Here is a 57,671-nt window from a genome sequence, read left to right as displayed (position 1 = left end):
AGCCAAGTCGAAAAAAGGTGATTCTTCAACAGACATTTCACCACTTTGTCATGGCGGTTTCACAGGTTCAATCTCAGAACTGGCAAACGACTGGCATTGGCACCGCGCCACAGTTCGCTCATTCCTTGATGGACTGGAAAACCTTGGTGTCATCAAACGAGAACTTCAAGGGCGCGACTATCATTTCACATTGCGAACACACGCCAGTCTTTCTGTTCCAATCATCAATTACGATACAGTGCTTGAAGTCGCATACCTTCTTCTTCAGCACTGGGATGAGTACAATTTATCTCCAGAGTTCCTGGCCGCTTACTTTGAAGCATACGACGGAACAATCACGGAAAAATGTATGTGCGATGACCCCGATTGGGACAAAGCACAGGATAATGCAGAAACCGTCTTGGAGGCTTTCTCTCATCTGGAATTTTCGACCGTCTATAACTGTCAAGATAGTGATTCTCTTGTCCAGATTGTTGCATCCACTTTCAAAGGTGCAGGTCAATGGTCATGGACAAAATGGATGCAAGCCTTGATGTATATGGACTTTGTGCTGATGGGAGATGATTTCCCAGATATTGATAAGTCTGATGAAGACTCTTACAAGCACAATGCTTTTGTCTGTGACTTCTCAAAGCAGGATATGCGTCTGCTACGTGAGCTGTTCTACAAGTTGAAGAAGATGGAGAAAGATGATTCCGAACAAACGGACTCAAACCACACTTCTTCTTCCCTTACTTCTCAGGATAACGAATGATGCTTTTAATCTGTAAACAGTCTTTTGCTTTTTTCATGTAGTCCGGGAGCAAGCCCGGAGGCTGACCGAAACGTTAGCGCGAAGGGCTTGCCCTTATCGGGGCATCAGGCTTGCCTGCTGTCCACTCAACGAAAGGGAGGGGTAGCCTAATACCCCTCGACCTAAAAGGACGAGGGAGAAGTGTCCAGATGAATTAGCAAGCTAAGGACACAGATAATAATAAAGATAACCATACGAAGCGTATGAATGGAGCTAAACAGGTAATTGATTTCCGTGCCTCTAAAGGCTTTACGGTATCGCAGAGCAACGAGCATCTACGTGTCTATTCTGACAAGACATTGAAACATGCTCTTTCCATAGGCAACTATGATTTGACTCGTGAGCATCTGAATTTCGAGATAACCAAAGGAGGCAAAATACAGCCAGTCGATAAGACCAGGAGCATCCCAGAGCGAATCGCAGCAAATCTTGCAGCTCGTGGTATCAAGGATCCGAATGAAGGGCTTGAAGAACCTCGGTTCCGAACAGTGTTGAATTTCATCCTTGGAGGAAGCCGTGAGCGAATGCTTGAAATAGCTTTCGGTGACCAGAAAGTGAACCTGGCAAAAGGTGCTGATAATTCACACCTGAAACGTAGCAAGGATATAGAACAATGGGCGAAGGATATGTACTACTTTGTCAGTGACAGATGGGGTGAAGAAAACATTGCAGCTTTCGTCGTTCACTTGGACGAAATGAATCCTCATGTGCATCTTACTCTTCTGCCTATTGATGAGAATGGTCGCTTTGCCTACAAGAAGATTTTTGCAGGAAAAGACAAGTTTGAGTTCAAGGCAAGAACACTGGCCATGCATGATGCTTTTGCCAAGGTGAACGAGAAATGGGGTCTCTATCGTGGCACAAGTATCACCGAAACTGGAGCCAGACACCGCTCAACGGAAGAGTACCGCCGTTTGCTCGATGAGGAGTGTGTCACACTGGAAGATAAGATAGAGAACCATCGTAAGGTGCTGTCAGGTCTTCAGCAGGACATTTCACTGGCAGAACGTCGTGTGAAGGGGCTAACATCTATGGTGCTCAATCTTGAAAAGGACAAGGAATCAGTTGAGAGAGAACTGGATAGTCTGGCATCTGCTGTTTTGGATAATGCTGATGGCAAGCTTTCCAATGAAGACAAGATAGCAGCTCTTCACAGACAACTCGCAGACATCAATGCAAAACTGGCAGATAAGAAACAGAAGCTGTCCGATGCAGAGGATAAACTTGACAAGCTGAAGAAAGAGGCTGAGAGCATCAAGGAACGCACAGAAGAACTACGAGGTGAAGCTACACAAGTGGCTACTTCGGTGCAGCAAAAGGTACGTGATGAAGTGACCAAGGCACTCTATGAGAATGTGGTCAGTGATTTCAGATTGAGACTCCCACAGATGCCTGATGACGTTCAGCTTCATCTGGACGAGTCAGTACTGATGGACGTTGCTGAACACGGGAACCAGATTGTAGCTTGCGCCATGCTTCTATTTGCCGGATATGTCGAACAGGCGACAGAGTTTGCCAAGGGTCACGGTGGAGGAGGAGGTGGCCCATCTTCAGGATGGGGACGAGACCCTAAGGATGATGATCGTGAGTGGGCGCGTCGATGTGCGATGATGGCTACCAAGATGATGCGCTCTGGTTCTGGGCGTAAACTGAAGCGATAATCCTTTGCTGAAGTTGCCACTTGAAAATTCGATTATAGTCAATACATTGCTCAAAGTAAGTAATCTTAAAAAGTAAAACAAGAATGAAAAAAAAGATTGTAATCATGTCCATGTTATGCCTGGCACTAACTGCTTCGGCATCTGGACAATCAAATGAAGTTGACTCTTCCTACATGGAGCCAGTCATCACGTCGGATGTCATGCTGCAATCCCTGCAGCCCACCTATCTCAGAAACGTCAGCGAAGGCTCAGGATGGGACAGAAACTGGTTCCTGGAGGTCAAGGGTGGAACATCTGCTTTCCTTGGTTCGCCAGTGGGTTGTGGTGACTTGTTCGATCGTCTCACTCCAGCTGTGCAGGTTGGTATCGGAAAATGGTTCACTCCAGCCGTCGGTGGTCGAATTGAGTTTCAGGGTTGCCAGTTCAAGAACGCAGAGTTTGCCACTATGAAGTACCAGTTTATACATGCTGACTTCATGTATAACCTGACCGCTTTCATTAGCCAGAATGAACTTGGACTATCTCGATGGGATGTTATTCCATTTCTGGGCGTAGGCATGGTTCATAACTCAGATTGGTCAAGTGGAAACGGAAGTGGCACTAACCATCCCTTTGCCTTTGCCTACGGTCTTGAAGCAAGATACCGAATCACTAACCGTCTGCATCTGCTTGCAGAGCTGAGTGGTATGACTACCATGAAGAACTTTGATGCCATAGGTTCTTCCAGTCGGTTCGGTGACAATATGTTTACACTGTCAGCAGGATTGTCTGTGACCATAGGTAAGGTTGGCCATAAAAGAATCATCGATGCAAAGCCCTACATGAGCCAGAACGAATGGCTGCTGGACTATGCAAATGGCCTGTCATCCCGAAACAGATACTTGACGAAACGTGTCCATGAGGATGAGCAGTGTATGGCAGAGTATCGTAAGATTCTGGAGATAGAAGGTCTGCTTGACCTCTACAAGGACAGGCTGACAGACAAGGGACATACGAAAATCAAGTCACTATATCCTAAGAATGATTATTCTGGCTTGAACAGTCTTCGCGCACGTCTGGCTAACCGAGGATGGGACGGTAATCCTAATACGATGCCAAGAGCTATGCAGAAACGTAATGGCGTGGAAGATACTGAGGATATCTATTCACTCGATAGCCTTTTCAACAACTCAGGCGTTACTGACAATGCTTATCTGAGTGCTATGCTCAACGGGCAGGAATACATTGGTGCTCCCATCTACTTCTTTTTCCACTTGGGTACGGATGTCCTAACCGAAAAGAACCAGGTGATGAACCTCGACGAGATAGCCAGAGTAGCCAACAAACATGGTCTTCAGGTAAAGGTCATTGGAGCTGCTGACAGTGCTACAGGTACGGAGTCCATCAACGATAATCTGAGCCGTCAGCGAGCGGAATATATACGTCGCTTGCTGCTTGACCGAGGCGTTGATGACAGTCGGGTATATACCATCTATGCAGGTGGCATAGACAAGTATTCTCCTGCTGAAGCGAACAGAAACACCTGTGTAGTGCTGTCTTTCTAAAGAATCTTTATAACAACCAATTTACAAACAATTATGATTGATATAGAAACTATTACCCCCCAGCAACTGTTGCTGATGCCCGTCGATGAGTATCTTCGTACCTTTGGCAACAAGAAAGCGTCTAAACGCGCTCTTGCCATCCTGTGTACCAAGTTACTCAAAAATGCAGACCGTCTGCGTAAGAATCTTATTGGTGGCCGTCCACTGTCAAAAGACGGAGAACCTCTTTGTGTCGGTGACCTCATTCGTGTTCCACATCCATACCTCTACAAAGCGAGGATTGGACAGGACAGCCTTCACTTTATCTGTGAGGCTCTGGAGAGAAATGAGCTAAGACTGAACATGAACGACAAGACCATCGAACAGTATATTGAGACTTTCGATATAAACATTACCAAGCTCCGCATGGTGCTTGAACTCCTTTGCCGTCAGTGCCTCAGAGAGAAGAAACGTGATTTCTCACGCATCTTCGACCGTAAGAAGGAAATCATGCCTGGCTTTGACTGCTATGTGCTTGTAACCAGAATTTAGGCGTTATTGATGTTTAGTACTACATTTCCATTTTGAATGAAGTTATGTTGAACGAAGAAGGGCACCGCTCGTGATGAGTAGTGCCCTTCAACTTTGTTATAGAGGATGTTCAGCGATGAAACCGATAGCCGGTGTTCTCTTCCTGTTTTGGAAGTGCTTTTGCTGCCAAAGACTCAGACTGCTTTGCCTCAGTCTTGTCTTCCTCCTGTTCAGTCTTCTCAGGAGTCTTCACACCGTTGCTTTCATCTTTTGTTTCCTGAACACCTTTGTCCAGCTGAAGCTGAATGGCATCGACCTTTTGAGTAATCATCTGTGATGCTTTCTTCACATCTGTCAGAATGGTCTTGATGAAGGTAGGTTCCTCCTTCAGACTCTCCAGCCAGCCTTTGAGGTAGGCAGCTGAATCTTCCTTCAGATGCTTGGTCATGCCATAACGCTGAGATACAAGCGCAGCCGTCATTTCTGCCTTCAGCTCCTCGGTACTGTATTCCTTACTGCCGAAAGAGGTTGGTTTGAGCCTGTCCAACTGGTCTTCAGCACCTGTTGAATGAGCCATCTCGTGGAAAAGGTTACTATAGAAGGACTCACCATCCTTGAACTGTGATTTCTCTGGTATGACGATTTCCTTCTTTGAAATGCTGTAGTAAGCATTGTCACCAAGAATAGGCTTGATGGGACAAATCCACTCGTTATGCTCAATCATGTGGTCAACTGGCTTGAAAGAGAACTCTTCGCCCTCTGCCACTTGTGGACGCACCTGCTGATTCTGTTCTTCCAGCTTGTGATACAGTTCCGGGCGAGCTTCCTTCAGGTTCGTCTGGTCAACATTGAAGACGTTATAGACAGACAGTTTCGGATAGACATTGAATTTTGCCTTTTCCTCTTCTGAAAGTCGCTTGTAGTCATCATACTTAATCTTCTCCTTCGTTTCCTTGTCAACACAGGTGAAGGTAGTGATGAATACAGGGATGGACTTGCTTCCTTTGTTGATTGACACCTTGGGTAGTTCATTGCCCTCTGCATCGGTAAGCTGCACCTTACCACCTTCCTTGTCCTTGCCGTAGTTGAGACCAACCACACGGTCGAAGGTACAGAAGACGGGCAACTTGAAGCCTTCTTTCTCGCAGTGCATCATGAGCATCATGGCATTCATGCCATTGTACTCCCTGCCTGAGAGGTTCTTTGGCCATGTGAGAGCACCCTCCGTAAACCAAGGCTTCTTCCAGTCGCTCTGAAGAGTTGAGATTTTCTCAATCATCATTTCGGCGAACTTTTCCAAAGCTCTGTCTTCGGCTGATGGCCCTGCATGGTTATATTTATTATCCTTACGCATAGGCTTTAGGTGTTAGGATTGTTAGCTGTCTTGTCCCACTTAGACACCTCACTGACACGGCAAGCAATGTCAAGACGGTCGTTATAGGCAGACATCTGGAGTTCACCCTTGGCATTGATGCCAGCCTTGGGCTGCATCCAGTCCTTACGGCTCTCGCCAAACTGGAGGAAACGGATCCAGGTGTAATCGTAGTTCTCGCCGTTCGTCTCGCTGCTGAAGGCTGAGAATACACAGAAGGGATTGCCCTTCTTGTCCTTCTTCTCCTCAATCTTATTGCCGAGCGTGCCGCGAAACTCGATATCACCCTTGATGCTGTCTTCAGAACCTGCGCTGAAGGTGTTGATGCCTGTGGCAGAGAGATTCAGATAGAAAGCTTCTCCTTTCTTGTGGAAAGTGAGAGTGCCAACCACCTCGACACGATTGCCTACAGGATAGTTCGCAAGCTCCTCCTGAGAGCCACCATCCTTGGCCACGCTGATTTCTACGGTCTTGTTGATGCCAGACTTGGCAGGGATGACCACGTTAATACCTAATGACATGAAGGGCTTACCCTCCTTACCTGTACGCATCTGCGCTGTGCGTGAGATGGTACCACAAACTGTTACATTACATTTAATCATAAAAGCTGAAAATTAGAAGTTAATATTAAGAGAAAAGTTATAGTTGCTGATCTTCTGTTGCTGCATGTCTGATGTCTTCCGCTATCCAGCACAGTAAGGCAACCATGACAGAACAATAGATAATGCATCCGATCAGACCTAACAGGCAATAAAGTCCATAGATGATGCTGATGATGATAGCTCCGGCTATCAGCAAGGTCAATACCTTATTGAAGATTCTTTCATTCATGTTACTTCCTTTGAATGGATTGTTCCTGGTTCTGTTGTGCATCCACGCCTTGCTGATAGTTTTGGGACATCTGCTGTGAAACAACAATGCCGTTCACCACACTGGCTACCGCACGACGTTTGTCATCCTCTGAGAGGCTGCTGTTTCCCAAGGCTTGCTGGAGTCTTATCATTTCAGCATTGGTGATTTCATGGGTGAAGTTCACCGTGCCGTTATCCACCTGAAGAAGTGGCCTGTTATCAGAAATGATAAGATTGCACACTTTCATGTGGGGGAGGAGAGAAGTCAGGTCTATCTGTCTGTTGGCTGCTGCATCAGTGACAGCTTGCATCTTTTCCTCCTCGCTCTTGTTGTCAATCTGGATTGCCAATGCCATCAGTGAGGTGAAAAGAGTCATGGCCATCTCTATCACTGGGTCACCATTCGGGTTCATGCTCATACCGCTGTCCTCTGAAGACAAGATTTTCTTCATCCATTCGTCAGGTGACATATTCGTGTCAATCTGCTGCTGTGCTGTGACAGTTTCCTGAGCTACAGGATTTGCAGCTTTATAGCTGGCCAATAAGTCCTTTCCGTTATGAAGCAACTGTTGAGACAGTCCACCTTTCTGGCTTATCTCTGCGATATATGCAGCTGGGTCAATATTGCGTTTCGTGCCGTCACTGGCAATGGTCTTGACCTCAAAATGCAAATGTGGCCCTGTTGTCCTGGTTCCTGTATTTCCTGATACGCCAATCTTCTGACCGGCATTGACATTATCACCAACCTTCACGTCGATGCTCGACATGTGCATGTAGGTCGTCTGATACTTGCTGCCATCCTCACGGTTATACTCAATCGTAACCGACTTGCCGCCGCCAGTGTTGGCATTGTGGTTCACACCAACCACCTTGCCGTTGTTCTCTGTGGCAAGTAGTGCTTCGTTTTTGCAGCTTACGTCAATTCCTTTATGGAACTGCGTCTTGCTGTGATCCATTGGGTCACGACGATTGCCGAAAGGTGAAGTCACAAGCATGAACTCCTCTCGTTTCAAAGGAAGGGAATAAAGACCATTGAGAGTGGGCTTTGCAGTAACGCTGTTGGCAGGAGTGGCAGACACATCCCCCTTGCGGTAGTCTGTGGTGCCAATCTTCTTGCCCTCTCTCTTAGCCTGTTCAATCACCATCTGGTCATATTTCTGCAGGTTTGCCCCTTCAATGACTCCAACGATGGTGCTGACATAGTTCTTGGCGGTAGCATAACCACCAGCCTTGATGCCAGCAGCCCATCCTTTGTAGTCATCGGCAGAGAGGTTCCTGGTGTATTTCTGATAGCGGTCTGCCATGAGGACTTTACTGTGGTCTTCATAGCTCTGCCCAACGTTATCATACTTCTTGAACTGCTCATTAGGCTTGTCATCGTCGGCACGGACAAACTGGCCGTTGAACTCACCCTTTACACCGAAATGGTTATTGGCAGTTCTGGAAAGCATACTCTTTCCTTCTGCTGACTCAATGATGCCTTGGGCAAGAGTGATGGATGCAGGGATGCCATATCTGCGCATCTGCTCCATAGCTTCCGCTGCATGTTCCTCAATATATTTTTGTCTTGATGCTGTCACGTTTTTACTCTTTTAGGTTATCGATGAAAGGCTTGATGCTTCTCTGGTTCAGCCTTAGCTTCCTTTTCTGAGGCAACACCAGGTGACACCAATTCTGAGATACCGCGCTTTGCCGTCTGCTTTGGAGCTTCCAACTGGTCACAGATGGCTACACGCTCTCCGGCACGGATAAGCTTTGGCAGATAAGTGTCAAGGGCATGGTAAGGGAAACCTGCCATTTTTACAGCATTGCCATCAGGCCCTTTCTGCTTGGTGCTCTTAGTGAGAGTGATGCCGAGTATCTTAGAGGCTTTCTCAGCGTCCTGCTGATAAGTCTCATAGAAATCGCCTGTGCGGAACAGAAGAAGTGCGTCTGGATGCTTGCTTTTCAAGTCCAGGAACTGCTTCATAATCGGAGAGAGAACGACGGCAGCTACAGCCTTGGTCTCTGCTTTGGTGGCTTCTTCCTTGGCTTTTTCCTCCTTACGCTCTTTCTCCTTTTGTTCAGGAGAGTTACGACGCTTCTCTTCCTCTTGCTTTTTCTCAGATTGCGTCTGCTCTTCCTTCTGCTCCTCCTTCTTGTCTTCCTCTTCATGGACTTCGACATTCTTGGTCTGCTCCTTGGTCTCAGCCTGTGCTTCCTGCTCAGTCTTGTCTGTACCGACAGCTATGGCATCGGTACGATCCTTACGGAGCACATCGGCAAAAAGAGATGCTGCAAGGTGGGTCTTATAGTCCTGTTTGTCATCTGCCAGCCACATTCGTTGCCACTGCTGTTGATTGACCTCACGGGCTTGAAGCCTGTTGCCGTCGATGGTAGGTACGCACAGAATGACACTCGGCTTGTTGTCTGTGGCTTTGGTCTTGAAGATGTTCACACGCTCGATACGTGCCAACTCCTCGGCAGTAGCCTGACTCTTGAAAAGGTCTGTCTTCAGTTCTGGCTTCTCCATAGCCATAGCATAGTATCTGGAAGCCATCTCCAGACGCATGTGGTCACTGGCTTCTTCATTGCCTTGCTTCATGGTCACGAAAAAGCGGTTGACATCTGCCTTGTCAGCATAAACGGCAAAGGATGGCTCATTCTCTGGCTTCAGGAACATTGCCCACTTGCCAGCGTCATCCCTCAACATAAGCACTTTGTCGAAAGCAACAGAGTTGGAACGGCTAACTGCCTCTGCAACATCGAGCTTGGCAAGGTATCTCAGTTCCCAGTTGTTGAGCTTGGAAGCGGAAACTTCCTTGCCAGCGAAGAAACTGTCATCAGGACGATAGCCCAATGAGCCATCCATGTTAAAGAAGGAAATGGTCTCAAAGCCTTCTTTACGCAAGGCTTTCTCGATACGTCCTTTGTTCATGCCTGGTATCTCGTTATCCACTTCCAAGGATGCACCTGCAGGGAGTACAACATCTGCTTTCTTTGCCTCAGAGTCACGGACTACGACAAATTCCTTGGTGTCCTTGTTGGGCAGGTTCTTCAGCTCATCAGCTACATAGTAGTGCTTGGGCTGTTCTGCCTGTGTTTCCTCATTCTGCTGTGGGGATGACAGTTCAACCTTCTCACCACGCTCTGCCTTGTGAAGCATATCCAAAGCATTGTTGACATCCATCTCCACGACATCAATGAGACAGGGATTCTCTTTGAGTTCACGCTGCCAGTAATCGACCATCTTCATGCTTTCGGCAGAGAGCTTGGCAGGAAGTCCCAATTCAAGCATCTTACTGCCAGCGGCCAACTCGACAATAAGGCGTTCCTGCTTTGCTGCATCTTCAGGAGAGGTGTTTCCGTTGTTCATGCCGTTGCGTCCAAGACGCTGTGCATTGCCTGTGGCACAAACCACCTGACGCATGAGTTCGTTGGTAAAGTCCTTGTAAGACTCGAAATCCTTCTCACTTGGCATATACACCGTGTCTTTCTTGGCATCGTAGTGGGCAACACCGCTGCCATCGAGACGGATGGGCACAAGGTTGTCGCGTGTCTTCAGGATGAAGTCATTGACTGAAAGACGGAGGTGGTCACTCTCAGATTTGGAGTGCTCACGATCCTCAGAGGTTCCATGTGCCTTGACTTCCTGCTCATAGCGTTCCTTGTCAACGAAAGGAAGTGTTGTCTGGTCGATATTGAACAGAGCACGGACTTCACGGGTTCTGACTCCCTTGTATTCTGCCTGTTGCTTTTCGTCCAAAGCCTTGTAGTCTTCACGGCTGATGACATCTTCAGGATTATGCCTGTTGACATATTCCTTCCAGTTGTACCAGTTGAAGGGAACACCCTTTTCCTTGGACTGTACAGACTCACCTCGTTTCTTGGCTTCGCTGAAGAGTGTGTACTCGTTGGTCTTGTAGTTGTTCTGGTCACTGTGAAGTGCCATTGTCATGGCATTGAAGGCTGAGACATTGACACCTCGTGGATAGAAACGTGGTGCCGTCTTCTCTGATGGGTTCAACCATACACCGCCATTCTCCTTGGCTCTTTCCATTGCATTGATGAGAAGTTCAGCCTGTTTTTCGGCTGCTGCTTTCTCCTGTGGGTTCTTTTCCTGCATATCTCTATTGTTTTAATGGGTTTATTATCGTTGTGCAAGTGTCCTGGTCTGAGCCTGTTGTTCACTGGCTGCATAGTTCTCAGCTGCTATCTGTCGCATCTGGTCGTTCTTGGCAAGTACGGCATTGGCAAGGGTGTTAAGAGGCAGTGCGCCCTGATTGTATGCGTCCACCACTCTGTCCGGCAATGCGATGGTACATGGAACCTTGTCGATGGTTGCAATCAGACAGTTACCCTTAATCTGCGGTTGGGAGATTCGGGCATTGAGGGCTTCATCCTCATAGACCTTGTAGTTGCCACGGACATTGGTGTTTCCACCTTGTCCGTAGCTGACTCCATTGTGGTTGTCCAAGGCTTCGTGACCTGCCTTGTTCAAAAGGTTGAGTCCTCCCATACCGATAAGAACCATCTTCAGAATGGGATTTCTGACGAACATACCTGCTACTATACTGGCTAAAGGCAACATGTTATCTTTCAGACCAAGGGATTTGGTCTTACCTGTGAAGATGCCAACAAGCATGTCTGGAAGCATGGCCAGTACATAGCCGAGATTGTGACCTATGTCGGAAATGCCATTCAGACCAACAGAACTGAGCAATCCGCTCCAGCCATTCTGATTGGTCTGTTGTGGTTGCTCCTGCTGAGTTTCTGGTTGAGTCTGGGCGACTTCTTTTTGCTCTTTTACAGGCTGCTGCACCTGTGTTTCCGTTATCCGTTCCACTGTTGGGGTATTTTCTTTTGGTTTAGGCTTGGGTTGTTCCTGATTCCTTTTTGCCTGAGTAGCCTTGTATTCGGCTCTATGTTCGGGCGCAATAATCAAGGGAACATCATCGGTTTCTTTTGCTCCCACCTTGTCGATGGCGGCATTCAAGGCAAGGTCAACACCAACGAACTTGGCTGCTCCAGACCAACTGCCACCGATACCGCCCATCGTCATATAGTCTGCGGCTGCTCCCAAGACATAACCTGTTCCTTTTTCCAAAGTGGATGGATTATACCTCTTCTCAGCCTGTGCCGTGATATGGTTCTCCAGTGGCGATTTGTTAAGTGCCTGGGGAAGATAGAAGATGGTGTTGGTTGCTGCCTTGCGCATGATATAGTCAATGGATGACTTCGGAATCTCATCCTTGATCATCTTTTCAATCATCATCTTCTCTATCTCTGGAGTGACGGTAATGTGCTGCTTTTTCAGCTCATCCTTCACCATCTGAATGTAGTCTTCAGTATGCTTGGAGTTCCATTTCCCCGTGTATCTGAGAGAGGAAAGACTGGCTGCTTGTGCCGACATTCCACCATCAGGTCCAGCTGCTCCAGCCATGATATATGGTAAGCTGCTGGTATGGATGGCCATCTCTTCAGACTGCTTTAGCCGAAGGTCTCGCATTACTTTGTCCATTATTGGCAAGACTTCCGTTTTGAATAACTTATCGTTGCTCGTTTCTGCCATTACTTGAAGTGATGTTACAGGTTAGTTATGAGGTAGATTCCCGCTTAGACTCATCAAGGAATTGTATGTGCCATAGTTGATTTCTCCATTTCGGTAAAGACTATTGATGTAGTTAAGCGTTTTTCCATAGGAACCAGCAGCTCCAGCACCATTCTTGTCATATATATCAAGAAGATAGTTGGCGGTTTCCATCTTGGTTCCGCTTGGAAAGTGAACCCAACGTTCATCGGCAAAAGACGGTATTTCTGTGATAATGCCACTACGGGAGATTCCTCCTTGGTCAGAGGCAAGGAATCCGTCAGAAGTTCCGCTATTGGTTGTAGAAGAGCTGCTGCTTCCTCCTGTGGAAGAACCACTGCCATCAACTCCGAAGAACTGAGGTAAGGCGGTAGCCATCAATACGAAGCACATACAGCTGCCTACAGTCATCATCATCCTCTTTCTGATTTGGTTAGGATTGGTCTGCATACTCAGATAGATGCTCATGGCACCTGCAACGGCTATCACGGCAGCTATCACATAACACACTCCCTGAACATAAGGAAGGTAAGAACCTACGCCGTCAGCAGCATCGCTCAAACCAGACAAGCCACTGTCTGCGAATGAGGACACTGCCATTGGCATAGCGAAAATTATGGAAAACAATCTTTTTGTTATCATAAGTTCAATTGGTTTAATATCTGTTCTTTTGTCTGTTCGATGGCGTGATGATAGACTTCCATCTGTTTTGGAAAGTATTCCTCTAACCATTCGTCCTTATCTACATTGTCATTGATGAACTTGATTGCCAGCATACGGTCAATCTCTATGGCAGCTTCACCTGCCTCGCTGTTGTTGAACCATGCCTTTGTCCACCATCGGATTCCGCTTTTGTCTGGATAGACACTCACAAGTCTTGGTATATCGAAGCTCTGCACGTCAATCTCCAGCTCTGCCAGCGGATCGATGAGTCCGCTACTGGCTACGGCTCTGTCTTCAGCTTTTTTTTTTCGAGTGCGGACATCGTACTGAGGAAGACATGATGCCTCAGTGCCAGATAGTTGAGGAAATCGGCAATCAGCAGGTTCTGCACCTTCTCAGCCAATGGTATGCTTCTGGCACCCATACCCAAAGGATTAGCCATGCTGGGCACAGTCTCATAGAAGTAGTTCTTCATCGCTGACATCGTAAAGATGTTGCGAAGCGCAAGTTCCGTATGCTCAGGAATGGAGTACAGGCCATTGCTCATGTCACTCATGTAGTCCGGGAAGAAGCGCATCATCAGCTCTTCAATCTCCTTCTGGTCTTTGTCGTACATGGTATGCACGTCCATGTCGATGGTGACGAACTGAGGCACGGCACCTACCTGACCTTGCTGCTCCATCGTTTTGAGGTTGCCGTAAATCATGGTGAGAAATTCCAAAGGGTTCATTTCCTCGCCATTGTACTTGACTTCCATGTGGAGCATGTCGGCACTTACAGCAACAACCTGACCTGCCTTTACCACCTGTCCGTAGTTGGCAAAGACATTGCTCAGATGGGAATAGGTCACTTCATAGTTGCCGTAGCGGATAACCTGATAGATACCATGAATGGCATCATTCCCCAAACCTGATACCTTACCTGTTGCAACGGCTGAAAGGAGGTAGTGCTTGACATCGAAGTCAATCCCGTGATGGAAGAATTTTTCTCCTGTCTTAGGATGCTTCTGCTTGCCGTAACCGAGCGACATCTCTACATCTTTGTTCTTCTCCTCAAACGGCATACAGTAGCCGCTGTCTGACTGGAGTATCATTTCATGTGTAAACTGCATATTATTATCCTTGAAAGTTATTCTTTGATTATCTGCCTCTGTGAATCTGTTCCCTTGGCGTTTCTTCCACCTGAACGACCTGTGCCTGTGGCTTCGGCAGCTCCCTCTGTGGCGTGTCTTGTGCTAAAGGCTTCTGCTGTCCACCTCCCAGCACCTGACTCATATTGGCATTGTTGCCAATCATCATCATGCCAAGGACTGCTCCGGCTATCTTTCCGAGCCACCCGAAACGTCCGAAGACAAGCAGGGCTGAAAGTACCAGTCCTGCAAGGCTGAGACCTGACACGTTGCCTTTGCCGAGGTTACTGAAGAAGTTACTGAACATATCGCCTCCGTTGCCAGAGAACACACCACGAAGGAAGTTTGACATGCCGCTCCACTTGCTATCCACACTGGTCATGGCATTGTTCATGGTATCGACAGCACCGCCTACGGAATCCTTCAGTTCAGTTACGGTATTGGCCACGCCATCAACCTTGTCGCTGACCGTATCAATGGTATCTGAGCCAACGACAGCATCGCCAACAATACGGGCGACACTCTTGTCTGTTGTCAGCTTTTCCCAGCCGACGTATGCGGCAGCACCGCCGACAGCAGCGGTCTTGGTGGCTGTGCCGAGTCCCTTGATGGTTCTCTGAGGATGGATGACAGCACTGCCAACGGATGAAGCCGTTGCCTTGGCTGCACGGCCACCGTACTTAAATGTTGCTTTGAGTAATGAACTCCAACTCATATTCTATGCTCTTTAAGTTCAACAATCGATTATCTTCTGCCATTTCGCCTCCAGCGTTCCATACATTGCCTTGTGATACTGGCTTTGTCCGCTTCGCTTCTGGCACTATAGTCTATCTCAGCCCACACGTCAGCAAGTGACGTGTATTTCACCGCCTTGATGAGACGCTGGAGTTTCTTGTTCATGAGTTTGAGTTTGGGACGGATGCCAAAGATAATCTCCAGACGTTCCTTCTCCGTCATCTTGGTATTGGCGAGACAGACCTGACGGATGTCATTGACAATATCCACGCTTCCCATGATAATCTCCCGATAGATTTTGTTACGATTAGCGGAAAGTGCCACTGCAAGGGCATTTGTGGGATGAGCACTTAACTGATGGCTGAAACTTCCAAGGTTGTCAACCATCCTGTCAATCTCATGGTAGAAGCCGTATATCTGTGCTGCATAGGCTATGATGCTGTGAAAGTCATCAAGGTATTTGTTGAACTCCTTCTGAAGGTCTGTGGTAGCATTTACCTCCTCGGTAATCCAGATATGGCCTGTTGCCTCCAGCAGCATCATCTTTTCCTGTTGCTTCAGCTCTTTCTTGGCTTTGTCCGTATAGAGCGCAATCATTCCTGCCAGCACAGGGTCATTGCCCTGAGCATGGAGCATACTCCCACCAACTCCCCCGAAGGGGAGGGCGAGAGTCAGCATGATTATGACAAAGAAAGATTTATTCAACATGATTCATTCCGTTTTAGTATGCAGCTCTGGCACATCTTATCCATCGTCTGTGGGCCTGGAGTGCTATTTCCCCATTGGTACGGTCAAGCATTCCGGCTGTCACACTGTTCCAGACATCGGTCATCGTGTAGTAGCGGATGGACAGATAGAGCTTGGTGAGTTTCTTATTGAAAGCATCGAGCCTGTCATTGAGTGCCCAAAGGGTCTTACTCCTCTCGGCTCCAGTAAGCATATTCTCTGTGCCTCCTTTGGCAATGGCATCCCTCAATGTCGTGTAGATGGTCACAAGTTCCGTGGCCGTCTCTATGTAGAGGTTGTTCATCGACATGGTGGCAACGATACCTTGCGGATTGTCGGCCATCGCTTTTCTCAGGTTACAGAGGTTGATGAAGATGCGTACACCGTCATCATATAGTGTGGTACAGGCTTTCAATGTACTTGCATAGCCGTCCACCGTCTTCAGATAGGAGTTGTACTTTTTTTCCCACTTGTGGATCATCGTAAACTCGGCTGCAATGCCGTTCTGAAGCAGTGCGGTCTTCTGCTGGTCATCAATCTGGGTCTTGATCTGACCATTGATGAGTTCGTTGCCCTCTGCCAGTGCCACATATTCCAATGGATTACTGGAGGTTATCTGGGCATGGGCTTTCCCGAAACTCAACCACAAGAGGACAAACGCCATGAATGCGACTGTCCACCACCGTTGGTCAAAATGCCATCGGTCTTTGTTCATAGGATAGATGTTACCGATTGGTGATTTCATAAATGCCTTTTCTGCGTTTATTGTATTCAACTCTTTCTCTGATGATAGCCACCACGTCGAGCTTTTCTTTCACTCCGTAGATGTCGAGCTTGGGATTGGTTCTATCACCACTGTAGATGCTGACGGTCTTTAATCCGAACAACTGTTCCAGTATATCCCTGCTCTCGCTGAAGTCCACGATGCGGTAAAGCTCAATGTAGTCGCTTGTCCTATGGAAGATACCATGCTGGATGATAAGCTGCTCAGAGGAAACAATGAACCTGAGCTTGCACAGATACAGACAGCCATAAAGCATCATAAGTGTTGTGATGGTACCAAGTATCAGGAATGGAGCCTTGAAGGTGATGGCTTCATGTCCGGCTACAAGGAACAGTACCATACTGACAAGGAACATCAATCCCTGACTGATGATATACTGCGCCCAATGTGGGCGAAGCGTGATGATGTTGAAGCGTCTGATTACCTGTTCCATAGTTACCGATGATAATGTCTTCGCTCTTCCTGGTCTGATGTCTCTACTTCCATAGCAACGTTGCCTTGCTCGTCAACACTGGTGGTATAGTCCACGTCATGCTGTATCTTCTTGTCATTGCCAACATCTTCGGATTCCACGTCAAGTGCTGCTGTGTCTTCCTTGATATCAAGAGCCTTGCAAAGACTCTCCTTGAAAGTCTTCCATGCCTCTGATGCCTGGTTGATGGCTTCTTCTTTGTCGCATGGTGCAACAAGTCTGGAAGAACGTATCTCGTAGGCATCTTCATACAGGGCTTCATATCTGGCGTAGAGCTTCTGGACAGACTTCGGAAGAAGGTCAATCTGCTCACTATTCGGATGAAGCACATCTTTCGTAGATGGTATGTCATCTGTGCCTTTTCTGAAGGAATCCACGTAAGCCTTGTATTCTTCAGGGACATTGCCCTTTGCCAGCGGATGGTTCTTACTCTCGATCATGGCAAGCAGCTCCTCATTGAAGTCCTTATAGCCGTCATTTGTTTCCTCACGGACGACACGGTTACTTGGGACGTTGGCTTTCTCTGCCAAATCCCTGAACATGTCTGCGAACTTCATTCCAGCATCATCCATGTCAAAGCCCATGTGAAAAGTGGCATCCTTGGCAGTTCTCAATAATCCTTCAAACTGTTTTGCGGATGGATTACCGCCCGTAGAAGCATAGACACCACCAACAAGCTCCTTCTTTTCCTGTGTGGTAAGATTACTGTCTTTACCTGCCAGCATTTGATAGAAAGCCATTGCATCATAGGCACTCTCGAAGATGAAGACTCGCTTGGCATCCTGTAGCTTGGTGCCCATCGGACTGGCAATCCAAAGACCTTCACTGGCATTGGAGCCTCTGGCCATGCCTTTGTAAGATGTGCCATCCTGCTTTCTTCTTCCCCTTTCTTCCAAACCAACAATCTTTCCGTCTGTAGATCCAGGAATGGTCATGGGGAAGGAGAGGTTTTTGTAAGTTTGGTCGCCTACAGTGCGTTCTGCAAGGACAAAATGATGATGGAAGGCATACTGCGTACTGAGGTTGATGCCCCTTGGCTGGAAATAAGGATAGAACGGCTTTTGCGTTTCCCTGTCATTGCCATCAAAACGATGCAGCTTGTAATCGTCTATCTTGAAAGGAGGAAGGTCACGCTGTGGATTGATAATCTTCTTTTCCCTTTCCTCGATAGGATTATTCAAAAGCCTGTTGCAGACAAGGTTGACGAGTCTGTCCTTATCCATGCCTGCCGTGTAGTCGGAGAACATTTCTGGATGCTCCTTGATGAAGCTGATGACGTTGTAGTTCTTCCGCGTAGGCGGCTGGAAACAGCAAAGGCCATTGGCAGTAACGATGAACTTGTCACCACGAATACGTCTGCCCTCGCTGTCCAGCCTTACATACGACGGATAGCGCAAGCCGTCACGTCTGTTCAACGTGTAGCCAGCGTCTATCAGCACATCCTGAATACTGAGCTTGTTTTTGAAATCGTCGTAGGTGAGTTCTGCCATTTTGTTATCCTGAATAAATCCTTTTACCTTGTGTGTCCTAATCCTACGCCGTGTTCTCCAGCATTCAGTCCTGCGTCAAAAGCCCTCGATGCCAACTCCTGCGGTGAGTCAACACCAGGCTTGAAATACACATGGGGTCTGTCAGGCCCATGATGCTCCATGAAAATGGATGGCCCACTGTGATGGTGGAAGTCATGGGTCAGCTCATGTGTGATGGCAAGTCCGGCGAGCAAGGCTCCACCAATCTTTGCCCCTAAGCTGGTGTGCATACCAGGAATGTTTTTCATATCCACCTCACTGAAGATGTGGGAGAAGAGCTTCATGCGATGATAGTCATCGATGGCCATGAACTTATCATACTGCTTCTGAGTAATCTCATGGCTGATGCTCTCACCATTGATGACCGCTGTCATGCGGTACTTGGCTTCGCCTTTGGCATCCTTCTCGATTTCGCCCTTTTCATTCCTGACTGGCTCAACCTTGATGTCATCGACATTGACTTCACGACCATGTTTTCCTTCACGATACCATGCCTTGCCCTCATTGAGTTCATAGAGGGCATTGCCGTCAACATGAGCAACGGAACGGTCTTCTGGTTCTAACTGAACCTGTCTGCCGTCCATAGTCAGGGGAATATTTGCCTGTTCCAGAATCTGTGTTTGGCGGTCATTCAGTTCTGCTTCGACTTCAGGCTTCAGCTTAATGCCAATCTGCTCCTTGGAATTAAGCATATCCATCGTAATCTTCTCGCTGAAGTCGCCTTTGATGACATTGTTGAGGATGTCGAGACGCTGCTGTACAGGCACTTCCTTGATGGAATTGCTGGTCAGCTTCTTGACTTCATCCTCTGTCAGGTCATAGACGAAATCCTGCTTAGTGGCAGAGGACTGGATGGTGAGAGTCTTCTTCTCAGGATCAATCACGATGCCGTGACTGTCCAGACACTCCTTGAACTTCTCATTGGAGAAATAGACCTTCGAGGTGATAAGCTCATTATAAGGCTTTGCTGGTTCCAACTTACGTGGAGCCACCTCCATAGGAGTGATGACTGTCTGAAGTTCAGCCAGCACATCTTGCTTCGGAGGCTGTACGGCAGTCTGCTGTCCCTTGTAGTAGAAGCCGTAACCGCCATTCTGCAACTCTCCTGGTTTGATTCGACCATCGGGACGGTCTGGAACCATTGGAGCACCCTGCATGAAGAGCGCACCACCGACACGTCGCATGTGAAAACCTGCTTGCTGTCGAGGTGTCCAGCCCAAGAAGAAATGGTCATGCAGTCCCCACATGGGATGCAGCCCACGTCTGTCCCAAGCCATACGGCCATATTCACCGACACCAATCCTATAGCCGTGAAGTCCCATGGCAACACGTCCGTTGGCATTACGAGCGTGTACGAAGTTCCTTGGAACATAAAAGTCATTGCCGACAAGCGCCGCAAAGGTGTTGTAAGCATTCTTGTTGGCATAATTCGTACCCCAGTCTGTCATGGCTTTCATTTGCTGTGCAGAGATGGGATAGGTGAGAAGCGGAGAGTCATGCCCTTGAACTGCCAACTGGAAGCCATCGCCCTGACGGATGATGTGCGCTTGCATACCATTACGTCTGAGGATGTCTTGCAGCTCTGGCGACAAATCGCCTCTCAGTGGTAGAGAATTGGAACGTATCGACATAATAGTGTTGTTTAGGTTCAACAATCAGGCATTGCCATCAGCCAGTGCCTTTTCAAGTTCTTCTCCTTTGTAGTCAACGAACTTTTCTGCAGACTCATCGCTAACAGACAGTCCGCGTTCTCTACAGAAGTCAGCATATTCGTTCTGCCATTCTTTGGAGTGATGGTTCACATAGTCGAGCCAGTTAAATTCACCGCTCTGCTTCTTCTGAACCAACTCACTTTCGGAATAATACTTGTTTGTAGCCATTGTCCTTTCTTTTTAGGGTTTTGTTTCTGATTAGCGCATGTGTCCCATGCTTCTGAGACCTGCTTTTCTCTGCTCATTCCAGAGTTCATCGGTGTAGTCCTCTTCCTTGACGTAATCAAGATTGCCGTCTTCACCCATGACCCAGCAGCCGTAGATGCCAAAGGTGAATTTGTCCCAATCACGGGTTCGCTGTTCGCTCCACATCTTGGCATCGCCCGGAGATACACGTACTCCAGTGCGGTTGCTAAGGTCAATACCAACAGTGATAGGTTCGTCATCGTCGTCACGGACGAAGGTGACAGGCTCACCATTCTGGAGGTTGTTAAACTCAGCTTCGCTCAAATGGATATCCTCTGAAATGAACTGGAGGTTACGGGCGATAACCTGAACTGGGGCAGACAATACCTGGTTGGTCTCGTTGTCAATCTGTACAAAGGAGCGTACCATGCTGCCATTCTTATCTGGAATGGTGGCAATGATAGTCTTACCTTTTTCTAAGAGAGCGCGGTTCTGCTCTGAGAACAGTCTGAGATCCGCTTTCTCTATCTCAGGATAGAAGAGCGCATCAACATTGCCGTCATCCTTGCGGATGAGCTTGAAGCGGCTACGACTCTTGACCTCATTGCCCTCTTGGTCAATAACCATAATAGGAAGTACGGGCGAGCGTCTTCCTTCGAGAATGTCATTGGTAATCCTGACAGGGAGGTCTTCAATCATTTCACGGGTCAGACCCAAACGGTCAAGGGTCTGGAATGGAATTTCGTTCTCGGTAAACTGCATTTTTCTTCAATTTTTATCAGTTGATGAAATAATTTTGGCTGCGAAGGTACACCATAATTATTCATCTTAGCTGAAGAAAATACTAAATCAGGTCGATTTTGAGTCTTGATAACATTTGAGTATAATTTTGCAGAAGAAATCATACTCAAAACTTATCAAATGTTATAATGAGCACATAATGTATGCGTCTGTTTTTCCGAGTAAAACAAGAATGGTAACTTTGCACCATGAAACGTACAATACTTATGCTTCTCACGTCGGCATTTGTCCAGACAATCTGCCTTGCGCAGTTCAATACCATTGGAGTAGGGAAGAATCGACATGCTATCTATACAAAGAAATATCCTTCAGAACATAGGGTTGTTCCAAAGGATAGTATAAGGAAAGTTGAGAATACGGACTGTATGTTATTTAATTCTGGTGGTGCTTCTGGAATGGAAGGACGGAAGAATATCAGTTCCCATGTTTCCTATCCACTCAATAGAATCCATGTTAATTCTGAGTTCGGAATGCGTTTGCATCCTATTTGTCATAGGTATATCATGCATAATGGCATTGACCTAAAAGCGAGGTATGAGAATGTCTATTCGATGTTTCCTGGTATCGTGACTGCTGCTTCATATTCAACTGGAGGTGGATATTTCGTCACTGTCAATTACGGAGTTTGTGAATGTTCGTTTCTACATTTGTCAAGAATTGATGTGCAGAAAGGACAAAAAGTATTTGCAGGACAGAAGATTGCCGTCAGCGGAAATACGGGTAAGCATACGACTGGTGCACATCTGCACATTTCCTGTAAATGGAACGATACAGGTCAGTATTTTGACCCCCAAATACTACTTGTCTTCATTACAAATGTATTACAGAAATACAATAACGCTAAATAATATGTTTTCTTCTTTATTTTTGATAGTATCAAGAATGAGTAAAGGAAATATAAAGTAAAATCGGACTACTTTGAAGTAGCCCGATTTTGAAATAGATTGTGATTGAATATAACTTCTTTGAATGGTGGAAACACATCAAACGATCATGTGTTTTTTCCAAGTTTTTAATGCATTTTCAATTGTAGGAGCCATATCGTAGTACTTGTATTCAGCTAAACGACCGCCAAAGATAATATCTGTTTCCTTATCCGCCAAAGCCTTATATTTTGCATATAGTTCCATATTCCTGTCATTGTTGATAGGGTAGTACGGTTCCATGCCAGTTTCGTATTCTACAGAGTATTCACGAGTGATGGCCGTCTTGGGATTGTCATATACTTCATTGCCGAACTTCTCAAAGTGCTTATGCTCCATGATACGTGTGTATGGAGCATCATGCGAAGTGAAGTTCATAATGGCAACGCCCTGATAGTTGGGTTTATTTATTATTTCTGTTTCAAACCTAACTGTACGATAATCAAGATTGCCATAACAATTACCGAAAAAATCATCAATCTTGCCGGTATATACCAACTTATCTGCAAAGTTCCTCCAGTTCTTGCAATTTGGCTTATCATCATTACTATCAAAAAAATTGGTGTTGAGCATTACGTCCACACCTTCAAGCATCTTTTCAATCATTTTGTTATATCCATCAATAGGAATGCCTTGATAGATATCGTTGAAGTAGTTGTTGTCGTATGTGAACCTTACAGGGAGGCGACGAATAATGAATGATGGCAAGTCCGTACATTTACGTCCCCATTGCTTTTCCGTGTATTCCTTGATAAGTTTCTTGTAAATATCACGTCCAACAAGAGACAATGCTTGTTCTTCAAGATTACGAGGCTCGTCAAACTTCAATAGTTCTTTTGCCTCTCGTCTTGCATCTTTAATCTTTTTCTCCGCTTCCTCTGGTGTACATATTTCCCACATCTGATGGAAAGTATTCATATTGAATGGTAGGTTGTACAGTTCTCCTTTGTAGTTGGCAATAGTGTGCAACTCAAAGTGATTGAACTTAGTAAACTGATTTACGAACTTCCACACCTCTTCATTGGATGTATGGAAAACGTGAGGGCCATACTTATGTACGTTTATGCCCTCCACATTCTCCTGATACACGTTTCCTCCAATATGAGGACGAGAATCAATTACTAAAACTGATTTACCTGCTTGCTTTGCGCAATATGCGAATGTGACTCCAAATAATCCTGAGCCAACTGTGAGATAATCATATTTCATAGTCTTGTTTATTCAAAGAACATTATTGATCTTTCTGGATCACTTTCTATCGCTTGCATCATCGCATCCTGTCTTAGACACGGCATGGTCATGCCTAAAAGAGAAAACTCATAGTTATTTTGTGCCATTTCTATAAACAACTCATTTATTTGTTCCACGTTCATTCTACACATTTCATCAATGATGAAGAAATAGTCATATTGATTAAGCAGATATTTGTGGTTATCGAAGTAATCTTTTATCAATTCTATCTTTCTACCAGCTTTACCATACACAAAGTCTGCATCATCATAATGTTTGCCAAACGACATGTCATTGACTATTAGATGAACGTCATAATTTCTTCTCACATTACCTGTTATCCATTCTTTATGTATGCTGTATTCTCCAACAACAGATAGTAAACAATAACGTTGATATGTTTTTTTACTTACCTTTTCTTTTATAGGATGATAAATCATATTCTTTTTAAATGACTGTACATGCAATGGCGAGCAGTCATGTGTACTGTCTGAATAAAAATGAGGATTAACACGTTCGGCCAATCCATATCCTTTACCATTCAAGTCTCTTAATGTCAGTCCATTTTTAATTAAGACTGTTGGAACGACACCTTCAAAATGTCCTCGCCATCCATTGCGCATTTCTACGTCAAGACATTCTATTGCTCTTGCAGAAAGACGATAGATGGGAATGAAACAGGCATACATTTTATCTTTAGTAAGTGTAACGCCTTCGCCAGCCCTCATCGACCGCCACCAGGACCATGCAGGTTCATCTTCATAAGTACGTATTCTGGTGGCAATCAAATCCGACGAATCATCTGAAAAAGACTCAAACAGAACACTCCAATTGCCAGTAAAAATAACGTCATCCTCCACAATCCAACAATAGTCATATTCTGGGTGTTCTTTATGAAATACCAATACTGGATAGTGGCAATTCCCAAGAAAACCTTCTATCAAGGCAATATAACCATCATCTATCATTGAGTTCACGTCAAAGGAATATACGCGTTCAAAGTGTACCAAATCCTGTTTGTTATACCCTTTAGTAATGTCAAAAAGCAAATAGACATCAGCCTTATGACCATAATCTTTCGCCAACTTGCTATACCTCTCATGTACAACATAATCTGTTTTGTTAGAGAGTAAAAGAATTGCTTGTTTCATTTTACAGTTATTTTTATGAAAAGATACTAAAATCTATTATAGGATGATAGAATATATTATCCCTTTCACACTCCTCGTATCTCGTCTCGTATTTATCGACAGTTTCCCATTAAACATTAAGTAGATAAGAACTGTACAATTTTGCTTACGCCTTTTTTCAAAGAAATAGATATCATTTATTCATATTTTTATCATAGTTTTAATCCCGTGAGCAAAGAATCTGTCATATACATTTGTGTTATCAAGTGTAATGCTTCCAGCCGTTTCCTGTTGTGTCATAATCTTCTGTCTCTGCTTAAACTTTTTTGTAAATACGATGGTATATAACCCATTCACATCTGGAATTGATGATAATTCTTTTACCACATATTCATCCTTATCTCCTTCTGTTGTCATACTCATGCCACGTCTTATTCTTTTTGCACTTTCCATATTGACAGACGAGTAAGCATAAACAGTAGAAGTGTGACTCTCGCAATCCGACACAAGTATGGTAAGGTTACCAGACTTGATAATATCTCCACAATTATAGCCTCCAGTTCTATATGCAATACCGTTATACGGACTAACAAATGACATAGTATCATTTTCGTATGCAAAAACTCCAAGCGTATCACCATTGCAGACTTTTGATTCAAGATTTGGAGTGATATAAAGAACTTCAACATCTCTTGTATTTACGAACTTCTTTGTATTTACATTTGGTGAAAGTATTACATTAACCTTTAGTTCATCTGGATATGGCACGAATTTACTTGCTGCAAAAGAGCAACACAACAAAAACAGAACCACACCAATTCCATAGCTCAAGATAAAGGATGGTTTTCTGTCCATCAACTCCTGAACTTCTTCACTTCTCAGTTCTATGACTGGTAAGTATTTACTTTCCATTTCTTCCATTGACAATAAATGTTTATGCATTTAGGTCTAATTGATTCTTTACTAATGTGTAATACTCTCCACGTTTTGCTATAAGTTCTGCATGAGTACCAGTCTCAACGATTTTTGCATGTTTCATGACGATTATCTGGTCAGCATCTTTTACTGTACTCAATCTATGTGCTGCAACTACGACAGTTTTGCCCTTATAGAATTCACGAAGATTATTCATTATCTCACTCTCGTTAGTAGTGTCAAGAGCATTAGTCGCTTCGTCAAAGAATATTAATTCAGGATTCTTGTATATTGCACGTGCAATAAGTATTCTCTGACGTTGTCCCTGGCTTACTCCGTTTCCTTCCATTCCGATTTTAGTATTATAACCCATAGGAAATGCAGTGATAAAATCATTTGCTTTTGCCATAGTAGCAGCATAATACAAACGATTGACATCCACATCATCCGTACACATTGCTATATTTTTAGCTATAGTATCAGAGAATATAAAGCTTTCTTGCATAACGGAACCTGTTGCACGCCGCCACAAATGTGGATTTATTGAAGACAAAGCAACCCCCCCGATTGTAATACTACCACTATTTGGTACATAAAATCCTTGCAGTAATTTGATTAGTGTGGTTTTTCCACAACCACTTTCACCAACGATTGCAGTTACCTTATGTTCAGGTATCATAAGGTTTATATCATCTATGGCAAAGTCTCTATCTGCTCCACTATAACTGAATTTTACATTTTTAAATTCAATATCCATTGTTTGCGGTAAAACAGATAATTTGTCTCCGATATTTTGTTCCTCATCTTCTTGAGAATGTATTTCATTTAAGCGTTCAAGACTAATCTTGGCATCTTGCAATGATTGAGCGAAACTAATAAATTCATATATTGGACCAGCAACTTGACCGAGTATAAATGTAAGAGACATCATCATACCAAGCGTCATATCTCCATTAATAACTGCACTTGCTGCAATGAAAGATACAATAATGTCAGTTGCTTTTGTAAAAAAAATAGAGCCAGACTGTTGAATCTGGCCTATCTTCAGACCTTTTACGCTTATTTTGAAGAGATTTACCTGAATCTTTTCCCATTCCCACCTTTTTTGTCGTTCACAATTATTTAATTTGATATCCTGCATCCCTTGGATTAACTGAATAATTTTATTTTGGTTATTCGTGGATTGGTTGAATCTTTTAAGATCAAGTTCTCTCCTATATTTCATGAATATCAGAATCCAAAGTACATGCAAAATGTTTCCTGTAAGAAATATAAAAAGTATCTTCAAATTGAAATAAGCAAGTATTCCTGTGAAAATAACGAGATTCACAGCTTGGAATACCATACTTATTGAGTTTCCCATCAGAAAGCCTTTTATTCTTCCATGATCACCTATACGCTGCATTATGTCGCCAGTATTCTTTGTATCAAAGAAGTGTAACGGCATATTCATAAGTTTAATAAGAAAATCTGAAATAAGCGATATGTCAATCCGTGAATTTATATAAAGAAGAATCCAACTACGGATAAAACCAATGAATAGTTGTGCAAAAAACAGCATCAACTGTGAAATGAGAATTAAGGTTACAATACTCATGTCACGACCATTGATTCCTTTATCAACCATAGCCTGAGTTAAAAATGGAAAAGCAAGACTAAATAAGCTACCTGCAACCATTGCAAGAATAAGTTGCAAGAGTAATTTTTTGTATGGGAAAAAGTATCTAAAAAACGATGTGACACTTTTATTCTTCCTTATTTCATCTTCTCTTTTTCCGAAATCTGGCGTTGGTTCAAGTAATAATGCAGTTCCACATTCTTCATTATCCTCCCTTGTAGACAGCCAGCATCTCTTAAATTCATCTTCCGAGTAACAAAGTTTTTGAGATGCAGGGTCAGCAATCCATATATTGTATTTGCCACGCCAATTCTTTTTTATGTCATAGCAAACTACAAAATGTTTTTGATTCCAATGAAGGATACATGGCAACATCGCTTCATTAGCTAACTGGTCGAATGTAATCTTAACTCCAAGTGTCCTAAAGCCTATATATTCAGCTGCATCACTGATTCCAAGCATTGACACTCCTTCACGAGAGATGAAACTATGGTTCCGAAGCATCTCCGAAGAATATGTCTTACCATAATACTTGGCAATCATTCGAAGACAAGTGGGACCACAATCCGAAGAATCATGTTGTACGTAGTGTGGAAATTTCATTTTCTATTATAAGTATGAATTTCTTTGGACAAAACACTGATAATATGAAATATAGTGTTTCCTGATAATAATCTCATATTGTTAATTTTTTCCAATTCCAAGTATATTTTTTGTAATTCTTCATGACAAGTTATCTTGTCATCGTTTAGTATTGTTAATAATATTTCTTTTTTTATCTTCATGGCTGTTTTGTTTTGCTCATGATAATACTTGCTTGATACCTGTCCAGAAGATATTCTATATGCTAATAGAACTTCTGGAATAATCCAAAAGTCGCCTCCAGCCAATGCTATGTCACACCATAATTTATAATCTTCGGCATGGATGTATTCCTTATATTGTATGTGATGTTTATCAATGAAATTTTTTCTTATCATTGTTGCTGGATGACAAATATAATTACTATCAAGCAATTGTACATAGGGACAATCTAACTTGCCACTTGCTTTTTTTATATTTTTTTCTTCAAGTCCTTCGCCAAATATTTTAATCCAAGAAGAGCAAACTGCTACTTCTGGATTATTATCAAGTACATTAACTTGTGTTTCTATTCTATTTGGCATCATTATATCATCAGCATCCATTCTTGCAATATATTCACCTCGTACAATTTGAAGGCCATAATTTAGAGATGTAATATAGCCATGCTGCCTGTGAAAGATTCGAAATCTACTATCTTTAATATCATCCAAAATCTTTGACGTGAGATCTGTTGAGCCATCGTCAATAATTATGGCTTCAAAATCTCTATATGTCTGATTTTGAATACTCTGAATGCATCTTTTTAAGTATGTTTCAGAGTTGTAAACGCACATTAAAATGGACACTTTCATAATTGATTATAATAAATTTAACAATAATTTTCCGCTTAAACCAGTTCGAATGGATAAATCGCTTGCCATTTCTTCGTCTTTTTTGTCAGATTTCTGAATAAATTGACAGATGTTATAACTATATGATATTTCCTTGCCAGAAATAAAATTAAAGAAATTGTTACAAAGATTTAATAATTCAATGTCTTTGGTATTTATATAAGCAGTTTTACAAGCACTTTTTAAATCATTTAGAAAGTCATTATCAAATGGTATGATACCGCATTGGTTATAACAATTATATATATGTGCTAATACGTAATGTAGCAACCCTTTAAGACCATGTTCTAAACCATAATCTAATCTGTTGGGATTTATTTTCATTATTGCTTCATCAAGATATTCACATATAGACAAAGAATCTCCTTCAACATATTTATGATGAATCAGATATTCTACAGCCCATCCAATGCCACATAATCCATATGCAAAATCATAATTATCATATTTTGTAATGGAATTCAATGTTTCTTCGACTAAACCGTCAGCAAAATCATTTAGAAAATATCGTGAACGACTATTTGCAAAATGGTACATTGCTAATGCAACTCCAATTTTGCCATATAGAAGTCCATTGTTTCTTAGATCATTAATACCGATTATTAGTCTTTGTAAATCCGGTTCAATAACTTTTTTCATACTATTTCTTATGAGGCTTTTTGTTTAGTTTATATTGGACGTGCAACATAGTATAGCGTGGCAATACGTTACGACGAGTCTCCATACGTCCCTGACCATTAAGCGAAAATGTTATATTGCTTAAGTTGCCAAGTACGTCAAAACCATCAAGCATGAATACAAGTCGGCCTTTCATGACACTCTTTGAAATACGTAAATTCCACACCAAGTTATCTGTATTTAACTCTGAAGAACCATATCCACGTCGTGAATACATGGTAATATCTGTCGCAAACTGCATCTGCCAAGGCATAGCGAATACACCATTTAAACCATAATCGTAGTCAAATATATTCATTTCAGTGAATCCCGCACGGGAACTATGTATATTTCTATAGCATAGTTTACTCTCGAAAGCAATGTTTATCTTCCCATTTTCATATTTGAAATTTATTTGTTCGCTTAAATTCTCGGATAGAACTTTGTTCTCTGTCATACCAGCAAGTACATTCTGACTTAATAAATCAACATTTTGTATGTGTTCAAAGGATTCCTGACTTGTAAATGAAAAACGCTTTAATTTGTCCAAATACATTTGAATATAACCTTTTAAGCTCGCATTCCAATTACCATTCACATTATAAGCCTTGTGTGTTCGTATACCATTCTCTGAATATAATAATCCCATCGCAATGGCATTTGAAATATAGTTGTATCTTCCTTGTATGCCATACATTACTTTACTCCTTTTTCTAAATGATAATGAATATTTATGCTCATAACTACATTTGAGATTCGGATTGCCCTCCTTGATATTCAAAGGGTCTCTATCATCATGCATGTTAACCATATTTAGCAAATCTGGAGTTTTGCCAACAAGTTGATAACCCATATACATTTGCGTGTTATTATCCTTACTTCTCCATTCTGCGTAAGTACCATATGTTCCTAGCAATAAAGGATGTCTTGTGATTGTAGTATCGATTTCTCCTCGTAAATACTCAAGCCGTTGAGACCTCATAGATACAGGAAAGAATACTTGACATACCAAACTACTTCCGTTATTTTGTTTTCCTCCATAACGAATGTAGGGAACAACGCAATGTGATGTCTCGCATGTTTGTTGAATAAAACTATTGCGAGTATCAATGCTCTTTTCATAATCCATGATAGACGGAAGAGTACCAAATTCATTCGTTTCGTAGTTCTGCATTTTATCAAGCAAATACATATATGAATCTTCTTTCCTATCAGTGTGTGCGATAGAGTATTCAAGAGATGCAGACCATTTGCTATTTATCCTATGATGATAACTTACAAATGCATTTATGAATGTGTTGTTGTTTGGCTTATTCTTGATATATTGATCTGCATGATTAACCAACGTTTCTGTATTCCCGAATTGTAAAGAATACCTGTTAAACTCATCATATTTCTTTTCTCTATATGAAAATTCTCCCCCAAAATCCACATAATTATATGAATCTGCAATTTTTAATGTAGATTTGAGTTGTACTCCTGCATTCCACTCATAACCATGTTTTAGATAGTTTGACTGATATTTATTAATAGTTGTATCAGCATATGCGCGTTGAAATGTATGGCTACTATTATCATACTTATGGTAATCCAATTTAGGATATAAAGTAAGCATGATAGTCTTAAACGTAAGCGTAAAATCATGTTCTGTATTGAGACTGAAATTTTTCAACCTGTCAGTATTCTGTATACGTTCATACAAATCACCCGATTTGAGAAAATTAACTTGGTAAGAATTCCTTTCATTGTCGTATATGCTTTGAGAGAAATTTGTCTCACCGTGCAGCTTCCATTTTTTGTTTCGAGCATCCACATTATAATCAAGGCCAGAAAGCAACTCTTTCCTATTTCCTTCTACCATATTTGATGGCGACCAACTGTCAGTCTGTCCTGGGCGTCGGTCATCGTTAATGTTATTTGCATTAATGTATAAGCCAATACCGGAATGATCAGTAAAACGCATGCCAAACAATCGTCCTATGTATGGACTTAATTTGCTGCTAGTATTGTCCGCATCACCTGCGCCAACTTCTGAGTTTGTAATGTATCCTATTGAATAGTCTTTCTTAAGACATATATCCATAACATATGATTTGTCCTCACTTTCCTTTGCTTTTAGAAACTCTGCCTTATCGCTGAGTTTATCATATACTTTGATACTTTTTACCATGTATGTCGGTAGATTATCTAGCATAATATTTTTATTGCTATTAAAGAAATTCTTGCCGTTAAGCAATAGATTCTTTACAAGTTTACCCTCATGGTAAATGTCACCATTAGGTTTCATTTCAACTCCAGGCAATTGGCGTACTAATGCATCAAGCATAGAGCCTTCGGATAATAAGAAAGCATCTGCATTATATATTACAGTATCGCCTTTGTAATAGAACTTGATTTTTGTTGCCGATACCTGCACGTCATTCAGTATCTTGTTGTCTTCCTTCATAAGTATTGGTGGTAATTCCTTACGAAGTTGTTTCTTCGACATTTTTGCAAATGCAACATCTGTATAAGATGTTTTATAGCCAACCATTGATGCCTTTATAATGTATGTTACATCGTCGTTCTTAGGCACACTAACCCAAAAACGAGAATTGTATGTTTTAACATCTCCGTTTTGAATGTAAGATGATGCTACCGTTGTAGCGATTACGTTACTATCTGCATCCATAATCTGTACATTTGCACCGATGAGATCTTTACGAGTCTTGAAGTCATACACTTTTCCTTCAAGATTAATCAAATCTTGAGCACATGTAACATGCATTAATAAAAATATGGTGAAAAATACAACAGACCTTATCATAACGTTTTTTTCTTTTTATGTAACACAAGAAAGGTTTTTAAATTGTTCTTTATCGGAGGACAAACGGCATTTTTTAGGCCTTTCTTTTCTGCTTGAAGACGAGCATGTGGACATCCTCCATTACATACTGGAAGTAATTTGCATTTAATACATGATTTGTCTTCAAACGGATCTGCTCCTATCAAATAATCAAGCAGAATCTTTTCATTAGTAATGCCATTGTCAAGACTACCATACACCATCTCACTATTACCAACATCGTGCCAGCACTTATAGAGTTCTCCTTGCGGACCAATAACTACAGACGTTGGATTACGAACAGAACATTCTGTACGTTCATTACTTGGATATAATAGTGAAAATGACAACCCATGTTCAAGCAGTAGTTGCTGAATAAAAACAGCTTTCTCCGCAGAATTAAAAACACAAGGATTAGAATTCGGATTATCGACATCTTCAACGAAAGCAGGATTGATGTACACGTTCTTATAGCCTTTACTCTGAATGAAAGAATACAATTTGACAAAATCCTCCAAATTAGTCTTGTCAATATTCATTCTAATATTGACCTTTATGTCTGGATTTAACTCGTTTAATAAAGTGATGTTGGAAATAATTCTCTCAAAAGTTTTTCCTCCTGTTTTAAGACAACGTCTACTGTCATGTATGGCAGCTAAACCGTCTAAAGTTATTTGTAAAGACTTTATTCGTAAGTCCTTTAGTTTGCATATTATATTCTTGTTTAACAAATATCCATTTGTTATCATACCTGCTTTATATTCTAAGCCTATTTTCTCAATCTTATGAGTTAAACTTTGAATACATCGAAATGCTAATAAAGGTTCACCACCAAACCATGTCACAAAAACAGATGAAATATTGCTGTAATTTTTTATAAACTTTACAATCTTGTCTTCTGTTTCTTCGGTCATATAATTCTTGATATGATCGTTTTCGAAACAATATGGACATGCGAAATTACAATCTAGCGTTGGATTTATTGTTAGATGTAAAGTGTTACTTTTAAACCTATTTCTCAGCGTTACATATTTAATTTTATCAAATTCTATCTGATCGCTATTTACAATAGCTTTCATTTTGAATAAAAAATCATATATTTCACTATCATTTTCTAATGCTTCTATGTTATTTGCATTATTTTTAATGTTATTGTATGTATCCTGATCTAATTCAGCGAACCCATTTGATAGCGAATTATACAAATAATAATGATTATTACATTTGAATAAATAATTATACTTTGACCAAATCATAATTTTTATTTTAGGAAAGTGTATCATATGATACACTTTCCACATAATTTACTCTCACTTACTCGATAAATACTTTCAAGTAAGTTTAAAAACATTTACATAATTTTGTGTGACACTGCCTACTATTACAAAGAATCCTTTAAACTGTTCGGAAATTGTTATTAGTAGATGTATGTACACTAATAATTACCATGCATAAGAATAGCATAGAACACCGCTAGTACTACCATCGCATTCCTTATTTGGTTGGTAAGTTCCGCATGAATCATGTATCCAACCATCGTCGTAGCTATAGCAGACTTTACCACTACCGCCGACCAGACCATTCATCTGGCTAGGATTGAGGACCTTCCTTGGCTCTTCAATCATTTGAATTTTTTTAATCTTCATTTTTAATTTTTTTAAATTAATTAATACAATATGCCATATTTGAGATATAATCAAATTGGCTTGTAATGTTTTTATAGAGCTCTTATAAGAACATTTTTTATATCGATATTTATTTTTACAGTGTACTGCCTTTCCCTGTATAATGTTGACTCCCTCTGAGCCTTGATTTGTTAACAATTACCATCCATACGAAGTACATAAAACACCCCAAGAATTAGAACAAGGTTCATTAGGATTGTAGGCTCCATAACAATTGCAAACATTACCAGACTCATTATAACTCATACAGCCATTATAAGATGCACAGAGTTCACCACCAATCACCTTGTTCATTTCGTGTTGATTAAGAATTATTCTTGGTTCCTCAATCATATTAATTTTTTTTATCTTCATACATATAATTTTTTTATATTATAAACATTTGTTGAATATAAATTCTTCGTATATTTCGTATAATAAATATAACTGTTAGCATATCCTCTTTATGCTATTACTTAGTACGCCTGTTAGTCATTCATATAATGGCAGAAATAATTTCTTTTCGTAATTTTCTTTCATTATTTCAAGCGTGTAATTCTGTTCATAATTAATCCTGGATTTATTTCGAATTAATTCTTTTTCGAAATCACCAGAATAAAAAGCTTGTTTCATCTTCTTGTATAAAGCAACATGGCGCTGATTACTATCACTGTTTTCCACATAATAAGAATTATTGTCGTTAAACATACACTTAATTCCCATTCCGCTTAATGCAATAATAGGTAAAGAGAAAGACATCATTTCGATAGCCACATAACTACATTGCTCATAAAACGAAGGGATTATACCAAAATCGGATTTTTTGTACCAAGCATATAATTCATTCTTGTCAATAACTCCTAATAAAATAACATCGTTTTTTATAGAGCTATCTATATATTTAATTATGCCTGAATCATAATTGCCTGCGCAAACTAGTTTTGTTTTTTTTACATCATTCTTTAATAATGAGAAAGCTCGAACCAAATCAAAAAAACCCTTTTGTTCAGTTAATCTTCCAACAAACAAATAAACGCAATCATCCTCGGAAATATTGTACCTCTTGCGTATAAGAGAATCATTAATTATTGGAGTATTGCTATTGTCTTCTAGTCCATTTGATATTTGTACTATCTTGCAATTATCTATCTTGTAAAAACCGTTAAGTATGTTGTTGGTATCACTTGATAAACATACGACTTTATCCACAAGGTTAAATGATTTAACGCCATCATAGTATGAAGAACATATAATATCTTTATACTTGTGTTCTACATTATCTCTAACTATTTTTTTGAATAGTTCCACATTCCCCATCACATATGTTGCCCAAATAAAATCATGAATAACATATACAAGCTTACTCTTTGGAAAATTTTGTTTAAGCATACTAAGTGTTGGATATGAAGTGGAAAAATGTTGCATAAAAACGTTGGTTTTGCAATCTTCTATATAAAGTTTCAGAAGGGTGCCAGTCGTTTTTATATGACACATCGGTACATATATTAATTCCATTTCATCCTTATTTTCCACACATAAGTAATTATATGTACTAGATAATATGATATTATGGCATCTATATCCCAAAGAAACAACTATTTGACTAAGATGTTTTTTATATGTAGTATATCCAGTTAATCTATTATCGTATACATCAACAATATAAATGTCCAACATATTTTTGTTCCGTATTTTGTTTGTTATTTGAATGTTTTGTCATAAAAAAGTTAATTGTCTTTATAAGTCCTTTCCTAAGATTGATTTGGGGCTCTATATATAGCTTGTTTTTTAAAATGGAAATGTTGGGTTTCCTCTTAATCGGGTCATCTTGTGGTAATGGCTTATACACAATACGAGAGTGCGAGCCTGTGAGCTTAATGATTGTCTCTGCAAGCTGCTTGACTGTGTATTCTTCTGGATTACCAAGATTTACTGGTCCAGTAAAGGAATCATCGGTCTTAACCATCTTCATAAAGCCATTAATAAGGTCGGATACATACTGGAAACTGCGTGTCTGGCTACCATCACCATAAATGGTAATATCTTCCTCTCTCAAAGCTTGTGTGATGAAGTTGGAAACAACACGTCCGTCATCCTCAGCCATACGTGGACCATATGTATTGAAGATACGTACTATCTTGACCTTTGTGCCATACTGACGATGATAGTCCATACAGAGGGTTTCGCCAATTCGCTTGCCTTCATCATAACAAGAACGGATGCCAATTGGATTGACATTACCCCAGTATGTTTCTGGCTGAGGATGTACAAGTGGATTGCCATACACTTCACTCGTTGATGCTTGAAGCATGATACAATCATTCTTACGAGCAAGTTCAAGCATGTTTAAAGTTCCTAAAAATGCTGTTTTTGCTGTATAAACTGCATCTTTTTGATAGTGTACTGGCGATGCAGGACATGCAAGATTAAAGACTAGGGATAGCCCAGGCATGTCGTAAGGTGTAGTCACATCATGATTCACAAAAGTAAATCGTGGATGCGACATCAAGTGTTCTATGTTATGAAGGCTTCCAGTATATAGATTATCAATACATATAACCTTATAGCCGTCATCAATCAGGCGGTCACACAGGTGTGAGCCTATAAATCCTGCTCCTCCTGCCACTAAAGCGACAGGGGATAATACTATCTGTGTCATAGCTGTTTGTTGTTTTTCCTTGGCAGTGTTCTCTGGGTGGTACCTTGGTTAGAGAGGGCTGCTTCCAGGATTATTTTTATACAGGTATTCAGTGCGAATAAAGAAAATACATAACTCAGACAGATTACGGATTATTCATCCATAAATATTGTCTTTATTATGCATCCCAATATTCTTAACACTTCTTTTTTCGCATTTGCAAGGTTAATTGTCAAATGCAATGCAAATGTATGCATAACCATTTTCTCAGCCAAAAGAAAATATATGTTTGTTTGCTGTTTTTGTCACTTTTTTGCACAATTGTATTTTGTAGAACCGAGAATATGTAAAATGGAATGTTTTAGTATGGCTTTTATCTTTTATTATATTGTGATAATCATCGTCAAGATTTAATAAGACGAATGTTACTAAATTGGATGAAACGTATAATATTTTTGTCTAATTCCTCATTTTTTTTACGAAAAATGATTTTTTTCTATATTAACTCCTTGCTTTCACATCTCAAATGTGTATTTCGTAAGGAAGTACTTCTGCAGAGGATAGATTATTAAGCTTTTTATTGTTTGTGCGTTTAAATATATAAAGCTAAATACTATGGAAGGTATAATAGCATAAACTCAACATACCGTCTTCTCTCGATAGATGGTATTTTTTTTCCCTTCCAATGGCAGAACTGGACATAATCGCCTTTGAAATCTCTGTTTCCAGATTCAATCTTCTTCAAGAGTGTACTTTTGGGGTACTTGGTTCTGCTACCGAGAATTCTATAAGGCCCAACATTATAAGCTAATGCGGCGAGTAGGAGGGAGTCTTTTCCGTAACGCTGGAACATAGTGCATAGTTCCTTCAGGTCTTTGCGCAAGAGCGCATCGGCTTCCCTCAGAGACATATTAGAAGAGTAATGCTCTCCTGGTCTTAGCTTGTGGCCATAGCCAACATAAGGATAATCCTTCTTACGATGGATTCCCTCATAATATTTGATGCAGCAGATAGCTCGCTCAAATGGTTGAAGTGCAAAAATAGATGCTTGTTTTGGCGACTCATTTGCCTGAGCATCCATGCCCAGACAAAGAGTAAGTAATAAGGTTGTTAATACTGTTTTGAAAATCATTTGGTCTTGAATTTGTTTATTTCGTCTATCATGTTCTTCACGTCGAGATTAACCTGGCAGAAGTTCTGATACAAGATGCGTTCTTTGGCATCTTTTGACGGGAATTTGTAGAATTTGGGGAGTTTGAAGTTCTCGTAATCGGCTTCTTCTGCCTGTATCTCCTTCATATCGAAGTCAGTCTTGCAGTAGAATTTTGAGGTCTGGAACTCTGCTGATTCCTGTATGTTCATGGAACCATTGCGCCCTGTCTTTGTCTTGATGAAGTCACGAGCCGTCTGACCGGCTATCCATCCAGTCGGCATATCCGAAATCTTGGATGCAGGAACAAGGCTGTCCATGTTCTCATTCAGGTTGATGGAAGTTTTATCTCTGTCGATGGTTACACCTTTCTTCAGTTGAACCACCTTGCCAAAGATGTCATTGGAGAGCCATTCGAGTGTTTCCTTAGCACGGGCAGAGCCGGAAACGACATTGCCGACAGTTGTAATAACCTTCTGCATTCCTACCTTTCCGTAGTCAGATTCGAGCTGGGGAAGCTCTTGAAAACCGAGAGCAACACTAACCTTATTGCTTCGGGCAGTACCGATAAGACGGTCAATCTTATGGAAATAAAGCGTCGGCAGCTCATCGACGATGATGCTTACGGGAATGTTCTTTCCCTGACCAGTATTGACACGAGTGACCAATCTGTTCAGGATAAGGGCGTTCAATGCGCCAATAATGCTCTCCATTTCAGGGTCATTGGCAATAAGAAGATAGCTTGGATTCGCAGGATCGCTGACTTTCAAATCGAAATCATCACCATCTTTGTGAAAAATCCAATAAGATTCCTTAGTGGCCAGTCGTGAAGTATAGACGCGCAGCGTACCAATCATACCTTCCAACTGTTCCATCGCATTATTCTTCATGGCTGTTTGGAAAGGCCCAAGAAGCGGCGCAACCTCTGGGTCTGTCTCTAAAACCTCAAAGATTATTTTATAGTCCTGATTGAGGAAAGAGAGAATATGAGGCATGTCACTGTATTTGCCAAGCCAGTAGGCTGGTTCCACCTCCCTGCCTGAATGGTCGAAAACACGGCCTGTTGGCTTTGGTCTGTGCGTTTTGGGCTCCTCAGTCATCTCTGCTATCAAGGGATTGCCATCCTTGTCATAAGGCACTTTCTTGTATGACACGAAGAAATAGATGCAAGCAGCCAAGAAGTTGACAGCTGATGTCTGGAAGAACTGGTCACTACCGCCACCACCTTCCTTCTTTCCCTTCTGTAGAGATTCAAGCAGTGTTTCAGCCGTTTCACTGGCAGCAGCAAGGTTGCCAATATACTTCTGCTGGATTGGGTTTACACGGCGTGAATACTCCACATCCACAAAGTTGATGATGTTGAATTTGAAATCTCTGCCAGCCTTTTTATTGGCTGCAAGGTTCTTACGATAATGGTAGTATAGCTTTTGGGCAAGCGTAGGAAACTTATAGTCGTACACTACCATAGCAAAGCCTTTTGCACTATGCTGACGGATAAATGGCTCTATGATGCTAAAGGTCTTACCTGATCCAGGAGTACCGACAACCCAAGTGCCACGGAAGGGATTAACAATGTTAACCCATCCTTTGCGGAACTTCGATTTGTAGTAATAGCGCATAGGTATATTCACGCTATACTTATTCTCAATAAGTTCCTGGCACTGCTCGAATGATTCGTTCTCGAAGTTGAATCTGTCTTTCAGAAGCCCTTCCTTTAGGAACTTCGAGATATTATCAAGTGCTACATGAATCAGAATGGTTCCAAGGATGGTAGCTGCCATGTAGAGCCAGATATTCAGCGGTATCATGTAGAACCGCATATCCATTCTATAGCCGAACAGCCAGACAGACAGGATGGTAATGCCCACACCGCTGACGAGTGGGTAGAGTACCTGCCGTCTGGCATCGAACTCCAAGTGTTTCTTGTTTCGTGTCCCTATACAGGTGATACAGATAATCACAAAGGTTGCTATCTTACTCCATATAAGATTGCCGTCAAGGTAGATGAACCACCGTTTGATTCTGTCATGCACATCGCATACGATGCCACCCCAATAATCAAGCAATTCCGGGTCAATGGCATACTCGAAAAACTCTAAGAGTAGCGACACATAGATGACCGCACGAAATATCTTATAGGCAGTTTGAAGTTCTTTGGTTTCTTCCATTTCTTACTTGAATAGTTGTAAACTCTAATTATATAAAGTGATGATAGGTCGTACTTTATGACGTTGTTCTTTAGGTGTTTCTTGAAGTGCTCCAGAAGCAAGAGAGAACAACCATGCTTTAGCAGATTCCATATCTTTCACCTCAGTTGAAGTCCAATACCAGCACTCGTCTGGATCATCAGATATGACATCGCCACCACACTTTTTGATATAGTCATTTACCGTGTTCTTTGCCCCATAAAGCAAGCGTATCTCGGCTACTGATGGTATGTAGGCACTCTGTCCATATTGCCACATATCAAAGACTGCTGTTGCAGCTGGAGATGCCCCAGATGAGTACATGGAATGAGTATTCATGTTCCCGTCGAAAGCGGTAATATTGGCCGAAGTATTATGCTTCACGCCGATACTGTCACTATATGCTTCTGGCGCAATGTCCCAAAGATAAACGGCATAACCTGTTCCCTGAGATTCATTGCTTTGGTTGATATGAAACACAACGGCAATAGGCTGTTTTCCCTGACTTTTCATGTCTTCATAGCGCACAACCTTTCCGTCTGTACATAGTATGTCGCAGGTCTTCATTGCCGTGTCAGGAAACTCACGGTGTTCGTCGCAACTTGTTATGGCCACCATAATAAAGGCAGCACAGATAGTATGTAATAGCTTCATTTTACTTTGTATTAAGTTTGATTATCTTGTGGGAATTTTGAATCCAAGGGTAACTCCTGTACGGAACAAGTCTTTTCTATCCGGCAACATTAGGTCACATTTGGCTTGCCAATACAGAACCCATCCGTGCCTAAGTGCATAGTTATGTTCGTAGCCAACATGGATGCCACCCAAGAATTTATCCGTGTTGCTTCCTGCACTGGCACCGATACGTAAATTCCCATAGTTGTTACGACCTCGCCAAACACAGGGTTTGTAGGCAACGCCAACCCCCCATGTACGGTAGTTCTTCCAGAACGATTCTGGACAGACATGACCGCAGCTTTCGCACTCATCCCATTTGAGATAGCCATTAACGAAGTATTCCCAAGCGTTATGGTACTTGGTTTCGTGTTCCCATGCAAGTGTGGCATCAAGTCCACGCTCATAAAGTAGTCCCACGCCAAAGGTAATCCTGTCACTATGTGACTGAGCAAAGGATGAAAGGGAAATAGAACCCAAGATAGCGATAATAGCAAATAACTTCTTCATTGTTTAGTCCTCCTTCAGTAAAATAGCATTGAACGAATCGGCGTAGAGGACATCCTCATAGTCAATGTTGAGCATGATGGTACGTCCACTAATCTGTTTCTCTGAAATCTCGATAGAAAGCACCTTGTCATTGGGAAAGGTCATCTTCTTTAGCACAACGACGTTACGATACCCATACTTGAACGTCTTACTTTGGTCGAGGACAAAGGCAGGAGTAAGCTCGATAATCTGAGAGTTAGTAGCCTTCGACTGCTTTTTGTCTGCCAGTTTGAAGCGCATTTCATCAATATCAAAGCGAATATTCGTCTTGTTCTCCACAGAGAAGTCCAGGAAGAAATATTCTCCAACGGAATAGATGTTGTTCAGACGTATCATCATACGATGCTGCTTGGTACTGACATTACGGATTCGGGCAGTCGAGTTCCAGATGGAACGAGCATACTTTGCCATATCCTCAGTACTCATTGATACGGATGGATTGTTATACGCAATTCTCTCTTCCGGCTGGATTTGCTTGTCTGTAACAGCCTCCTGAAGCCTTGTAGTGTAGAGAAGCGCATATTGGGTTCTGTATCTCTCAGTGACAATAGTAACAATGGCAAGTACCTCACCATCGGCATGTGCTCCCTCCTTGGGCTTCAATCGGATAGTGTTGTTGATGGGCTGGTCACCAACCACCATGTCGGTACTGATGTCAACGAAACGGATTGGCTCAGAAGCCGTGATGACGGTAGTCACCTGTTCGTTAACAGTGAGTTGTTCCATCTCTTCATACGTCTGCTGTGCCATCAGAGGCATTGCAAACAAAGCACAGATAAGTGATGTGCCGATTTTCTTGAAAGTCTTCATGTTTATTATATTTGAAAATTGTTTTAATCGTTTTTCTTCTCTTTGCCGTTGACCAGATAGACAAACGTGCCATATTTAAGCTTGGCTGAGTTTTTCTTGATGGACTTACTAATGGCATTGCTCGTTTTCTGTACGGCATTTGTGATGGCTTGGTTGCCCCATTGAATGAGGGAATTTCCAGCTGTTGTTGAACTTGACGTTAGAGCTGAAGAGTTGTTCATGGCTCCACTTGCTACGTCCTTCGTGGTCTCTCGGAAATTACTGCTTGGGACATACAGACCTTCCAATCCGTCTGTGTCGTAAATCGAAAGGTTGACCTTGATGATGTTATCATTGATAAGTATGCTCTTGATGTTTCCCTTGACACGTTGACTGCCAAAGCCACTCATAAGTGCATAGATGTACGTTCCTTTGGGAACTACAATGTCATTGATTTCAATGTCATCAAGCAGACGAAGCCTTACACGAGAACCATCTACAGCCTTTACGTTCTCATCAATGATGGCTTTGATAAGGTTCGGCTCAGGGTCATTTTCAGTAAGAGTATTGAAATAATCGGAAGTGACTTTGACCTTCTTCACTACCTCCTGCGCTTCATCATCATCAGAGACACCTTTAACAGCTCTTTCATTCACACTGATTTTGCCTTCCACTTTGTCCGATGGTTGACTATTAGAAGGTGCGTTATCTGCATTACTATCAGCTGGAGGTGTCATCGCTTGCTGACCCTGTAGTCGTGCCTGAGCAAGGGCACGGTTGAGTTCTTCCATTGCTTCCTGCTCACGTTGCTGACTACGAGCGAGACGGTCAGCTTCACTCATGCCGCTACCATTCGCGATTTCTTGACCTTTTTGCGCACTCGCTTGTAGTTGTCTCTCAATCTCAGCGAGCTTCGCGGCTTCCTGAGATTCGAGTAATTGACGCTCCTCGTCTGTGTACTTGGAGTCGTAAGATTCTTTTTCTTCTTCATTGTTTCTGTCTATATTTTCCATTGCAGTTAAGTCATCGATCTTGCCGTATGACTTAACCATACTCTCATATTTGTTGCCAATACCGTCACCCTTCATTTTTGCATCAGGCAATACTGGGTTCAGATATTCTGTAGTAGTAAGGCTATTGTCTGGTATCTCAGCCTTTTCCGTATGGAAGAGGTCAATGACGAAATATCCGACAAAAAGCAAAGGAAAATAGATGATGAGGGGCAGCATATATTTAGGCTGCTTCCAGTTAATCTTCTTCAGAATGTCCATTGTCTTTATTGATTTTAGTTTGTGATTCTTTGAACTCCTTGTTTACACTTACAGGCATGGTGTGGACGGAGCTGATAGCGTGCTTAACTCGCTTATGTCGGTTCCTGACCAACTCTTCTTGTACCTCAGTGGCAGATTTCTGTAACTGATGGGCGTTATATACCTTGCCCATACGAATGAGATTTGCAGCGAAACTAAGGATGATGAAACCAAAGACGATGGCTAAGAAGAGCTTCTTGTGGTCATTGGCAAACTGCTGGACTTTGGCAGCGGCTTTGTCAATCTTTGTTGCTCTGGCAAACTTGCGTCCGGCATCGACCTCTCTTTCATAGCGGTCTCGATACTTCGGGTCATCCTTGTCGGGCATCTTTTCGCCCATAATCATTTTCTTCCAAGACATAGCTGTATGTTGTTAGTATGACATCTTTGTTTTCTGCTCTATGTCTTTATTCAGCAGGGTACGCCAGTTGGTGATAAGCAAACCATGAGGGTTGTTGTCTGTACGAGGAACACGTTTTATCTGTCCTGCTGTCACCAACTCTCGCGTCAGGATGCTGGAACGACGTTCTATCCTCTGACGACCATAGTAGGTAAACTCCATCTTATCCTTGTCAAACTTGATGCTGTCACAGAAGATGCTAAAGACGGCACTCGTACCCATGATGTTAGAGTAGAACCCTTTTTCCTTCAAAGTGTTGTACTGTGCCAGACCAGTTTCATCAATCAGGTACATGGCTTTCTCCATCGTGTATTTGATGTACTTGTCATCAGGGGCAAGCGTGAAGAAGAAATGATGGAACATTTCGATATGGCTCTTGGCTTCCACATCGAGGGTTTCTTCCATCGTACTTCTTTGAACCAGGATAGGAACGTTACCATCCAACACATACACTTTCTGCTGTGCGTCTGTTACCATTACACGAGCTGTCCAGATACTGGAAATGCTGATGATGATGCATCCCACCAAGAAGAGGGAGCATATTATCATCACCAACTTGATTTTGTTTTCGAGATTCTTGATAACCATAGTTTTACTATTTCGATAATTTATAATACTCTGCTAATCATACCTTGTGTAGATACCTTTGCTTGCTGTGCTACACCTTCACCGAAGTTACGGGTAGAGAATGCCGTATCACCTTCAGGAATCATCCATGCTGCAAGGTCTGGAACAAGGTTCAGGCATTTGAGTGCAACGATGCTTGCTGCCATCAGATAACCTGCTGAGAAGAAGGAGTTCTGAAGGTATGCTGCCATTGTCTGCTCACTCTGCGTAATGGCTTCAAGGTTTTCAACCTGAATACAGAGAACAATGTCAAAGAGCAACAGCACATAGAAGCCGACGAAGTATAGACAAGCTCCGTAGAAATGGACAGTGAGATAGCGTATAAGCCATTTCGCCCAAGCTCCTTCCCATTTCGGGAGTAGCGAGAAAGCCCATTGGATAGGCCCGAATATCGTCAGCATACCTAAAAGAATCTGTTGGCAATAGATGGTAGCCCACCAACCGATACGGAAAACTATCAGGGCAATCAACATGATAATCTTATCGATACCTACGACAGCTCCAGCCGTAAGAGACGTGAACCATAGTTTTGAAGCATCCTGTTCCATGTTCGTCACTTCATCGACACCAGCCTGTTCCATTGTACTTTCAATAAGATTGGGGTCAGAAGTTCCTGTATGAGCCACATCAGCCTGTGCTTGTAGAGCTGTGTACATAGTATCTCTTGTATAGATGAGTTCCTGGACTTCCGCAAACTTATCCTCAATCTGAGTGGATTCTGCCTCGTAGAGGTCATGCGTATAAGAGCCAATGCAGTTTGGAATGTAGGAAAGGAAGTCCAGAACGCACCAGCTGCTGCCGCTATTTGTCATGCCAGTATCTGCAGGTGGGTACCACCAGCATAGGATAATGCTGACAACAAGCGGCTTGAACAGCTTCATGATGTCAAGCGGTTCATGTTTCACCATCATCTTGTAAGCCATTCCTGCTGCTACAATGATGGAGAAGAGTGCTGCAAGAGCCATACACATCTGCAATATCCACCAGAAAGGCCCTTGTGAACCTGTGAAGGTAGCATCACAAAGGAACTCGTTGGTCTGGAAGATAACATCATCAATCTCCTCTTCAAGGATGTTGATGCCAAAGTCTGAAAGGATATTCGTGTCTGCCATATTATTCTTGGATAATTATGCCGTTAGTATTTGAACCGCTATTGGAGTTGCCTCTATTATTTCCCCATCCGGCATCCCTCCAACGATTGTGAGCTGCCGAAGCAATAGCTGCACGATGGTCTGGCTTGTTATATGTTGCAGAAAGAAGATTTGCTGTTTTCGCTTTCTTGTTGAGTTGAACAAGATAGGCTATCAGCGTTTCATTCTGTTTGGTTATGTCTGCATAGATGGCAAGATACTCTTTCTTTCGCTGTGCATTGGGCATATAAGCATCCTGAGTAGCTTTGATGGCACATTGAAAGATATGGTAGTAGTCATTCCATCTGTCTTTGTCATGAATAGAACCGCCAGCACTGACAATACGGTTGATATTGGTCTGGAAAGCGTTTAGCTTATCAGTTATCTTTGACCCTTCAGCTAACCAGGCAATGTCAATCTGGCGGTCTGCTATATTCAAGGCTTCAATCTCTGCACGTTTAGTTAATGCAGCCTCTATGGAGTCCGCATCTTCTACCTGTGGATAGGCAGAGACTCCTGCCAATGCGCGATAGGTCAGTTTGTTTTTCGATGCAGCTGAGTTTCGGTAACTGTTGTGAAATGTCCAATAGTACAAATCGGGAGTAAGGCATCCTGCTCCAATCTCCTGAACCGTTATCTGGTTCATCTTGGTTTCATCGTGATTGTAGGTCACATAAGACTGTGCTTTTACTTGAATTGTTACTGTCAATCCAAGTAAGAATGTCATTGATTTCAAATAGATTATGTATTTTCTCATAAAGTGATGATTTAATATCTGTTATGAACTAATATCCGAGGTAGCCAGCTCCTTTCCATCTTCCAAAAGCACCTTCGATAATCTCCTGTTTTGTCTTAGCACGATACACCTGACGTTTCCAATATCCTATACGAACCTGGATGTATTTCCATGTGTCGAAGTAGGCTTTGTTCAGGTGCTTTTTTATGTTGTCGAGAGATTGGTTTATGCTACTCAGTACTAAGATTAAGTCAGACGTAGAACAGGCAGCAGCACCTGTGGCATAGAGAACCAAATCACTCACAGACTTATATAAATTGTCACCTTCATCAGCAATCTTTGCCAAGGCTCTGGCATTGATGGTGATGATAAGCGTATCGGTACTGACAATGTTTCCTCGCTCCAGACATTTCTTGTTGAAATCTTCAAGCATGTCCTTATAATCACCAATACGGTCACTAACTGTCTCATAAGTGTTATAGACATTGAGACTTGTTCGCAAGGTCTGATATAATATGTCTATGACATCAAAGGCACGAGTATATCTGTCGAGCTGGGCATTGATGTCTTTATAGCCGATATTTGCGTCACTTGAATAGTCATGCAGCAGTTTGTTGCTTGCTTCGAGGGTAGAACGGACAAGCAGAAGACTACGCTGTTCCTTATGGTCATAGATATAGGCTTCGACGGATGGTATATCGAAACCGAACTGTGCTCTCGAAATGGTAGGAAACAGTGACAAGAGCGTAATAGCTATGATAATTATTCTATTCATCTTCATCATCGTATTTTCCGTTATAACTATCTGAATGGCTACTATTGGCAGCATGTCTGAGCCAACGCTTCCTGCATTGCTCTACAAGAGTAAGTCGGCGGCCTTGTTCATCATTGATGTATGGTGCTATAGTCCTCAATATGTCAATGATGGAATGCTTGTAATGCATCATTTTCTCCAACGAAACAAGGTCTGCATATATCTTTGTCAGGCGAGTGTCGATGTCTCGCGCAATCTCCAGACGGTCGCTTGACCAAAGAAGATGGTAAGTGTCATCCGTATCGTCAGCCTCTGCAGGTTCTGTCTTTGCGTATTCCACAGACGTATCACAGTTGGGATATTCACGGGCAATCTCTGCAATCTTAGCATTTACTTCAGCTGCTTTTTCCGCATCGCTCTTCTGCGGATCGAGGTCAAGGACGGCTACAACTTGTGTATCGCTGTAATCAGTAGTAAGTGTCCATGCTATCTGTACGATGGCACGGTGTATCTTGATACCAAGGAAATATTTCGGGCCACGAGCTATCGAGACTGTTGCCCTGAAGGTGATAACTCCATTGACGTTTGGCATGGTAGCAGTACGGACGAAAGTGTTACCCTCCCAGGAACCACTGCCATTCCATGTAAGATTATAAGCTGTCTTATAGTCCTGCATGATGGCTGGTATTCGATAATAGTCATCTGTTTGGGCAGACTCACTGTTGATAGCCTCCTGTTTGGCTTGATTGTACTGAGCCAAAAGGCTTTCCCAATTACTCTTTTCTGATGTAAGAGAGGCAATCTGATTCTTGTTGGCATTATATTGCTGCCTATAGGTGGCGGCATCATTGATACTTGCATTGGCAATCTTCTTGATTAAGTCTGCATTTTGAGCTTCCAATGCAGCTATCTGAGACTGAAGCATGGCAATCTTACTCTCTGCCTCGCTGATTTTTCCATCCAGTTCAGAAGTGTCAAATCCAGATTCTGTGATGGAGGTGGACATGGCACATTGTTTTGTGTGGTTACTTACAGAACCACCACAACTGCTGCATTTGTATTGGGTTGACCCCTCTCCAAGTTTAGCTCCATCATGGCAGGTCACGCTGATAGTGGCAGTTTCGCAACCTGCAATCTTCTGGGCATCGGTTGCCTGATAGTATTTCTTTGAATCTGAACCGATGTAGTAGGTGAAACCTTCTTCGTTGTCATTATAGTCAGCCAGACGAGCATTCAGACCAGCCTTGAAAGAAGCCAGATCCATCGTATAGGAGTCAAAGACATCCTCATATTTGATTTCTGTGTTATTCCAAGACTTTGTGACATGAATCTCGTAGGCATAAGCCTTGGCATATTGTCCGCTTCGGCTCTTGCTCAGAATATAGGCACTGCTCCAATAGTTGATATAGTAATAGAAGCCGTCATTGCTGTTGTTAAGCTGTTGGACTCGGTTACGACTCCATCCAGCATGATTCTCGGAGTTCTGCAAGGCGGCTTCTCTTTGGCTGCTGTTTGGATAGAAGTCAGGGTCTCTGGTATCAATACGATACCAATGATCTCCATAAAGGATGCTATTGTCATCGGTAGGTGGGTAGTAGTCGCATAGATTAACACTTCCTCTATCCACACGATAAATATACCAACGCTGGGTATAATATTGTCCCATTCCCTCACGGGCATAGTCTGTTAACCATGCCGTAGCATTATAATTGGAGAGATTGAATAGGTTTGCTACTGCATCCTGGCCACCAATCATATTAAGCAAAGTACCACCTGTATTGGTCGTAATGTTCTCATACAGGTTATATACGTTGTCAGCAACCTCTATGACACTGGCTGTTTTATCCATGATAGTGCCACTAAAGTTACTATTCGCCAGTATGGAGTTGATAAGATTGTTTGCTCCAGCTGTGGCAATGTTAACGCCCATAGCATAGAGGTTGTCAAGATCTTCCTGAAGACTTTCCTTGCTGAAATTTGAAGGTATATTGCCGATATTATCCAAAATGGCTTTCCAATCCACATCGCCAAGCTCTGAAAGCTTCAGGATGTCCCTAAGCTGCTCGTTGATTTCAAGAAATGCAATATCCCTGAAACTTAGACTGCTATTGGTGACAATAGACTCAAACTGATAGCACAGATTCTTCGTCTCATCACAAACCTTATAGAGGTAGGAACCCCAATATAAGGCATTTTGGGGACTTTTGAGCATCATTCCGGCAACAGTCCAAATCTTCGGCATAATCTTAGCCGAAACCATGTGATAAATACGTCGATAGTAATAGTTCTCTGTGCTGCTTGTCCAAAGTCCAAGGTCTGTCAAAGCCTTGCGGTCAAGGAACTTACTCGTGAAGATACCAGCAGCAGCTACCTCTGCAGCCTGATAATGCTCTCGAATTTTGGCTATCTGGTCTGCATAATACATCTCTGTGGCAGCTTCGGTATTGAAGGATGCTACCATCTTGGCTACAGTTTCCTTATCAAAGTTGACACTGTAGTACTGTGCCTTGGCTGTTGTCAGGGCACAGATGATAAGAGAAATTATAAGCAGACATTTTTTCATGTATAACGCTTTTCAATTGGTTTTAAGTTCAATACATGCCCTGCTTGATTTACCTTTTGGGCAAAAGGCAGAGATTTACTGATACCAGAACGATCCCAATCACGGCAATATGCCTCGATTGCTTGCTGATGGTTACATTTCAGTTCTCTCTTGTAGAGCTTCAAAGCTTCCTTCTCAGCTCGCTCAGTGGTGTAAGTCATGTAGCACTCATGGGGTTCTTCGACTCCATAGACAGCTCCAACACTTCCACGTCTTATGAAGACTTCACGGAAGAAACTTCGTCCTTCCTTGTTTTCCAGTCGGTTGATGGTGAAAATCTTCTTGCAGTCAACATCAGTCAAACCAAGGATAGCCTTGATTTCATCAAATCTCTCACGGAACTTACTCTGGTCAAGCAGCATCACCACATCGGAGTTATTGATGATGGCCTCCTTCACAATGGGACTGCCAACAATATCCTGAATTTCCTGTGTTACCACGCCGACACTTGCCCAGAACTTACGGGCTGTCTTGTAGAGGTACTTTATGTATTCTGCCATCATAGGGCTGGCAATAGCTTTCCATGCTTCTTCAATGACAAGCACCTTACGGTTCTTCTTGATACGCATTTTCTGGATGAATACATCCATAATAATAAGCGTTACCAATGGGAAAAGCAGCGGATCATCCTTGATAGAGTCAATCTCAAAGACAATGAATGTCTCATCAAACAGTGTGGAATCCAGGTCTTCATTCAGGGTCTTATCGTGATTGCCACCTCGGTAGAAGTCCTTCATCATATAGCGATAGGTACTGATGTCGATGCCCTGAATCTGGTTTTCCTGACAGATGTCGGGAATACGCTGCACACTGAACTCATAGAAGGAATTGAATGACAGTTCGGTTACAGGAAGTTGTTTCCTGCGACTTTCTATCTCATCAATCTGTGCCTCAATACGTGCCATACGCTCATTTTCTGTTTCCCTACTGTTGACATTCTTGTTTCGGTCATCAATGAGCAATCCTTTCCGCAAGTCTTCGCGTTGGGGTGGAGTAAAGCCATTGAAGCCGTTAAAATAGACATCATAGTATTCTGTGATGACTTGCTCAATAAGTCTTTCCTCCGTCTTAGTGACAGTTCCCTGCGTACCTTTCCATATCAGCATGATAAGGTTCTTCAGGAATCCTGTCTTTTCCACGTTCAGCTCCTCACGCTTGATGCGGAATGGATTCATGGTGATGGGATGTTCTTCTGTATAGCTGATATACTTACCGCCTACATATTCACATAGGCCCTCGTAAGAGTTACCTGTATCAACCATGACAACATCGGTATTCTGCTCCCACATCTGACGGACTACGCTATTCATGTGGAAGGATTTACCGCTACCAGATGGGCCAAGGCAGAAAAAGTTGGAGTTATCCGTAATCTTGTTTTTGCCTTCCTTTCCACTAATGTCAATGGCTACAGGCACACCTTGCCTGTCCGTATAGTAGATTTTGAGAGGTGTGTCCTCACTGTGCTGAATATGCTCCTTGTACATCAGACAAGCAGCAGCGTCGCTCAAAGTGAGGAAACGGTCATAGTCCTGGTTCATTCCATAACAGTTGCCGGGGAAGGAGTTAACGAACAGCTCCAGCTGGTTATAGGCTCGTTTGCTGATATGAATACCAAGGCGACCAAAAGCATTCTCCAGATGGTTTGTACATTTTTGAATGTCGGCATCCTTGGGGACACCTACAATCAAATTGAAATGGGTATATACAAGCTGTTTGTTCTCTCTTGCTATAACATCCTGAACCTTCTTGATGTCCTCAACAGCAATCAGATTACTTGGATTGGGCATACTGGAATGGCGGTTCTTCTTTTTGTCCAACAAAGCCAGTTCACGTTTTTGATTTGGCATGAAGAACATTTGGTTATAGACAACCACGTCTGCTGAAGGGATGCTGTCAACCAAAGACACAAGATCGACAGGCATAGCAACGTTATTCACTTCAATATTGGTGAACGGCCTGACAATCGAAGGGATGTTGATGCAGTCCACGTCAACAAGGCTATACACCTTGCATCGACGATCGCCCATGGAAATGGTCTCGTCATCGACCTTGAAGTTGGTCATCGACACAATCTTGTCGTTAAAGTTCATAGAGAAATAGCGGTCAACATAAAGACGAGCTTCTTCACCACCCAAATAGGTGGAATCTACACCGCTGTCCTTCAGGAGGTCTTTAACCTTGCGGATTTTTACAAGGAAATCTCGCCATTTCTTGCTGTCAAAGGACAATAGACGGCTCTTTTTGTTCTCCTGAGTGATAATCAGATAGGTCTGGCTGTCTGTATAGGTACGGCCAGTAAAGTATCGGAAATAGCTTTCAGAAAGGAACTCATGATTGTCAGAGGTCTCATCTTTGAACTGTTTCCTGACAAACACATCCTGCTTGTGAATGGCATAACCTTCTCCCAGCGTCTGTGCAATAGCAGTAAGCAAATGAGTGAACTCATAGTAACTGTCTATATTGGCTGAGTACTTTTGAACGGGATTCTCGATCTTGATTATAGCTGAATATTCACCAGTTTTCGTGTAGAGAACACCAATACCATCTACATCCTCGATGGAGAAGTAGATGTCCTGGAATATCTTCTTGCGCTTACCACCAGTTCCAAAGGCATAGACAGAGATGGCCATGCCTATGAGTATCGCGGTAAATGCTATGATGACATATAGAATCATTCTTATCTCCAAATTAAGGCAGACTCACCCTGTCGAAGGGGCAAGCCTACCGATTACATTTATTCAGATTTCAATACACTTGCTCATAAACTACACTCGATGAAAATTACATTCTTCGTGAACAAGCGTAGATAAACACACCGTGGTCTTCTTTCTTTGTGTGCAGACCTTTCTTCTGTTTGAAGAAGATAAGTCCGGCACCAGTGCAGAGAGAAACAGCAAGAACAATCAGACCAACAACGAATCCAAAGATGCAGTAGGCAATGATGAAGCCAAGAATGGCACCGCCAACAGCGCAAGCTGCCCATGTGATGTAACGCCCTTGGATGCCCATGAACTCCAGAGGCTTCTGAAGTCCCTTGAACATTGGGTAACTGACATATTCGTTGTGTTCTGTTCCTGCTGCCATAGTGTGTATCTACGCTTGAATATGGTTTAGAGACCGAAGAAGAGAGGCAGAGCCTGTGCAGCTGCAACGAGGAAGATGCAAGCACCGACAACCATCATAATCTTCTTCTTGACGTCCTGCTCCTCGTTGTTCATGGCGATGTACACGGAGATCGCACCGACAACGGCAACTACACCGGCGATGGCATAGCACAGCTTCACTACATAAGGAACATACTTCGCAATCTCCTCCGTGACGGTGGAGAGAGCATTGGTTCCTGCGGTGTAGTCACCAGCTGCGTTCTGCGCAAAGGTTACGGCAGTACCGCAAAGAAGCATCATGGCGAGCATCTTCATGCGATTGGCACTGAAGAGATTCTTAGCAAACTTTTTAATTTTCTTCATTTCTTTCTTACGTTTTACAGATTTTGTTAATTACTATTCACACGATTCTTCTCTCTTGGCCATTTGAGATTTTTCGTTATCCTGTTATTTGTTATCCTGTTTGTTATCGTGTTCGTTATCCTAAATGATATTATATCCGAAGAAGGCTGGGAATAAGATGAATGCTCCAATCATGAACAGGCAAGCTCCGACGAGCATCATAATGCTCTTAGTGATGTCACCTTCTCCAGTTGTCATCTTGAAATAAATCTGCAATGCACCAATGATGGCAACGATAGCAGCGATGGCATAGGAGAGATAGACCACATATAGCATCATTGTAACTGTATAGTCATGCGCATTCGCCAGAGCATCCGCTCCCCAGCTGTAGTCAACACCTCCGCATTTGGCAGATGCTAACATTGGCTGGAAAAGCAGGATGCCAGCCGAACAAAAACCGACAATCTTATGTGTTACACCCAAACCTGTTTTCATACGTTATCCCTTGAATAGAAGATTTTTGGACCACCAGGCTTCTGGTTAAGCAGCATGTTCACCATAACATCAGCCTCAGTTTCACCTGTGCTGTCAACATCCACGTCTTCCATTGAATCCTGCAAACGCTGGCATTCTTCCTCGACACTGGTATGTTCCTTCTTAATCCTTTCCTGGTACTTGTTGGCATCGTCATCATTTTCAATCCAAGTGACGGACGATGGTTCTTCCTGTTCTTCAGTGGTATCACCATTAAGATGGAATCCATTAGCATCTTCAGTAATGCTAATAGGTTCTTCCTGATTCTGCATCTGACTGACATCAAAGTCTTCCTCTTCTGTCTTAGGAGCATCTTTCTTCGCGTACAAATCCTGCATGATGATTGCGGAATAGTAGATGACATAGATGACTGTCAGAACTAATACGAATATGGCAAATGCACTCATTTTGATACTTGAATTTTTGGTTCGACTTAAAATTTGCGAGTGCAAAGGAACATAGATAAATCAATATAAAATGAAGAAAATTTGAATTACAATCGAATATTAACAGGAGTTTAGTTTTGAGTATAATATTGCAGAAATTATCATACTCGAAAAGGGATATAAACAAAAAAAGAGCCTCGGTTGAGACTCCTTATTTACATGGCAGCATTAGCCTGGCTACAGTTCGGAATTAGGTTGTTTTACGAGATAGTCATTCAAATCGTTATAGGGATTGAATCTATACGTCTCATCAATGACGGTATCACCAAGAACATCTTTTATTAATTCAAATGTCCGTTTGCCACCATCGTCATTGTCAAGGAAAGAATGTATGTGCTTGTATGAACTTAACTCTGTTAAAGCCTTGTCGAGGCAGTTGATAGAGTTCAATATCATATAATCACATTGATAGGGCAGACAAATACGACTGCTATTAATATCATACAGCATCAGGTAGGAAAGGAAATCCATAAAGCCCTCGAATATGATGATACGTTCTTGAATATCCTCTTTATTTTGTCTGATAATCGTAATGTCCTTATGTCCTATACATCCTTTATAATAAGGGTTCCTTACCTCAAACCCTCCACCCATGTTGCGGAAGGCAATACCAAAATAGTGCTTGTCGCGTAGTTCATAATGAACTTCGCAACAATACACACGGCTGAGGTTTACATCAATTTTCCGTTTCATCATATAAGACAGTAAAGCTTGATGCACGAGTGGACGATATGACACATTACGCATCTGTCCGGAATCCTGCCTAATAGGAAGTGCATCCTTTCGATGATACATAGCGTTGATGAAAGTATTGCACTTTGGCGCAAGAATAGTAAGAGCTTCACTGGTTGACTTCACATTGTACAGTCCCTTAATTAGGTCGAGAATGTCACCACCTTCTCCAATGCCATAGTCATACCATTCATTGCGTCTGGAGTCAACCTTGAATGATGCTGTTTTCTGACTTCGGATAGGGGAGATATACCAATGGCTGTTTCCCTTTTGCTTTATAGCTTTGTGTCCCTCCTTTTCGAGAAAGTCCACCAAGCTGATAAGTTTAGCTTGTGATATATTCATCGTTTACATCAATTTATCAATTGTCTGATTACGATGTAATATCATCGTAATAGTCTGTATGTGCAAATTGTATGTCTTGAATTTTCATTTTACGCCACATTTTAACATATCGTTCAGGTCATTATGCGGATGATAAAGGTGGCTTTCGTCGATTACCTTGTCTGGATAGAGGCAACAAAGTTTCTCGGTTGCTTTGTGCCCAGCATCGTCATTGTCAAGATAACAATGAATATAATCGTATTGACTGACAACAGAACAAGCTTTGTTTATGTTGCTTACAGAGTTCAGTATAATGCAGTCGTATTCTTGTGCATTGCAAATACCTTTTATCCCTTGTTTCTTCAGTGTCATATAGGACAGGAAATTGAAAAAGCCTTCAAAGACGCAACATTGATTGGCTACATTGCCCTGTATAGAATGTACTATGGAAATATCCTTGCCTCCTTCACACCCCTTGAAGAACGGATTACGTATTTCCATTCCACCAGAACGGTTGAGAAAGGCGATTCCGTAATAAGATCGACCTCGCACCTGATAGTGTATTTCCCTACAATAAGTTTTGGCTACTTCAATGTCAACCCCTCTGCCTCTTACATAATACAGCAGCGCAGGATGTGATAATGAGAATAGCTGGATATTGCTTTTGGATGTGTCTTCGACAGGAACTTGGTTAGAAGGGGATTCCTTCTCGTTTGGTATCCTAGCGGCATGGGTCTCTATATGACGCAGAATCTCTGGTATATAGGTTGTGTTATACAGCAACTTCCCAAGTTCAATGATATTGCCACCTTTGCCAATTCCAAAATCAAACCATTCATTACGCTCAGAGTTAACCTTAAACGAGGCATCATGCTCAGCCCTGAAAGGGGAACGATACCAATGGTTGTGACCACGAGTTTTGACTTCCTTGCAATCTATAGCCGTAAGAAAATCTCTGAGGTCAATAGCTTTTGCTTCTTCTATTGTCATACCTTTTACTTGTGTTAGTCCACATTACATTATATATACACTGTACCAAACTAAACTGAAATTTGAACTTATTTATCTTCTTCCTGTTCGCCCATCTCAAAGTCGGAATTGAATTGATACCCATTATGACCTTTTACAATTGCGCCCTGAGATACAAGGAATTTGTAAACCTCTGTCATGCAACTCCGACTACGCTGGAATCCAATCTCGGAATAGCCCTTGATGAGTGCATTGATAAGATCAACATATCTTGGAATCTCACTGTCTGAAAATGCGATTTGTAATGCTTCTCTATGTTTTTCCTCTGGTAAGTCCTGGATGGTAGTACCAGCCTTTGGCTGTTCCCAGTTATACTGCTCGACCAAAACAGGTAGTCCTTCTGAATTGATAGTGATGGCGAATGGGTCAAACTCTTTTGATCTCATGTGCATTGGTTTCAACTCACTAACAGACTTGTTGGTCTTGCTGTTACTGATGACAAGTACAGATTCTGCCTTATTGTTCAATTCAGTGCCAATGTGACCTCTGGTATTGTCATCTCCTTTGTTCAAATGTAGAACACAATGAATATGAAGGTTGTAACGACTTGACCATGCCATCATTTTGGTTATTAAATCTATACTTTCTCTTGCACTGTTGATGTCATACATCAGGTCACGTATGCCGTCAATGACAACAAGGCCATAGCCTTTGCTAGTTTTCAGTGCATAATCAATGAGCTGGAGGCGAAGTGTAGGAGAGTATTCTCTAAGACCTATGAACTTCATGTTCTGAGGGTCTTTGTCTATCGGAAGATTTGCCAATTTCAGTATTCTTGTCAGGACGTTATGACAATGATACCGGCTTTGTTCTGTGTCGAAATATAATATCTTCCGTTGCTTGGTTGGGAGACAAGCCCTATATTTCAGAATTGTTCCATTAACCAATGAGGCTGCTACAATGGCAGAGACATTAAATGTCTTGCGACTTTTGGCTTTTCCAGTCGAAGCACTGAAGTTCCCGAAAGTCGCAATGGTTGAATCTCCAACCCAAAGAATTTCAGGCGGAACATCAAATTTGTCGCTTGCCTTAATCGTGGCGTTTTGAAGGAGGAGAGCAAGCTCTGTTTCTGACCATTGATTTTGTCCTCCCATCTTCTGTTCTATTATTTCTTCTTCCATGAATGTCTTTTTTATGAGAATATTCAGTCACACTGATGGTTGAGAACTTGATGAGTGCTTCAAGCTCTTCCTCATTTGGGCTGTCTATCTCTATGAGTTTTTTTCTTCTATTCATTTTCGGCGATAACGTCAGGCCCGTTGTGGTTTTGTAATAGCCATGCGTCAAGTTCCTTCCTTTCGAAATAGCACATCTTGCCTCTAGGCTTATAATGTGGAATGCTATGCGTACTGGTCATCTTGTATAGCTGGCTCAATGATACACCAATATAAACCGCAGTTTCCTGTGACGTAAGAATCTTCTTAGAGGAGATGGATTCTCTTTCCAAATTGTTTAGCCTCTCTTCCATAGGACTGACTCTGTCTGTCACTTTCAGGATACAATCTACTTTCTTTTGCAATTCAAGGATTGCTCTTTCTTTTTCATCCATTTTAATTATTCTTTTGTTAATTCTCTTATGTTCTTTGTGATTGTCGCATTCTTGAATTCGTCCATCCGTTTGATGGTTGTTTCCTTTGAACACCCCTGAACACGAATCTGACAACACCTTAGTGCTGTATAGATTTCTTCAAACTTGAATCGTAGCTCTCCAGATGGCATGACGATAGTCTGTATCTTACCATCTCTCCGCCACCTGAAGAGGGTGGACTGTGATACTTGTAGTGTTTCCATTACATCACGTGTCGTCATCAGCAGCGCCTTGCCTATACTGTGTTCCATATTGGCTGCTCGTTCAATATATTTTTCAATTCTATCCAAACGTTCTTTGAATAACTGATATACTTCACTATCTACTGTTATTACTTCCATTGTCGTCGATATTTATGTTTATGACAATTTTGCCACTCTCCCTGATTTTACTCAATTCTGCTAATAGGATAGCTTCTATTGATTGGGCGTTAATAGAATCCTTCAGGATTTTCAATAAGACACTGGGAATAATCTTGCCATACTCATCTACAAGATGTGGCTCTGTGCCAGCGTCCATCCATTTGGGGAGCGCATTCGCAATTACCATGTCA

General features: G+C 42.2%; 55 protein-coding genes and 1 pseudogene (2 of these 56 only partly in view). 5 read left to right on the top strand and 51 right to left on the bottom strand.

Features of this window, described 5'->3' with window-relative positions; genetic code table 11:
• The 4 genes from M1D30_RS10115 to M1D30_RS10100 form a co-directional block, all read left to right on the top strand.
• Positions 1-754 carry the 3' portion of a hypothetical protein gene (locus M1D30_RS10115; protein ID WP_248503642.1) on the top strand. Its footprint begins 134 nt before the window's first position, so only the last 754 of its 888 coding nucleotides appear in the window; its start codon lies off the left edge, out of view; the stop codon is at positions 752-754.
• Between the two features lie 242 nt (positions 755-996).
• Positions 997-2,454, top strand: a complete 1,458-nt coding sequence (gene mobV, locus M1D30_RS10110) for a MobV family relaxase (RefSeq protein ID WP_248503640.1) — start codon at positions 997-999, stop codon at positions 2,452-2,454.
• A gap of 83 nt (positions 2,455-2,537) precedes the next feature.
• On the top strand, positions 2,538-3,998 hold the full coding sequence (locus M1D30_RS10105; protein WP_248503630.1) for an OmpA family protein: 1,461 nt from the start codon (positions 2,538-2,540) through the stop codon (positions 3,996-3,998).
• Positions 3,999-4,031: 33 nt separating this feature from the next.
• Complete coding sequence (locus tag M1D30_RS10100; RefSeq protein WP_248503628.1) at positions 4,032-4,529, top strand: hypothetical protein; 498 nt, start codon at positions 4,032-4,034, stop codon at positions 4,527-4,529.
• Positions 4,530-4,794: 265 nt separating this feature from the next.
• Here M1D30_RS10100 and M1D30_RS10095 read toward each other — a convergent pair.
• The 17 genes and pseudogenes from M1D30_RS10095 to M1D30_RS10015 form a co-directional block, all read right to left on the bottom strand.
• Positions 4,795-5,862: pseudogene (locus tag M1D30_RS10095) on the bottom strand (zincin-like metallopeptidase domain-containing protein); the annotation flags it as partial.
• Positions 5,863-5,867: 5 nt separating this feature from the next.
• Positions 5,868-6,482: a hypothetical protein gene (locus M1D30_RS10090; RefSeq protein ID WP_248503627.1), complete on the bottom strand. Its 615-nt coding sequence runs from the start codon at positions 6,480-6,482 to the stop codon at positions 5,868-5,870.
• 37 nt (positions 6,483-6,519) lie between these two features.
• Positions 6,520-6,711, bottom strand: a complete 192-nt coding sequence (locus M1D30_RS10085) for a hypothetical protein (RefSeq protein WP_248503625.1) — start codon at positions 6,709-6,711, stop codon at positions 6,520-6,522.
• A gap of 1 nt (position 6,712) precedes the next feature.
• Complete coding sequence (locus tag M1D30_RS10080; RefSeq protein ID WP_248507823.1) at positions 6,713-8,263, bottom strand: glucosaminidase domain-containing protein; 1,551 nt, start codon at positions 8,261-8,263, stop codon at positions 6,713-6,715.
• Positions 8,264-8,328: 65 nt separating this feature from the next.
• A complete protein-coding gene (locus M1D30_RS10075; protein WP_248503623.1) occupies positions 8,329-10,836 on the bottom strand; it encodes a zincin-like metallopeptidase domain-containing protein in 2,508 nt (835 codons plus the stop codon).
• Positions 10,837-10,860: 24 nt separating this feature from the next.
• Positions 10,861-12,231, bottom strand: coding sequence for a hypothetical protein (locus M1D30_RS10070; RefSeq protein WP_248503614.1), 1,371 nt, complete (start codon positions 12,229-12,231; stop codon positions 10,861-10,863).
• Positions 12,232-12,303: 72 nt separating this feature from the next.
• A complete protein-coding gene (locus M1D30_RS10065; protein WP_248503612.1) occupies positions 12,304-12,906 on the bottom strand; it encodes a DUF4134 family protein in 603 nt (200 codons plus the stop codon).
• A gap of 32 nt (positions 12,907-12,938) precedes the next feature.
• Entirely contained in the window at positions 12,939-13,220 is a 282-nt protein-coding gene (locus tag M1D30_RS10060; protein WP_027455118.1) for a hypothetical protein, read from the bottom strand.
• Between the two features lie 23 nt (positions 13,221-13,243).
• Positions 13,244-14,074, bottom strand: coding sequence for a M23 family metallopeptidase (locus M1D30_RS10055; protein ID WP_248503609.1), 831 nt, complete (start codon positions 14,072-14,074; stop codon positions 13,244-13,246).
• A 28-nt stretch (positions 14,075-14,102) separates the two neighbouring features.
• Positions 14,103-14,807 (bottom strand): hypothetical protein, encoded by a 705-nt coding sequence (locus tag M1D30_RS10050; protein ID WP_248503607.1) that lies wholly within the window; start codon positions 14,805-14,807, stop codon positions 14,103-14,105.
• A 29-nt stretch (positions 14,808-14,836) separates the two neighbouring features.
• The gene (locus M1D30_RS10045) at positions 14,837-15,505 is read right to left on the bottom strand and encodes a hypothetical protein (protein WP_081778380.1); all 669 of its coding nucleotides are present in this window, start codon (positions 15,503-15,505) and stop codon (positions 14,837-14,839) included.
• 43 nt (positions 15,506-15,548) lie between these two features.
• Positions 15,549-16,217, bottom strand: a complete 669-nt coding sequence (locus M1D30_RS10040; protein ID WP_155808396.1) for a hypothetical protein — start codon at positions 16,215-16,217, stop codon at positions 15,549-15,551.
• A 61-nt stretch (positions 16,218-16,278) separates the two neighbouring features.
• Positions 16,279-16,770: a PH domain-containing protein gene (locus M1D30_RS10035; RefSeq protein ID WP_027455122.1), complete on the bottom strand. Its 492-nt coding sequence runs from the start codon at positions 16,768-16,770 to the stop codon at positions 16,279-16,281.
• A 2-nt stretch (positions 16,771-16,772) separates the two neighbouring features.
• Positions 16,773-18,299 carry a toprim domain-containing protein gene (locus M1D30_RS10030; protein ID WP_248503605.1) on the bottom strand — a complete coding sequence of 509 codons (1,527 nt, stop codon included), beginning with the start codon at positions 18,297-18,299 and terminating at the stop codon, positions 16,773-16,775.
• A gap of 23 nt (positions 18,300-18,322) precedes the next feature.
• Positions 18,323-19,969, bottom strand: coding sequence for a hypothetical protein (locus M1D30_RS10025; protein ID WP_248503604.1), 1,647 nt, complete (start codon positions 19,967-19,969; stop codon positions 18,323-18,325).
• 24 nt (positions 19,970-19,993) lie between these two features.
• The gene (locus M1D30_RS10020) at positions 19,994-20,218 is read right to left on the bottom strand and encodes a hypothetical protein (RefSeq protein WP_248503602.1); all 225 of its coding nucleotides are present in this window, start codon (positions 20,216-20,218) and stop codon (positions 19,994-19,996) included.
• Between the two features lie 30 nt (positions 20,219-20,248).
• Positions 20,249-20,998: a DUF4099 domain-containing protein gene (locus M1D30_RS10015; protein WP_248503600.1), complete on the bottom strand. Its 750-nt coding sequence runs from the start codon at positions 20,996-20,998 to the stop codon at positions 20,249-20,251.
• A 227-nt stretch (positions 20,999-21,225) separates the two neighbouring features.
• Here M1D30_RS10015 and M1D30_RS10010 point away from each other — a divergent pair, with 227 nt between their 5' ends.
• A complete protein-coding gene (locus tag M1D30_RS10010) occupies positions 21,226-21,885 on the top strand; it encodes a M23 family metallopeptidase (RefSeq protein WP_248503599.1) in 660 nt (219 codons plus the stop codon).
• 135 nt (positions 21,886-22,020) lie between these two features.
• Here M1D30_RS10010 and glf read toward each other — a convergent pair whose 3' ends face one another.
• From glf to M1D30_RS09840, 34 genes are all read right to left on the bottom strand, one after another.
• Positions 22,021-23,169, bottom strand: coding sequence for a UDP-galactopyranose mutase (gene glf, locus M1D30_RS10005; protein WP_248503597.1), 1,149 nt, complete (start codon positions 23,167-23,169; stop codon positions 22,021-22,023).
• An 8-nt stretch (positions 23,170-23,177) separates the two neighbouring features.
• Positions 23,178-24,341, bottom strand: a complete 1,164-nt coding sequence (locus M1D30_RS10000; protein WP_248503590.1) for a DUF3405 domain-containing protein — start codon at positions 24,339-24,341, stop codon at positions 23,178-23,180.
• Positions 24,342-24,521: 180 nt separating this feature from the next.
• A complete protein-coding gene (locus M1D30_RS09995; RefSeq protein WP_248503588.1) occupies positions 24,522-25,241 on the bottom strand; it encodes a hypothetical protein in 720 nt (239 codons plus the stop codon).
• A 13-nt stretch (positions 25,242-25,254) separates the two neighbouring features.
• Entirely contained in the window at positions 25,255-27,456 is a 2,202-nt protein-coding gene (locus M1D30_RS09990) for a peptidase domain-containing ABC transporter (RefSeq protein WP_248503587.1), read from the bottom strand.
• The gene (locus tag M1D30_RS09985; RefSeq protein WP_248507821.1) at positions 27,453-28,271 is read right to left on the bottom strand and encodes a glycosyltransferase family 2 protein; all 819 of its coding nucleotides are present in this window, start codon (positions 28,269-28,271) and stop codon (positions 27,453-27,455) included. The genes M1D30_RS09990 and M1D30_RS09985 overlap by 4 nt, the downstream gene beginning before the upstream one ends.
• A gap of 24 nt (positions 28,272-28,295) precedes the next feature.
• On the bottom strand, positions 28,296-28,967 hold the full coding sequence (locus tag M1D30_RS09980; RefSeq protein ID WP_248503585.1) for a lanthionine synthetase LanC family protein: 672 nt from the start codon (positions 28,965-28,967) through the stop codon (positions 28,296-28,298).
• A gap of 1 nt (position 28,968) precedes the next feature.
• On the bottom strand, positions 28,969-31,791 hold the full coding sequence (locus M1D30_RS09975) for an outer membrane beta-barrel protein (RefSeq protein WP_248503583.1): 2,823 nt from the start codon (positions 31,789-31,791) through the stop codon (positions 28,969-28,971).
• On the bottom strand, positions 31,788-33,065 hold the full coding sequence (locus M1D30_RS09970) for a radical SAM/SPASM domain-containing protein (RefSeq protein ID WP_248503581.1): 1,278 nt from the start codon (positions 33,063-33,065) through the stop codon (positions 31,788-31,790). Before M1D30_RS09970 ends, M1D30_RS09975 begins: the two co-directional genes overlap by 4 nt.
• A 567-nt stretch (positions 33,066-33,632) precedes the next feature.
• Entirely contained in the window at positions 33,633-33,848 is a 216-nt protein-coding gene (locus M1D30_RS09965; RefSeq protein WP_248503569.1) for a hypothetical protein, read from the bottom strand.
• Positions 33,849-33,965: 117 nt separating this feature from the next.
• A complete protein-coding gene (locus M1D30_RS09960) occupies positions 33,966-35,150 on the bottom strand; it encodes a glycosyltransferase (RefSeq protein WP_248503567.1) in 1,185 nt (394 codons plus the stop codon).
• On the bottom strand, positions 35,128-36,132 hold the full coding sequence (locus tag M1D30_RS09955; protein ID WP_248503565.1) for a UDP-glucuronic acid decarboxylase family protein: 1,005 nt from the start codon (positions 36,130-36,132) through the stop codon (positions 35,128-35,130). The genes M1D30_RS09960 and M1D30_RS09955 overlap by 23 nt, the downstream gene beginning before the upstream one ends.
• 592 nt (positions 36,133-36,724) lie before the next feature.
• Positions 36,725-37,243: a glycoside hydrolase family protein gene (locus M1D30_RS09950; protein WP_371874076.1), complete on the bottom strand. Its 519-nt coding sequence runs from the start codon at positions 37,241-37,243 to the stop codon at positions 36,725-36,727.
• Complete coding sequence (locus M1D30_RS09945) at positions 37,240-39,429, bottom strand: type IV secretory system conjugative DNA transfer family protein (protein ID WP_248503556.1); 2,190 nt, start codon at positions 39,427-39,429, stop codon at positions 37,240-37,242. The genes M1D30_RS09950 and M1D30_RS09945 overlap by 4 nt, the downstream gene beginning before the upstream one ends.
• Positions 39,430-39,453: 24 nt before the next feature.
• On the bottom strand, positions 39,454-40,101 hold the full coding sequence (locus tag M1D30_RS09940; protein ID WP_248503554.1) for a DUF1566 domain-containing protein: 648 nt from the start codon (positions 40,099-40,101) through the stop codon (positions 39,454-39,456).
• A gap of 21 nt (positions 40,102-40,122) precedes the next feature.
• A complete protein-coding gene (locus M1D30_RS09935; RefSeq protein WP_248503552.1) occupies positions 40,123-40,632 on the bottom strand; it encodes a hypothetical protein in 510 nt (169 codons plus the stop codon).
• Between the two features lie 3 nt (positions 40,633-40,635).
• Positions 40,636-41,481, bottom strand: coding sequence for a conjugative transposon protein TraN (gene traN / locus M1D30_RS09930; RefSeq protein ID WP_371874074.1), 846 nt, complete (start codon positions 41,479-41,481; stop codon positions 40,636-40,638).
• Between the two features lie 23 nt (positions 41,482-41,504).
• A complete protein-coding gene (gene traM, locus M1D30_RS09925; protein ID WP_248503551.1) occupies positions 41,505-42,731 on the bottom strand; it encodes a conjugative transposon protein TraM in 1,227 nt (408 codons plus the stop codon).
• Entirely contained in the window at positions 42,709-43,131 is a 423-nt protein-coding gene (locus M1D30_RS09920) for a hypothetical protein (protein WP_248503550.1), read from the bottom strand. The genes traM and M1D30_RS09920 overlap by 23 nt, the downstream gene beginning before the upstream one ends.
• Positions 43,132-43,143: 12 nt before the next feature.
• The gene (gene traK, locus M1D30_RS09915; protein ID WP_094386533.1) at positions 43,144-43,758 is read right to left on the bottom strand and encodes a conjugative transposon protein TraK; all 615 of its coding nucleotides are present in this window, start codon (positions 43,756-43,758) and stop codon (positions 43,144-43,146) included.
• A gap of 20 nt (positions 43,759-43,778) precedes the next feature.
• A complete protein-coding gene (locus M1D30_RS09910) occupies positions 43,779-44,909 on the bottom strand; it encodes a hypothetical protein (RefSeq protein ID WP_094388434.1) in 1,131 nt (376 codons plus the stop codon).
• A 1-nt stretch (position 44,910) separates the two neighbouring features.
• On the bottom strand, positions 44,911-45,684 hold the full coding sequence (locus M1D30_RS09905; RefSeq protein WP_371874072.1) for a DUF5045 domain-containing protein: 774 nt from the start codon (positions 45,682-45,684) through the stop codon (positions 44,911-44,913).
• 28 nt (positions 45,685-45,712) lie between these two features.
• Entirely contained in the window at positions 45,713-46,438 is a 726-nt protein-coding gene (locus M1D30_RS09900) for a hypothetical protein (protein ID WP_027455147.1), read from the bottom strand.
• Entirely contained in the window at positions 46,431-48,980 is a 2,550-nt protein-coding gene (locus M1D30_RS09895; protein ID WP_248503549.1) for a hypothetical protein, read from the bottom strand. The genes M1D30_RS09900 and M1D30_RS09895 overlap by 8 nt, the downstream gene beginning before the upstream one ends.
• Positions 48,977-51,694, bottom strand: a complete 2,718-nt coding sequence (locus M1D30_RS09890) for a TraG family conjugative transposon ATPase (protein ID WP_248503548.1) — start codon at positions 51,692-51,694, stop codon at positions 48,977-48,979. The genes M1D30_RS09895 and M1D30_RS09890 overlap by 4 nt, the downstream gene beginning before the upstream one ends.
• A 106-nt stretch (positions 51,695-51,800) precedes the next feature.
• Positions 51,801-52,103, bottom strand: a complete 303-nt coding sequence (locus M1D30_RS09885) for a DUF4133 domain-containing protein (RefSeq protein WP_094388423.1) — start codon at positions 52,101-52,103, stop codon at positions 51,801-51,803.
• A gap of 26 nt (positions 52,104-52,129) precedes the next feature.
• The gene (locus tag M1D30_RS09880; RefSeq protein ID WP_027455151.1) at positions 52,130-52,486 is read right to left on the bottom strand and encodes a DUF4134 domain-containing protein; all 357 of its coding nucleotides are present in this window, start codon (positions 52,484-52,486) and stop codon (positions 52,130-52,132) included.
• A 120-nt stretch (positions 52,487-52,606) separates the two neighbouring features.
• Positions 52,607-52,930, bottom strand: a complete 324-nt coding sequence (locus M1D30_RS09875; RefSeq protein ID WP_256466185.1) for a DUF4134 family protein — start codon at positions 52,928-52,930, stop codon at positions 52,607-52,609.
• A 26-nt stretch (positions 52,931-52,956) separates the two neighbouring features.
• On the bottom strand, positions 52,957-53,406 hold the full coding sequence (locus M1D30_RS09870) for a hypothetical protein (protein ID WP_248503547.1): 450 nt from the start codon (positions 53,404-53,406) through the stop codon (positions 52,957-52,959).
• Positions 53,407-53,622: 216 nt separating this feature from the next.
• Entirely contained in the window at positions 53,623-54,522 is a 900-nt protein-coding gene (locus tag M1D30_RS09865) for a toprim domain-containing protein (protein WP_248503544.1), read from the bottom strand.
• A gap of 84 nt (positions 54,523-54,606) precedes the next feature.
• Positions 54,607-55,491, bottom strand: a complete 885-nt coding sequence (locus M1D30_RS09860) for a toprim domain-containing protein (RefSeq protein WP_248503525.1) — start codon at positions 55,489-55,491, stop codon at positions 54,607-54,609.
• A gap of 68 nt (positions 55,492-55,559) precedes the next feature.
• Positions 55,560-56,651 carry an AAA family ATPase gene (locus M1D30_RS09855; protein WP_248503523.1) on the bottom strand — a complete coding sequence of 364 codons (1,092 nt, stop codon included), beginning with the start codon at positions 56,649-56,651 and terminating at the stop codon, positions 55,560-55,562.
• A 107-nt stretch (positions 56,652-56,758) separates the two neighbouring features.
• Positions 56,759-57,079, bottom strand: coding sequence for a helix-turn-helix domain-containing protein (locus M1D30_RS09850; RefSeq protein ID WP_248503521.1), 321 nt, complete (start codon positions 57,077-57,079; stop codon positions 56,759-56,761).
• A gap of 5 nt (positions 57,080-57,084) precedes the next feature.
• The gene (locus tag M1D30_RS09845; RefSeq protein ID WP_248503518.1) at positions 57,085-57,459 is read right to left on the bottom strand and encodes a helix-turn-helix domain-containing protein; all 375 of its coding nucleotides are present in this window, start codon (positions 57,457-57,459) and stop codon (positions 57,085-57,087) included.
• Positions 57,437-57,671 carry the 3' portion of a helix-turn-helix transcriptional regulator gene (locus M1D30_RS09840; RefSeq protein WP_248503517.1) on the bottom strand. Its footprint extends 182 nt past the window's final position, so the window shows 235 of its 417 coding nt (coding positions 183-417); its start codon lies off the right edge, out of view — the gene reads right to left on this strand; its stop codon occupies positions 57,437-57,439. Before M1D30_RS09840 ends, M1D30_RS09845 begins: the two co-directional genes overlap by 23 nt.

Origin of the sequence: Prevotella sp. E15-22 (assembly GCF_023204875.1) — a bacterium.
In the GTDB taxonomy this organism is placed as follows: Bacteria; Bacteroidota; Bacteroidia; order Bacteroidales; family Bacteroidaceae; genus Prevotella.
This window is presented reverse-complemented; position numbering and strand designations above follow the sequence as displayed.

What these genes read in the sequence shown, in the direction of transcription:
- mobV (WP_248503640.1), top strand. Translation starts at nt 997, where the DNA reads ATGAATGGAGCTAAACAGGTAATTGATTTCCGTGCCTCTAAAGGCTTT.
- M1D30_RS10105 (WP_248503630.1), top strand. Translation starts at nt 2,538, where the DNA reads ATGAAAAAAAAGATTGTAATCATGTCCATGTTATGCCTGGCACTAACT.
- M1D30_RS10100 (WP_248503628.1), top strand. Translation starts at nt 4,032, where the DNA reads ATGATTGATATAGAAACTATTACCCCCCAGCAACTGTTGCTGATGCCC.
- M1D30_RS10090 (WP_248503627.1), bottom strand. Translation starts at nt 6,482, where the DNA reads ATGATTAAATGTAATGTAACAGTTTGTGGTACCATCTCACGCACAGCG.
- M1D30_RS10085 (WP_248503625.1), bottom strand. Translation starts at nt 6,711, where the DNA reads ATGAATGAAAGAATCTTCAATAAGGTATTGACCTTGCTGATAGCCGGA.
- M1D30_RS10080 (WP_248507823.1), bottom strand. Translation starts at nt 8,263, where the DNA reads ATGGAGCAGATGCGCAGATATGGCATCCCTGCATCCATCACTCTTGCC.
- M1D30_RS10075 (WP_248503623.1), bottom strand. Translation starts at nt 10,836, where the DNA reads ATGCAGGAAAAGAACCCACAGGAGAAAGCAGCAGCCGAAAAACAGGCT.
- M1D30_RS10070 (WP_248503614.1), bottom strand. Translation starts at nt 12,231, where the DNA reads ATGGACAAAGTAATGCGAGACCTTCGGCTAAAGCAGTCTGAAGAGATG.
- M1D30_RS10065 (WP_248503612.1), bottom strand. Translation starts at nt 12,906, where the DNA reads ATGCCAATGGCAGTGTCCTCATTCGCAGACAGTGGCTTGTCTGGTTTG.
- M1D30_RS10055 (WP_248503609.1), bottom strand. Translation starts at nt 14,074, where the DNA reads ATGCAGTTTACACATGAAATGATACTCCAGTCAGACAGCGGCTACTGT.
- M1D30_RS10050 (WP_248503607.1), bottom strand. Translation starts at nt 14,807, where the DNA reads ATGAGTTGGAGTTCATTACTCAAAGCAACATTTAAGTACGGTGGCCGT.
- M1D30_RS10045 (WP_081778380.1), bottom strand. Translation starts at nt 15,505, where the DNA reads ATGCTGACTCTCGCCCTCCCCTTCGGGGGAGTTGGTGGGAGTATGCTC.
- M1D30_RS10040 (WP_155808396.1), bottom strand. Translation starts at nt 16,217, where the DNA reads ATGGCGTTTGTCCTCTTGTGGTTGAGTTTCGGGAAAGCCCATGCCCAG.
- M1D30_RS10035 (WP_027455122.1), bottom strand. Translation starts at nt 16,770, where the DNA reads ATGGAACAGGTAATCAGACGCTTCAACATCATCACGCTTCGCCCACAT.
- M1D30_RS10030 (WP_248503605.1), bottom strand. Translation starts at nt 18,299, where the DNA reads ATGGCAGAACTCACCTACGACGATTTCAAAAACAAGCTCAGTATTCAG.
- M1D30_RS10025 (WP_248503604.1), bottom strand. Translation starts at nt 19,969, where the DNA reads ATGTCGATACGTTCCAATTCTCTACCACTGAGAGGCGATTTGTCGCCA.
- M1D30_RS10020 (WP_248503602.1), bottom strand. Translation starts at nt 20,218, where the DNA reads ATGGCTACAAACAAGTATTATTCCGAAAGTGAGTTGGTTCAGAAGAAG.
- M1D30_RS10015 (WP_248503600.1), bottom strand. Translation starts at nt 20,998, where the DNA reads ATGCAGTTTACCGAGAACGAAATTCCATTCCAGACCCTTGACCGTTTG.
- M1D30_RS10010 (WP_248503599.1), top strand. Translation starts at nt 21,226, where the DNA reads ATGAAACGTACAATACTTATGCTTCTCACGTCGGCATTTGTCCAGACA.
- glf (WP_248503597.1), bottom strand. Translation starts at nt 23,169, where the DNA reads ATGAAATATGATTATCTCACAGTTGGCTCAGGATTATTTGGAGTCACA.
- M1D30_RS10000 (WP_248503590.1), bottom strand. Translation starts at nt 24,341, where the DNA reads ATGAAACAAGCAATTCTTTTACTCTCTAACAAAACAGATTATGTTGTA.
- M1D30_RS09995 (WP_248503588.1), bottom strand. Translation starts at nt 25,241, where the DNA reads ATGGAAGAAATGGAAAGTAAATACTTACCAGTCATAGAACTGAGAAGT.
- M1D30_RS09990 (WP_248503587.1), bottom strand. Translation starts at nt 27,456, where the DNA reads ATGAAATTTCCACACTACGTACAACATGATTCTTCGGATTGTGGTCCC.
- M1D30_RS09985 (WP_248507821.1), bottom strand. Translation starts at nt 28,271, where the DNA reads ATGTGCGTTTACAACTCTGAAACATACTTAAAAAGATGCATTCAGAGT.
- M1D30_RS09980 (WP_248503585.1), bottom strand. Translation starts at nt 28,967, where the DNA reads ATGAAAAAAGTTATTGAACCGGATTTACAAAGACTAATAATCGGTATT.
- M1D30_RS09975 (WP_248503583.1), bottom strand. Translation starts at nt 31,791, where the DNA reads ATGATAAGGTCTGTTGTATTTTTCACCATATTTTTATTAATGCATGTT.
- M1D30_RS09970 (WP_248503581.1), bottom strand. Translation starts at nt 33,065, where the DNA reads ATGATTTGGTCAAAGTATAATTATTTATTCAAATGTAATAATCATTAT.
- M1D30_RS09965 (WP_248503569.1), bottom strand. Translation starts at nt 33,848, where the DNA reads ATGAAGATAAAAAAAATTAATATGATTGAGGAACCAAGAATAATTCTT.
- M1D30_RS09960 (WP_248503567.1), bottom strand. Translation starts at nt 35,150, where the DNA reads ATGTTGGACATTTATATTGTTGATGTATACGATAATAGATTAACTGGA.
- M1D30_RS09955 (WP_248503565.1), bottom strand. Translation starts at nt 36,132, where the DNA reads ATGACACAGATAGTATTATCCCCTGTCGCTTTAGTGGCAGGAGGAGCA.
- M1D30_RS09950 (WP_371874076.1), bottom strand. Translation starts at nt 37,243, where the DNA reads ATGATTTTCAAAACAGTATTAACAACCTTATTACTTACTCTTTGTCTG.
- M1D30_RS09945 (WP_248503556.1), bottom strand. Translation starts at nt 39,429, where the DNA reads ATGGAAGAAACCAAAGAACTTCAAACTGCCTATAAGATATTTCGTGCG.
- M1D30_RS09940 (WP_248503554.1), bottom strand. Translation starts at nt 40,101, where the DNA reads ATGAAGCTATTACATACTATCTGTGCTGCCTTTATTATGGTGGCCATA.
- M1D30_RS09935 (WP_248503552.1), bottom strand. Translation starts at nt 40,632, where the DNA reads ATGAAGAAGTTATTTGCTATTATCGCTATCTTGGGTTCTATTTCCCTT.
- traN (WP_371874074.1), bottom strand. Translation starts at nt 41,481, where the DNA reads ATGAAGACTTTCAAGAAAATCGGCACATCACTTATCTGTGCTTTGTTT.
- traM (WP_248503551.1), bottom strand. Translation starts at nt 42,731, where the DNA reads ATGGACATTCTGAAGAAGATTAACTGGAAGCAGCCTAAATATATGCTG.
- M1D30_RS09920 (WP_248503550.1), bottom strand. Translation starts at nt 43,131, where the DNA reads ATGTCTTGGAAGAAAATGATTATGGGCGAAAAGATGCCCGACAAGGAT.
- traK (WP_094386533.1), bottom strand. Translation starts at nt 43,758, where the DNA reads ATGGTTATCAAGAATCTCGAAAACAAAATCAAGTTGGTGATGATAATA.
- M1D30_RS09910 (WP_094388434.1), bottom strand. Translation starts at nt 44,909, where the DNA reads ATGGCAGACACGAATATCCTTTCAGACTTTGGCATCAACATCCTTGAA.
- M1D30_RS09905 (WP_371874072.1), bottom strand. Translation starts at nt 45,684, where the DNA reads ATGAGAAAATACATAATCTATTTGAAATCAATGACATTCTTACTTGGA.
- M1D30_RS09900 (WP_027455147.1), bottom strand. Translation starts at nt 46,438, where the DNA reads ATGAATAGAATAATTATCATAGCTATTACGCTCTTGTCACTGTTTCCT.
- M1D30_RS09895 (WP_248503549.1), bottom strand. Translation starts at nt 48,980, where the DNA reads ATGAAAAAATGTCTGCTTATAATTTCTCTTATCATCTGTGCCCTGACA.
- M1D30_RS09890 (WP_248503548.1), bottom strand. Translation starts at nt 51,694, where the DNA reads ATGATTCTATATGTCATCATAGCATTTACCGCGATACTCATAGGCATG.
- M1D30_RS09885 (WP_094388423.1), bottom strand. Translation starts at nt 52,103, where the DNA reads ATGGCAGCAGGAACAGAACACAACGAATATGTCAGTTACCCAATGTTC.
- M1D30_RS09880 (WP_027455151.1), bottom strand. Translation starts at nt 52,486, where the DNA reads ATGAAGAAAATTAAAAAGTTTGCTAAGAATCTCTTCAGTGCCAATCGC.
- M1D30_RS09870 (WP_248503547.1), bottom strand. Translation starts at nt 53,406, where the DNA reads ATGAGTGCATTTGCCATATTCGTATTAGTTCTGACAGTCATCTATGTC.
- M1D30_RS09865 (WP_248503544.1), bottom strand. Translation starts at nt 54,522, where the DNA reads ATGAATATATCACAAGCTAAACTTATCAGCTTGGTGGACTTTCTCGAA.
- M1D30_RS09860 (WP_248503525.1), bottom strand. Translation starts at nt 55,491, where the DNA reads ATGACAATAGAAGAAGCAAAAGCTATTGACCTCAGAGATTTTCTTACG.
- M1D30_RS09855 (WP_248503523.1), bottom strand. Translation starts at nt 56,651, where the DNA reads ATGGAAGAAGAAATAATAGAACAGAAGATGGGAGGACAAAATCAATGG.
- M1D30_RS09850 (WP_248503521.1), bottom strand. Translation starts at nt 57,079, where the DNA reads ATGGATGAAAAAGAAAGAGCAATCCTTGAATTGCAAAAGAAAGTAGAT.
- M1D30_RS09845 (WP_248503518.1), bottom strand. Translation starts at nt 57,459, where the DNA reads ATGGAAGTAATAACAGTAGATAGTGAAGTATATCAGTTATTCAAAGAA.